Genomic DNA, 57,671 nt, shown 5'->3' with positions numbered 1-57,671 from the left:
ATTTAAGTCAAGCAATGAGACATCTGTCTTGTGCTTGTGGTTTTCCAATGTGTCAATGATATCTGTGGCAACAAGCTTGTTGTCGTGGATACCAATGGCCAAACCGCCTTTACCTTCAAGTAATAAACGTACGGCATAGTCGCCTAACCGGCTTGCCAATACCCGATCCTTAGCTGTTGGCACGCCACCACGTTGGATGTGAGCCAATGTTACAGCCCGGCTATCAAAGTCGCCGTATTGATCTAATTTTTCTTTGAATTCTTGTGCTGACATTACGCCTTCAGCAAGAACGATCAAAGCGTGATCTTTACCGTTTTCACGGTTTTCTTTGATCTTGTTTGCGATTGCTTCAATATCATAATCGCGTTCAGGAATAACGATTGCATCCGCACCTGCAGCAATTCCAGCCCATAATGCGATATCGCCTGCTCCCCGACCCATAACTTCAACAACGAATGTCCGTTGGTGTGAAGTTGCAGTGTCGTTGATCCGGTCAAGGGCTTCGGTTGCAACATTTACTGCAGAGTCAAACCCGATTGTAAAGTCTGTTCCTGGAATATCGTTATCGATCGTTCCTGGAACACCGATTGAATTATAACCGTGCTTTGTAAGTTTTTCAGCACCGTGATATGAACCATCGCCACCGATAACAACTAAAGCATCGATCCCGAACTTCTTAAGTTGTTCGATCCCTTGAAGTTGAACTTCTTCTTGAGCGAATTCTGGGAAACGAGCTGAATAAAGAATTGTGCCGCCACGATTGATAATGCCGTCTAATTCTTTAGAGTTCATCTTAAAGATGTTACCTTCAACTAACCCTTTGAATCCGTAGTTGATTCCATAAGCTTCGAGACCAGCGCTCATTGCAGAACGAGCAATGGCACGAACAGCAGCGTTCATTCCTTGTGAATCGCCACCGCTTGTAAGAATACCAATGCGTTTCACTTGTTTTCACCTCGAGTAATAAATCTAATAATATACATTCTCCGATTACTATCTTATCACTTTTAAATTTAGTTGTCTTTAAATATTTTCAATTATATTTAAGGATTTTCGGAGGATTTAAGGGTTCCTACGCACTTGATGGTTTAGACCAATTTTATCCATTTTTTACTGAAGGACAACGTTATCCTTCCCGAGTAATTGAACCAATTTTGTCCTGGTTTGTGCTGAATCACTTAACCAGTACTGCTGCTCCATTGCAATTTTTCGTTGCCGTTGTTTTTCGTAAACGATCACCGGAACCGAACCGTGATTTTGGCGCATTACTTGCAATAATTGTTGCTGCAAAGGCGCATTCAACTGATCAACGCGCAAATAATAACAGCGATCACTAATTTCAGCCGCCCGTTGAATTGTATTGGCAACCAAATTCAGCTTGCCGTTCCGTTCTTGAACCTTGCCGGTGATCATTAAAACTTCGCCCGAATGCAGCAGCCCGCCAAATTGAGCAAACTGTTGCGGAAAGACCGTCATTTCAATTTCGCCGGTCGGATCACTGACATCGACAAAGGCCATCTGTGTCTGGTTCTTAGTTCGAATCAGCTTAACGTGTTTAACATACAAAATCGTCCGCACAAAATTCGTGACCTGAATTCGGTTGACCGGCACCGTACGGTAAATTTCAATCAGTTTCCGGTATTGATCGATCGGGTGCCCAGATACGTACGTTCCAAGATATTCGGCTTCTTTTTCCAATAACTCGTTGGCAGATAACCCGGCTGTTGGCGCCGTCTTCTTCGGCATTAATTGTTTCAACAAATCAACGTTGCCGCCACTTAACTTGATGCCTTCAAGAATTCCTGGCATTTCCGCAAGCAAATGATTGCGATCGGAATCAAATGAATCGAATGCTCCGGCATAGATCAACGCTTCCAACGTTTCCTGATTCAAAAACTTATTATCAATGCGCCGAATGAAATCAACTAAGCCATGGAAATAACCGTTTGCCTTGCGTTCATTCAAAAGCGCTTGGATAAAGTCGATCCGCAGCTTTCGAATACTCCGGAAACCAAAGTAAATTTCATGATTCTTTAAAATAAAGTAGATTTGACTTTGATTAACGTCTGGTAAATGAACTTGAACCCCGCGTTCGCGCGCTTCCATCACATAGTTTCGTGTCTTTTCAGCCGCACCAACGACGGAATTCAAGACTGCCGCATAAAAGGCCGCCGGATAGTGACATTTAATGTACGCTAACTGAAAGGCTAACTTTGAATATGCCACCGAGTGCGACCGGTTAAAGCCGTAGTTTCCAAACCGTTCAATAAATTCGTAAACTTGAACCGCATCCACCTGAGCGTATCCTTTGCTCATCGCTCCCTGGATAAACTGATCCCGCATCCGGTCAATTACATCCTGCTTCTTCTTACTCATTGCGCGCCGCAGCAAATCCGCTTGGCCAAGCGTGAAGCCGCCCATTTCGGACGCCACCTGCATAACCTGTTCCTGATAAACAATGATTCCATAAGTCAGTTGCAGAATTGGCTTTAACCGCGGATTCGGGTACGTGATCGGCGCCTGGCCGTTTTTCCGCCGAATAAACTCATCAATATTTTGAATTGGACCCGGGCGGAACAGCGCGTTGGTTGAAACAATATCTTCAAACCGTTGCGGCCGCAGCTGTTCCAGAACGTTTCGGATTCCGCTTGATTCAAATTGGAAAATTCCCGCAGTGTCTGCCTTTTGAAAGACCTGCAACGTTTGCGGATCTTCCAGACTGATTTGATGAATGTCAAAATTCCGGTCAAAATCACGTTTAACAAAGTGAATTGCGTTATCCAGAATCGTTAAGTTGCGCAATCCAAGGAAATCGATCTTTAACAAGCCGACTTCTTCAACCTGTTCCTTCGCAAATTGCGTCAAGTAAATTCCTTCACCGCCAATTTGCACCGGAACAAATTCCCGCAAATCATGATCACTCAAAATCACCCCTGCGGCATGGGTACTGTATTGTCGCGGTAATCCTTCAAGGGCCATCGCGGTTTGATAGATTTTTTGGTTTAATTTACTGTCAGCCAGCATATTGCGTAAGGGTTGCGATTGCTGGTACGCATTCTTTAACGTAACATTGTGCAGCCGCGGCATTACCTTTGACCAGTTAGAAACTTCAAATGTGTTCTGGCCCATTACCCGACTGACATCGCGAATTACCTGCCGCGCATTCAGGTGCGCAAACGTAATGATTTGAGCCATATGGGTTTGCCCGTATTTTTGATGAACATAGTCAATGATCTCATCTCGTTTTTGGTCAGGAATATCCAAGTCGATATCCGGCATTTGCGCCCGCTCTTCATTTAAGAACCGTTCAAACAGCAAACCGAATTCAATCGGATCAACGTCGGTGATAAATAAGGTATATGAAACCAACGAACCGGCTGCAGACCCCCGTCCTGGTCCCACTAAAATATCATGCGTATGGGAGAAATTCGTAACGTCCCACACGATCAAAAAGTAATCATCAAACCCCATCCGGTGAATGACTTCCAATTCGTGGTCAAGCCGTTGCTGATATTGTTGCGGATCAGCATTCGGGATTTGAGCTAGCCGTTTCTTCAAGCCTGCCTGGCAAAGCTGCCGTAGATACGTTGCCGAATCAATTCCATCCGGCGTTGCATAATGCGGTAATTGCGTTGGCGGAAATTCAAGGTTGATTTGAATCTGTTCAACCAGGTCACATGCCGTTTGCCAACAGTCTTCAAGGCCCGACTGGGTAAATTCTTGATGCAATTCTTCGCTTGATTTAAGGTAGTCTTCACCCTTAATCGGGGATGCAAGCTGTTCCGGCATCAACTTTGCATTTGTTCCAATCGCATTTAAAACCTGCAGATCAAATGCTTCTTCAGGATGAAGATACTTAACTGGCTCGTTTGCAATCAGCCGAATTCCAAATTGATTCTGTAATTGGCGCAAACCGTAAACTAAGTCATCATCCATTTGCGGATTAACGCTTAAATAAACATCTTCAGATTGCCAAAATTGCAATAACTGCTTTACAAAATCAGCTGCGACTTCAAAACTATGATTGCGGATTCCAGCAAAGACTGGTGATTTCTCAGTAATGATCACCTTTAAATCTTGCGTGAATGCTTGAATTTGATCCAGCGCTAACGGGCCTTCGCCTGCTTCATATCCGTTGACCGTCATCTTGGCCGACGAGATCTTCATTAGATTTTGATAGCCGTTCTTATTTTGCGCTAATAAAATGATTTCTTGGGGATCCGTCCCTTTACTGTTCAATTGCAATGTTAATCCGATCAACGGCTTAATTCCGGCTTTTTGGCACGCATGATAAAAATCAAGCACGCCGTACATTACATTAATATCCGTTAATGCCAATGCCTGATAACCAAGTTCTTTCCCGCGGTTAACATATTCATCGATTTTTAATGTACTCTGCAATAAACTGTAACTGCTGATCACTTGTAATGGACTAAACATCACAATCTCCTTTCTAATCACTGTTATCCTTATTATATCAGATTCGATAAGATTCTCTTAAAGAACGATTTGAAAAATTTATCAAACTATACTAGACTACAAGTAAAGAGGTGTTGTTAACATGTTAAAACAACTTACAATTCTCTTTTGGTGCGCAATTTATGGTGAAGTATTCGGATACATTATTTCCGCTTTGAATGGTGCTCCATTCAACTTTGTAACAAGCGGTTTGATCCCAATGATTGCCGGCTGGATTTTAATCAATTTTGTATCGATGTTTCTTAAAGCACCAAACGCCAAAGAAGAAGATAAAAAGTAAAGGCTGCGATTCACCGCAACCTTTATTTTTATAGAAAAATTTTAATAAATCATTCCAATTTTAGTTTGGCTTTTAATTGATTTTTAAAACTATTCATGTAAAATAAAGTTTGTGCAATCGGTTGCACTAAAAATTCCTCTCTTATAACTTTATTTCACTAAGTATCTCTTCCAGTATTCCATAGATACTTGCTCTTACTCATTAAAAACCCTATATAATGTAAAAGTACATAAGAGAGTTGAGAGAAGTTCGCAATGAACTTCTTTTTATTTTAAATTTAATGTGAAAAATTTGTAATTTAAATAAACATTTTTCTAATATGTGTTGCTTATTTTTTGTAATTGATTTACCATTAAACATGGTTAGAAACTCAACTAACCCTATAAAGATAAATCTTCATTGATACTTTATAGTTTTGCTTAACGTTATGAAAGAAGCTGGACTTAGTTGTCCAGCTTCTTTTTCGTTTAATTTGATTTTTTCGCATCTTCAATAATGCGTTGATTTAACCTCCCGATGCGGTACAGCATCAGCATTAAACTCTTTTCCAATGCTAACACGTCCGGAACCGCAACGTAATGCAACGTTTGATCATCATCTAACGAGCTTAGTTCAATTCTCAAATTTTCATTCGTTGCAACCTGACTAAATCCTTTGATCAACGTTTTCCGGGTCCCGATATAAACAATAAAATACCCATATTCATTTTTGATTCGAACAGAATATAATCCGTCAACCGATCCAAGTTCACTCTTTTTGAGCGCAATTTGAGTCAATAACCCCATTAAATCCTTATTTAATTTCAATTTTCCCGCTCCCTTACCTGTGGTAGGTTCAGTTTACCGGAATTGTTTTGGAATGGAAAGTAGATTGAAAAGGATTAATATATTTTTAAATAATTGACCTTTTAATTGTCGTTAATTGAACGTCCTTCGCTTCTTAGTTTTTCATAATACGTTTGAATTTCACCTGAACCTAAGAATGGACGAATTTCACTAAAGTGTTGATCGATATAATTATGCGCTTGATCTGCCGTATAACCGCATTTTTTAATTAAATATGATGTAACCGTATAGCCGCTATTCCATAACTCATGAATATTATGATAGCCGGCAAAAGTATGATTACTTGCGTTATATAACTCACCGTTTCCTTGGTTATTTGCTACCACTGAAGACCGTAAATTAATATTATTAGTTGACCGACTACTAAACTCAACCTGATTTTGACTTTCTGATGATTCACTTTGCAAACTTTCGCTGTTTAATTTGTTTGAGCTTAAAGACTTGGTTTCAGAACTTTTTTGACTTACCCGAACCGTTTCTTGATTTTCATGATGATGAGTATAAACCGAATAGCCACCTGCTCCAATTACTGAACCGCCAACTAAACATAATAAACCAATTCCGAATTTACCTAATCCCATAGTATCTTCTCCTAACTTCAATTTAACCCTTAAACCTTTCAGCGACCCCAACGTAAAGAGTTAAATTGATAATTAATATTTATAATAAAATTAATTATAAATAGGATTTACTAATATCAAATTCAGAAAGCATTAAAAAAAGGATAAGTTTAGCACTTATCCTCTTTCATTATTCCGCCTGATCATCCTCAGCCTTAAATACCAAATTATCATTTGCACCCAGGCCAATCGTAACGACACTATGCGGCATCACTTTGCCGGCAATAATCTCCTTGGCCAATGGCGTTTCCACGTGAGTCGTAATGAAGCGTTGCAATGGTCGGGCACCGTATGCTGGATTAATAAAACCTTATTATATAAGGAATTATAGCCTCTAGTTTTTTCCTAAGTAAAAAGTTTATCTAGTTTTTTTACTAAAATATCTGTTTGTTCTTGCTTAAATTCTTCAATTAAATAAGAGTAAGTATTAATTGTAGTTGTAGGGTTTGCATGTCCTAACTGCTTAGAAATAGTATAAAAATCAATTCCTAATGAGTATGCTAAGGCTACATAACTATGTCTTACACTATGAAAATGATAATTATTTCTGCTTATTCCCAACCGTTTAAATAATCGTCTCATTGACTTATTAATATTCTGACTTACAGGTACTCTATGAGCTGTATTATTGAAAAATACAAGTTTATCTTTTTTATCTTTCTTCTTATCTTTTAAGATATTTGATAGAATACTTGGAATATCAATAACTCTATTACTAGCTTTTGTTTTAGGTGGTTTAAAGCCAAAATTAATATCGTCCCAACTCTTATTAATTGTTATTTTATTGTTTTCAAAATCTATATCTTCCCAAGTTAAAGCCTGTATTTCTCCTAATCGCATACCAGTAAGAAAACCAGTTAAGATAAAGATATAATTATTAGTAGTTTTAGGACTAGATTTAAGATTTTCAATCAGATAATTAACAGTAGCTTTTATTTCTGATAGATTAAGATAATCAACTTCAATCTTATTATCATCGTTGTATACTAGGGTAATTCCTTTAGTGAAATCTGTATCAATTAAACCATCTAAAATTGCACTTTTAACCATTGATTTAATGGCAAAATCAAACTTAGTAACACTGGTTTTAACATGCGTTTTACCATAATCACTAATGATTAATTGGTAACACTTTCTATTAACCTCGCATAATTTTTTATTATTAAAATACTTTTTAACCTCTCTAATGTAAGTTCTATATCTTCTCTTTGTGTTGTCTGATATAACAGGCTCTTTATATGTTTCGTACCATTCTTTAAAATAACTAGAAAAAGTAATCTTGTCTTTTAAAGGAATGATATTATTTGATAATTTCAGTTTGAAATTGGCTATATAGTCCTCAGCCTCTTCTTTACTTTTAAAACCCGTCTTATGGTGTTGTTTATAGTTACCTTTAATATCCTTATAACTAATTCTAACTTCATAGGAGTTTCCTTTTTTATAGATTGCCATAATAGAAACCTCCTATAAACTTAATTATAACAAAAGAACCCTACCTATATAGATAGAGTTCATAAATCATTAATTGATATTCTTTAATAGTTTAATACTTGGTTTGGATAAATCAAGTTAGCATTATGAATACCATTTTTTGATACTAAGTAAGAAACAGATACACCCAACTTATTAGCAATACCACTTAAAGTATCTCCTGAACGTACAGTATAAGTTTTATTTGTTATACCATTAACCTTTAATACTTGGTTAGGATAAATTGTATAAGGATAACTAATACCATTCAAGTTAGCTAATGCTTGATAAGTAGTACCATATTTAGTAGCAATTCCTGAAAGAGTATCTCCTGATTTAACTACATAAGTTGTAGCACTATTCGAAGTATTATTAGCTACTGTGTTATCTCCTTTAATTTTAATTACTTGGTTAGGGTAGATAACATATGGACTAGCGATATTATTAATGCGTGCTAAGTCTTGGTAAGTTGTATTAAATCTAATAGCAATACCTGAAAGAGTATCTCCACTCTTAACTATATAAGTCTTAGTATTATTAATAACTTTCTTATCTTCTTTAGCTTGTTGAATAACAGGAGTTGTAGTTACAGGTTTATTAGCATTTCCATTCTTATAGCCGTTCTTTGTGATACCTAATAAATCAATATCATAATCTATGGCTACACTGTTAGCTCCTGAACCATGGTCTGAAAATTGCCATATGCACACACCAGTATCACTAGGGAAGTATTCCATAGGAGCAGGATAAATACCATTCCTATAAGGGTAACCTGCTATCCAAAAACTATTAGGATATGTAGCAATAATTCTATTCATATCAAAATGTGCATGAGCGTAACCTTGATAAGAATAAAACACTGGAGTATATCCTGCATTCTTAACTGTTGTCATAGCATCTATAACAGCATTAGTATTACCATTAATATCATTTCCATATCCTGCTTCACAATCTAAAGCAATAATAGAACCTTTAGGAACTGTACTATTAATAGTAGGTAAGAATGTATTAACAGCTTTCTTTGCTAAGTAACTGTTATTCCCTGTTTGTAACCAGATATAAGTATGAGCTCTTTTATTTTGCATTAAAGCACTCTTAACCTGATTAGTATAAGTTGATTGAGTATAAGAAGAACCATCTTCATACATTCCACCTACTTGAGCAATGGTAAACTCATCATCATTCCGTACAAACTGAGCTGTATTACCTTGATACTTAGATAAGTCAGTACCATAACTTCTAACATTGTCAGCACTAGCAACACCAATACTAATAGCAGAAATAAAGGCAATTAGTCCTAATGCTAACCGTTTTAAATTTTCCTTTAGCATAATATGCACCTCCTTTTTCTATAACGGTCAGTAAAAAAGGCAATAAAAAAGAGAGCCTTTATAGCTCTCTCTTTAAATTATTTTTTAGGAATAAAAGTAACTGTTCCATTACCTTCCATAACTCCCAATAGTCCTAAAATGGTTAATACCGTATTAATTGCTCCTACCATATCTCCAATATCCCCTGTAAAATGAATACCGAAAATAGCTAACACTTGTTGAATTAATACTAATAACAAACTGATTAAGCTAGCTATTATCTTTCCATTCAATGTTCCATCTGGATTAAATATGATACTTTTAATCTTTGTCTTCATCATAAATCCCCTCTTTTGTTTCCAAGATGATTAATCGTCTTTCATGTTGGTTTAAGGTAGTGTTATTTCTATTCAAGTCTTCTCTCAAACTTTCTACCGTATTATTTAAAGTAGTTACCGTATCATTTAACTTCTCAAAAGTTTTTTGATTAGCTTCACTTTCTTCTAAATAGGTAGAGTGGAAAGCCCATTTAAAGCCTTTTATTAGAAATGTTAAAACTGTACCACTAATCGTTATAATTGCTACCCAATCTTCTAAAGATAATCCTAAAAACGTCATCTATAACACCTCCTAACTTTCTATAACCTTTACATGTTGTGTAAAGTGAAGATTATATGTTTGATTGTTCCAATTAAGGCTAGTTGTATTGTTTCCCATTGGATTCCAATAAAATAACTTCTTATGACCTTCTTCATTTTCATACTCAAAGGCAAAGTTATTATATGGAATATTTTCATTAGTCAAAGTAAAATTATTAGAAGGAGTTACCATTCCGTTTAAGTGATAACCTTTCATTGATTGAAAGAAGTTGAGTTCAACAGCACCTAATTTACTTAAAGTAATAGTATCAGTATCTTTATGATACTGATAAGCTCCCCAACAATCATCTATATCTGCGTCTGAGGGGTCAGGGTTTGTGTTAGCAGAATAAATAATTATAGGGTCAACACCTAGATAATCTTGGATAATAATTTGCCTTATCATAACATCTCTTGAATACTGAAAAGCCCAACTACCACTGAATGGGTGTCCCCAATCTTCACTAGGAAAACCAAACTCTGATACAGCTAATGGAATTTGATTAATATTATTCCAATTACTTCTATCAAAGGTTAAGAGATATAATTCAGGTATATAGTTATCGTTGTATCGTTCACAATATGGGTGGAAACAAACTCTTTCAGGAAGTGAAGAATAAGAATTAAGTTTAGTGTTATAGCAATCCATAACATGCTTTAAGTTAGGGGCTTGAGGGTATTGAATTGAACACAAATCCATAAATTCAACATTTCTTTTTTTGCATTCTTCAAACAATTTCATGTTAAATGTAAGGTATCTATCAATAATAGTATCGTTCGTTTCAGCTTCAGTTTGATTATCGACTGCAAACTTTCCGTCTGCTTCATTCCATGCGTCTACGATAAATGAAGTGATACCATTATCTAAAAATCTATCCATAATATGAGCATAAGCATTAACAGCTTGGTCTACTAATTTATCTGCGTTTGAGTCTAATAAATGATTTTTAATTTGTTGCGGATAAGCTCCAATAACCCCTACCATTCCTAAATCTTGAATTTTATGATAAGTTGCTAATCTCCACGGATTATCAGTACCATTAAATTCATCAGTTTGCAGATTAAATGCAGGTCTAATGTATTTTATCCCTGCCATTTGTGCAAAGTTCAAAGCTCTATCTACTTGTCCAATATTCCATTTTCTAGAACCGGAATAATCATCATGAAAGACATTAACACCCATTTTATCTAATAATTTTTTAGTCATATAAAAACCTCCTAGAGAATAAACCAACCTTCCATATTAACGGTACATGTTCCACTTGGAGCTGGAATTACTTGGTCTCCATTATGGTTATAGTGTAATTGCACTGTCCCTAAAGTCTGTACATAACGTTTTCCGGGGTCTCCTATTATTTGATACATACATGGAGTACCAGAACATTCATATAAAGTGTTGTATTGACTCATTTCCATATTTCCGTATTGTTTTTGAACATCAGACGGAATATCAAATAGTTTAGTACCCCAAGTGTTAGCAATACTTGCGTCTCTAAATCTTGAGTGTATTCTAAACCAAAAAATATTCTGACCGTTAATACTTGTTACAGCGTATTTATTCCAACCAATATCTCCAGTAGTGTTATTGTTATCCCATCCACACCAAACACCACTATCTCCTGCATTCATGTAAGGAGTTAAATCTAACCAACCTGTACCTGTTACATAGTCTCCTACTGTACCTTCTGGACCTTGTTCCCCTTGTTGTCCTGCTACACCTTGTAAACCTTGCATACCCATAGCTCCAGTAGCAAGATTAAAGTTAAGAGTTGCACTATTTTCATTACCTGAATTAGATATACCAACAGGTCCATTATCAGAAACATAAATTGGTGTATTAGTTCCATTAGTAGTAGCATTACTTCCCACTGAGCAACATACTCTAGCATAACTAGCATTATCTGGAGCTGTTTTAGTCATTACAAAAGGAAAACTAATATTCTTTTCTTCATCATAGGTTAATGCTGTTTTGTTGGTATCATACCAAACAATTCTAAGCGCTTGATTACCTGATAAACTAGGAATATTAGCAGGCATTGACACACTATAATTATCGTGAGCATTTACGCTAAAATAATCAGTATAAATATCTGTACTATTAGCATGTTCTCCATCTGGTAAGATATAACCTTTGCTAAAAGTCTTTCCGATTGAAGAATAAGCTAACCATGGATTATAGCTAGTAACATTACCAACATTAACAGTAGCAGAGTTACCTGTATCTCCTTTGTCTCCCTTTGGTCCTTGGATACCTTGAGGAATTGCAAAATCAAGAACAGCATCTACATCATTGCCTGAGTTAGTTACCTTAGCTTGTTCTCCTGCGTCTAATGTTGTTGTAGTACCAACTGTGATTGAACTAGCTCCTCCTGCTGGTCCTCTTTCCCCTTGTGGTCCTTGTTCCCCTGTGTCTCCTTTTGGTCCTTGTGGTCCTTGTGGTCCAACTTCTCCTTGAGGACCTTGTTTAACCGTTGCAACATAAGTATCAAAGTTATCTTTTAATGCTTGAGATTGTTGTTGCATGTATTGATTAGCCTGTTCCTTAAAATCGTCTAAGCTAATCAGATTAAGTTGTTGTCCTGTGATACTCAAAGCATTAGCGGAAATCGTAAAGCTCACAAAACCATCATCAGGGAAAATTAAAGTATTATCTTTATCTACATTAACAGCTAATTCTACTTGATATGTTCCTTGTACTAAGCCTTTTAAATCTGCTGTATCAAATTGGAAAATTAAACCATTGTAAGTTGTTGTAGCATTAATAGTTTTAACTAAACCAAAATCATTTTTTATTCTAAATTGTGCTGTTTGGTTTTCATCTAATTGTACTGGGGCTTGATTATTAGTTGCGGTAAATTGAACCATTGTCCCAGTATCACCTAATTTAATTGTTGTATCATCATTTAATAGAGATAAACTTTTCATGTTGAGTTCCTCCTTGTTTGTTAATCTGTTTTTATAACGATTAATAAAAAAGACTAGGTACATTACCTAGCCTTAATTAAGTTATTTATTTTGCATGATTTCTTGTTTTTGTTCAGCTGTTATCCAACCGATACTTTCAAACAAATCTAAATTTTCTTCATTATACAAACCCATATCATAATACTTCTTTACAATATCAAACATTTTCTTTATCCCCCTTATCTGATGTTAAACTCTTAACTTGTTCAGTCAGGGTATCAACTTTAGTAGATAATGCTTTAACTTGAACATTGCTTTGAGCTAATTGAAGTGTAAGGTTGCTGATAACTGTATCATTTTCATTAGGTTTAACTGTAACAGTATTAGCTTCTTTCAGTTCTTTATCAGTCATACTATCGACCCATTTAGTACCATCAAATTTTGCTTTGTTAAAGTGTCCTTTAGGAGCTTGGGTCGTATACTTAGCCCCATTAATCTTTACTGTATCGATATGGTCGATATAACCATCGTTTGTTAAATAGTAATACATTGTCATTCTAAGCCCCTCCTATTGTTGATTTAATGGCAAAGCCCAATTCAAGCGAGCACCACCATTATTAGCAGCACCATTAATTGTAATCAGTCCAGTATTAGGAACTAAACAGAATTCTGTTGGTTGTGTTGTAGATGTATCTGTGTACCAGTCATAATCATTTACACCAACATAATAACTAGAATTCCCACCAACAACTCTACTTGTAATACTTGTTGGTAAGTATGCTTTAAACGTCTTAAATACAGTCTTAGGGTTACCAATCCAACCAGTGATATAAAGGAAATTATTATTTACATAGTAGTTAATGAATGTTCCTTCATCATTGCTCGAAAGTCCTTCAAGAGTAGCTTGTCCTTTTAATTGGAAAGCTACTGATTGACCACCAATCGTTGTATTATCTGGTAAATCTGCTTGACCTTTAACATGTAAATCCTGTTCAACTGTTAAATCTTCTTTAGCGTCAACCCAACCATTTACTGTTAAGTTATGGAGGTCTGAACTTCCACTAAAGGTATTATTACCAGTCCAAGTATTGTTACCATTTAATTTATCTTGCCATGCTGCGTCTACTCGGTCATTAGCTGTTTGTACATAGCTATTCATTAAACCTTTAATTTGATTAGCACTATCAGCAATATTATTTAATTCAGTCATGTTTTGGTTGATTTGTGCTTCGACTTGGTTCTTCCATGCTTGATATTCACTATCAAAAGGTTCAATACCTTTATTAATATCAATCGCTAAGTTAGTTGCAGATTCCGTAACATTAAAGAATTGATATGGAGATTTTAAAGTTTCTCCTGTACTTGAGTTAGTAATCGTAAATTGGAAACGATATGGACCAACTGCTTGGAACATTCCCAATGGTAAAGCAAAGTTCACAAAAGCAGGACTAGAAGTATTAAGTTTACCTGCAACATGAAAACCTGTTGTCATGTCCGGATATTTACCGTCCATAGAAATCGTGAAGCCATTTAATTGGAGTGGTTGTCCTCCTCTTACGAATTGCAAAGGAATAATCTTATTACTTTCATCTACTGTTGCATTAAAAGCGTCAGTTAAATCAAAAAAGTATTTACCAGGTTGGTCAATGTCGATTTTGAAATATTGTAATTTTCCGTTCTTATATACTGCATTACCTGATTGAACAGCGTTCACTTCTTGATAATCAGCACCAAGAACATTGTTAAGTAAATCATCAGCCATTATTTTAGCCTCCTTATAATTTAATCTGTCTTTATAACGCAATTAAAAAAAGACTAGGTACATTACCTAGCCTTAATAGTTATCCTACTTGGTCTACTTGACCTTTAATCCAACTAAAATTATCCCTAACCCACTTCCAAAAGTTATTTACTTCTACTTGGTTAAAGTCAATTCCTGTTGGTAGTGTTGGTGGGATACAAGTATAGTCATAGTCAGTAACTCGATAATCTTCAACCATCTTTGGTATTTGTTCAATTAATATCTTTGCATTACTAATAAATTGTCTGTATGCTAACCTATTAACTTCACTGTAATTAGTAGCGTCTAATTTAAAGTTTAATGGTTCTAAAAAGCTGTTATCTGAATTATTCCATTCGGTAATGAAGTTGTTCACTACTACATAGTTGTTTCTATTTGTAGGATAAAAGCTATTAATGTCCCCGTCCCAAAGATTAATGATTGATAAATCAGTTGTTGGTTTATCAGGTTTATTAGGTGTAGTAGGTTTATTATCACTTGGAGGAGTTACTGGAGTATTAGGTGTACTTGGTGTACTATCTTCTAATTTTAAATCTCCTATATATAATGGTGTGTAGTGTCTCATCGTAACATCAGCATTACATCTTTCCATATTCGTCCATGTAACTAAATCATCACTTTCTGCCCTATATACATCTCTATCACTTTCTGATTGTCCTTTATTCCACGGGTCAGAGTACAAATAATACTTACCATTTACAACAAGCATTTCAGGAGCTTCATTCCACGTAAACCCTGTACTATTAGTTAAACTCATGATATTAGTTTCAACTTCATCATAAGGACCAAGTACATTACTTGATTTGAACAAATGTAATTCCTGAGTTGGTGTACTTGTTTTTGAACACCATAAGTAATAATAACCGTTGATATAGTTAATATTAGGGTCGATATAACCTCCATTAGCATTAAGAGTAATATCATGTCTTACAGCGTCTATCTGGTATCTTTCAGGGTAGAATCTTGAAGCATATAATTTAAACTCTGAATAATCTACATCAGTTTCACTACCACAATAAATGAACCACCAATTACCACTATTATCCTGATAGAACTCACTAGCCCAAAGGTTTTTAAGTCCCATATTAGGACAATTAACTTGAGTAAATGTTTCAAAATCTTTTGTATGATTAACATAAGTACCTGTACAAGTCCAAAACTCTCCATTAATGTATGCAATATCAGTATCTCTCCAACCAAAGTTATATGCTTTTAAATCAGTCCAATTTACACCGTCATTACTTGCTACTAAATGACTGTATACAGGTTGAGGAAAGCCTACTGCATGGAATGGCATTCCTACATACTTATAATTTTTAATATCTGTAATTAAACTCATTTCTCATACCTCCTTTAAATTAAGTAACTAAAGTTCCCAGTTGCTTGATTGTTTAATTCTGTTACTGATTCATTTTGTAGGCTGTAAATACTCTTAATATCGAATGTACTAGAGATTGTGTAATTAATAATGTAGTTAGTTCCACTCTCATTAATCACTAGCGAACCATTAATCGTATTATTAGGAACAAAGCCATTAGGAACATTAAATGAAGTTTTATTAGCTACTATATCAGTAAAGTTACAGTAAACATATACAACCCCTGTATTTAATGTATAGGTAATTGTTCCATTATCAGTAGTTACTGCTTGCGATTGTTGCTTTAAGGCACTGTTAATTTTATTGATTTCATCTTGGTTACTTGCGATTGCTGAACTAATAGTCGTATTGATATTAGTAGTTGTATCTACATGACCTGATAAAGCATTTTGTAAGCTGTTATTGTAGTTAAGAATAGTCTTTGCTGTATTATCTAATTGAGCTTGCGATTGTTGAGTATCAGATAAAGGATATAAAGTAACCTGAGTAACTGTAACTTTAGTTGTTAAGTTTAGTTCAGGAATGATTAAGGTTCTAATTTCTCCTGTATCAATATCTTCATTATTAGCATTAAACTGCACTTGAATAGATAAACTTGGTTCAGGTTGTAATTGAGATAAAGCATATTGTCTCATAGCGTCCGCATTATTAAACCTATTGTCTGATACTGGGTTACCTTCATATAATCCATACTTCTTAATACTCTCGTCATCTTGAACATAGAAAGGATTAAAAGCAGGTTTACTATTTTCATCTCCACTATTATCAGAAATACAGTACAGTTTATTTACCAAGTTTGTACTATCGTAAGTAAGCTGTACTTGGTTTGTATTACCTAGATAAGTAATAACCTTACCTTTATCTTGGTAATAATCATCAGAACTATATACAATTATCTTTTTATTATCAAAGGTAATAATTGCATTACTCCAAGTGCTAGTTATTTTAGATAGCATGTCTTGACCGTTTGCATTCCCTAAATTCTCTATTTGTTGATTATCAAAACTTCCCCTAACTTCCCAAGTATAATCAAAGCTATTTCCATTCAAATAAAAACTAAGAACATCATTAACAGAATAGGTCTTAGTTCCTGTATTAACATTGTGCTGAAATACTCTTTGAACTTCATAGCCAATATGAGTAGCTGTAACTTGAGTTGTATTTAAAGAATTAGCATAAGTTGGTTGAATTTGTTTTATAATGAACTCTTGCCCTCTCCAAAGAATACTGTTTTGAGCTTGAAGTAAACTAAAGGCTACTGATTTATCATCATATGCGTTAAATTGTATCTGCCATGATTGATTAACTGTTTTAGTTACTTGAAAGCTATCAATTAATACACTATTTAAAGGTTCAGCATAATCTTTATTTTTAACAATAATTTTATCTTTCATACTGATACCTCCCTAAGCGATATATACAAATGGAAAGCTAAATACAATATCACTGGTATTAGCTCCTGTTATTTCAAAGTTGTTATCGCCTTTATCTAATTGAATATGTCCAAAATTAGTATCTTTGGAGCATGGAGTACCATTAAGAGAACTTGTAACTCCATTAATCAATAAAGTATCTGAACCATTACCTGATTTGTTATAACTCCAAGTAGAACCATTAGTAGTATTTTTAATGGTAATGTTATCCCCTGTGAACTTAACAGAGATTGAAAGTTTATCATTCTGTAAATAAGGGTTAATATCAATATCACTTGGATTGTATACCGTAAACTTATTAGAATTAGTAAAATGATACTTTAACTGCTTATCGCTAGGGATATTCATACCATAAGACCAGTTATCATTTTCATTAACGTTTACTATTTCATCACTTGGAGCGATTGAATAAGCTAGTCCACTTGGATTATCTAAAGGAACAGTAAATACTGCCCCTGCACTACCTACCTTACTTGGAGCAATACTAAATGGCAAAGCACGGCAATAATAGACCCTGTTGGGGGATGTATTACATCTTATTCTAATAACTTCCTTTGTCATAAAAAATCTATATATGTCATGCTTTGCTAAGTCTAAATCTTTCCAATCTTTAAAACGTACTAAAAACTTTAGATTAATTGTAGTTTTATCAAATTGTCCTGTTGTATAAATACTCCCATTAACTCCTGCCATGTTTTGATATGTATTACTAAAAGCAGGTGTTGTATCTAATTCAACAAAATGTAAGTCTGGAGTAATTGTATTAATATCAATTTCATCTTGGTTTCCTATCTTTACTTTTAACCAATAATCATTAAGCATATTTGAAACCTCCTTATTAATTTTCTAAACTTATAACGGAATAAAAAAAGAGAGTAGAATGTTTCTACTCTCCTATAACATTTAGATTGATTGATAGTTATTAATGGTTTGGTCTCGATACATTTGTTGATATAAACCATTTGTATTAATACCATTACTTGACTTAGCAAAACCATTACTGTTAGTAGTGATTAATTGACTAAGTAAACCAATCATCGTATCTAATTTCTGTTCAAGACTACCATTATTTGTATTAATAGTCGTGTTAATTCCGGCTTGTCTGTTAAGTTTATTTACTGTTTGTGTAAGTAAACTTAATGCTCTACCTTGTTTTTCAGATGATAAAGGGATAACAACTTCAGGCTTGTTATGTTCGGCAATTTGTCCAAAGCTCCACTTATCGACAAATCCACCGTTTTCCCAACCATGTCCATTACCTATGTTACCCCAACCACCTTCTCCACCGTGGTCTAAACAGTAGATAGCAGCCATTAACTGGTCTAAACCTGAATAGATATTATTGTGTCCAGGTCTACTCCATGCTGCGAATGTAGAAGGTACAAATTGAAGAAGTCCTTGAGCAGGTGTCCCTCTAAGGTTATTTATATCTCCAATATTTCCTTGATGAGCATTAGGATTTCCTCCTGATTCAGTAGCAATTTGTCTAAGTAACTTTTGAATCTTCCAGTCAGGTGGGTTGTCTTGTCCTAAGTTCTTAAAGGCTTCAATGATTACTGGTCTCCAACGTGCTACACCTGCGCCTCCAGGGTTATTAGCTGAACCATAACTAACTCCATTACCGCCTGTACTTTCCATTGATTTCTTGAAGTCCTCTGCCATTTTCTTTAACCATTTTTCGGCTTGCTTAGCAAAGAAAGTAGGAGCATGAGTAACTAAGGTACTTGCAAACTTAATAGCTGTATTAACATGGAGATATTTCTTTAATACTTTTTCCATGAACTTAATCGGGTGTGCAATAATATCTCCTATATCTTCCATAATATCTTTACCTTTATCAAAGATTTTTTCAAAGATATTTTTATCCTTTGTTCCGTCTTTGAAGTGAGGAATATTCATCATATTAGCAAGGGCTTTACTGTTTTCCCCATCTAAGATTTGTGTTCCCTCTGGTAAGTAGGTAATGAGGTCTCTTTGCTTAGGAAATGCTCCAACACGTCCATCAGGAGTAGCAAACATTTCACGATAGTTAGAAGTTCCACTATCATTAACCATTGCCATTGTGCCACCAACAGTACCACCTTTTGCAAAGTGTACTAATGGAATCTTAAAGCCTTTCCACTTTGAAGCACCAAACTTATCAAGTACCCAGTTTACACCATCTTTTACTCCATCAAGCATTGAGTTAATTGGTTTAATAACATTGTTTACCATATCTGAAACATTGCTACCAACACTCTTTACAGCTGACTTTATACCATTAATAATGTTGCTCCAAAGTTTATCCCAAGCATTTTTAATTTTATCTAATGCTCCACCTGTCATATTGTTAAGGTTGTTGTACATATCAGAGAACATTGACTTAGCATTTGATACAAGGTCTGAAATCCTTGATTTAACATTATCCTTCATAGAGTTAAAGCGGTCAGTAACTCTATCTCTTAATGAACTAGCTTTATCTGTAAGAGAGCCTTTCATATCCTCAAACTTAGATTTACAGCTTTCTTTCATATCTTCAAACTTGGATTTAGCTTGGTTTTTAAGTTCATTGAATTTAGATACAACTTTACTCTTTAAATCAGAGGCTTTAGATTTGATTGAAGATACCATATCACCAAACTTATCTCCTAAGTGTGAGCAAGCGTCTTTAAAGTCATTAAACTTAGATTTAACATTACTTACCATATCTTTAACAGCTTTAACAACTGTTCTAAGTACATCACATAGCTTATTGAACTTCTTACATATATCTACAACTAAATCAACAATAAATCTAATGGCTACTCCAAGTACACTACCCAAAACATTAGAAATAACCTTTACAATAGGAGCTAAGTTATCTAAAGTCTTTTTGAATGTACCTGTATTCTTAGATAATTTATCAAAGCTATCCTTGACTGCATTAATAATAGGTTTTAATCCCGATAAAGCAGACTCTCCTACCTTTTTCATTGAATTAAACAAAGGAGTTAATTTTTTAATTGTTGGTGCTAAACCTGCAATGGCTTTTCCTGCTGTATCTCCAAAACTCTTAAAGTGAGAAGATAGCTTGTTAATATTCCCACCAATGCTATTACCTGTTAAGTTCTTTGATAATTGGTCGAAACCTCCAATAACAGAGGTAAGGGCTGCAACACTTCTATTTTTAAGGTTTGCCATTGCTGTACCAATTCCATCGGTAGCTTGCTTTGCTTGTTCATGGAAACCATTAGCCCCTTTATCCAATTCTTGGAATTTTTGGTTAAGCTGGTCCATTGTAATTTCACCTGATTGTAACTTTTTGTACAATTCTTGAGTTGAACCTGAGGCAATACCAAAGCTCTTAGCTACCTTTTGGAGTGAGGCGGGCATAGTTTCCTGTAATGTTTTCCAACTTTGCAAGTCTACCTTACCCGAACTCAACATCTGTGTGTATTGTTGTAATCCACGGCTTGCATCTTCTGAACTAGCATGACTAGCAAGGAAAGCATCATTTAATGCTAAGGCACTCTTAGCAGCGTCATTAGCGTTCTTACTCATAGGTAATAGCTTTTCACTTGCTTGTGCTACATCTTGTAATGAAGTAGGTAATCCATCTACACCCTGTTTCAAGGTTGCCATTGCTTTCTTACTATCGTCTGCACTAGCTCCCATTGACTGTAATACCTTAGGGAAATTATTTAATGTATCGTAACGTTCAAAACTAGCATTAAGATTATCCCCTACTGCATTTAGTCCTGCCATTGCAATATTAGCTATTCCTGCTCCAATAGCACTACCCTTAATAGCACTGGTAAAGGTCTTAATTCCAGAAGTAGCTTTTTCCGTTTTAGCTTTGATTTCAGTTGTTACAGATTTAGGTATTTTATGGTAACTTTCGCTAAGTTCACTTGTTTTAGTCTTAGCTTTAGCCATACTTGTAGCTGTTTGATTCAATCTGGTTTCTTGTTTAGTTAAATCTGAATTAACGCTACTAATAGCCAATTTAAGGTTATTCATCTTTTGCTTTTGTTCCGAATAAGCATCACTAGCTTTCCCTGAACTTTGAGCAATACTATTTAATTCTGTTTGAGCCTTTTTATATGAAGAATTAAGGTCATTTAACTTTGTTTTTAATTGACCTAATTCATTCTCTTGTATTTCATATTGTTGTTTGAGGTTTGAATAAGCGTTTTTAGATTGCTTAATTTCCTCTTGGTTAGCTTGCCATTCTTTACCTTCTGCTCTAAGGCGTTCTACAAGGCTTTGAGATAATCTTTGTTGTTCAGAATAAGATTGTCTTAATTTAGCTAAACCTGAATCATAATACTGTAATGATTTTTGAGCTTTATTAATCTGGTCGTCATAACGTCCAATAGTTGTAATTGTTTTATTGATTTGAGTTTGGTATTTTTGGTATTCAGTTGAGCTTTCGCCTAACCTATCTTTTACATCATTTTGTGCTTGCTTTAAAAGTTTTAATTTTTCATAATATCCATTTTGAGTTTCTGTAAGTCTTGAGATTTTTGTCTGTAAAGCATTAACATTATCTCCAGTTGACTTAAACTCTTGTTCTTGTTGTTTAAGTATAGATACGGTACTGTTAATATCATTATTTAACTGACGCATACTCTTACTTGCCTCAGTCGTATCTAACTTAATCTTAGTGCTAAGTACACCAGCAACTTTTTCGCTTGCCATACTCTTGACCTCCTTTAATTGTTTCTGTATCTATAACGATTTGAAAAAAGGAGGATAAAAAAAGAGAACCTATATAGGCTCTCTTTGATTTACATTAAATCTAATAATTTTCTAGGGTCGTCAATTACTTCATCATTAGCAACTTGTTCATCGTCCATTCCTAGAATTTCCATTAACAAATAATAATCTTGATTTTCTACTTGGTCTAAAGTCCAATTAAGATTAGTTATTGCTTGCTTTTCAAATATCAGAAAATCCTCATAAGTCTTTTTCATCTTCATATGCAACATATGAGGACTTGTATTATTTTCTACTTTTTTTTATTATCTTCTTTAATATCTTCTTCCTTGATACCCATTAAACTCATTGCGATTTTGTTGGCTGTATCAAGAAGTTCATCTTGAGATAAATCTTCTAATTCATCTGTTTGTTTATCATTTAACTTGAGTAATGAAGAAACATAATTAATTGCTTCATCAAATGTATCTAACATTGATTCTACTAGTTCTTCATCAGTCTTATTTTCCATGTCTCCATTTTGAGAAAATACTAATTGTAATTTATACGTCTTTCTCATGTTCTTTACTGATTGTTTAATGTCATAAGTTTTCTTTTTAAATGGTAATTTGTTTAAAGTAATCTTCATAATTCGTACCTCCAATTTTTAATTCACTTTTATAACGCAAAGGTAAAAATTTTAGAGTATAAAAAAAGAGAACCAATTAAGGTTCTCTTATAATATGAAGATTACTTATTTAATTACTTGCCTGTTGAACTAGAGCCTGTTGAAGCAGGAACACTAGCCTTAACTGAATCAGTAATTAACGTTTGACCTGGACAAAGTTGGTCAAACAATGCTTTTTGAGAAAAGCCTGAATCTTCATCGCAAGCCACGATATAAGGCATGTCATTTGTACGTTCGCAAGCTAAGCCCTCGAATGATAATTCATCATTTACTCGGTTTGTTTTCTTTGAGGTATTAGTTTGCATATTAGCACCTTTTGAAGTTGCAACTGCCTTACCCATACATGTATAAGCATAATGTTTCATATCAGGCAACGGACTACGGGTGATAATTATACAGTATTGGTTAGTCATTGAATCTACATAACCTACTCCAGATTTTTCACGTCCTAATACTTTATTCTTTACATCGAATGGTAAATTATTAAATGAAACGTCCATTGAGGCTGTTGGCATAGCCTTAATGAAACTTAATTGTTTGTTATTTCCATCAAGTTCTTCACCATTTTTTGAAGTTTGGAAATTTACACTTGAAGTACCAAGCATTTCATCAGTAACTTCAATCATACCAGTCGTAAAACCAGTATTTTCATCAGTTAAAATATTTCCGTTTTCATCTTGAACACCAAGATATACTCTATCAATACCAACTACTGACATTGTACATTCCTCCTATTAATCTGCGTATTTTAATTTTTCTACATAAATTGAATTAAATAATTGACCTGTATCAGGGTCAGAAACAAATCCACCGAATGTATAACATTCATATTGATTGTTTTCAAACAACCTAAATAGGTCTATCTGAAATTGTTCAGTATCAAAATCAATATCCTTCTTTAAAAAGATTTGAAGTTGTAACTGAGTATTTATAGCGTTAAATCTATTGTTTCCCTCTTCATCTGTTTGTACTTGTACTTCCCTAAGTAATGCAATGGTTTTATCAGTTGTTTTAACTGCACTGTCAGGAATCTGGTAAGTATAAACCTTATCAATATGAGGGAATCCTTGTAATAGTTTCTTAGTATCTAAAATTGTACTCATTCATTTCCTCCCCCTTGCTTTCGGTTTATTATCTCTTTTAGCTTTTCTGCATTAGCATTTAAAACTTTATTTTGTACGCTATTATTAGCAAACAGTTTTGAGTAAAAGTTTAAATGATTATTACCAAACTTCTTACCTTTTTTTCTAGGGTAATACTTTGTACCATCGTTCATAAAACGCATGATATAGGCTTTCTCACTATCATAACCTACTACTGAACTACCATTCTTATTACCGTCAATATCGGTATTTTGCATTACAACATGATTTTTTGCATGGTCTGAATTATGGTCTGAAACAGGAGTTACTTTCTTTAGTTCAGATTTAAAAACTTCTGCACCTGCTTTAGTAACTTCTGCTTGTTCGTCAACACTTAACTCAGTAGCCTCTTGCACTTGGTTAATCCAATTCTTTAATTGATTGCTTAAATCTTCATCAGCCATTACCATTACCCTCTTTCTTTGTAAGGGTTAAAAGGTCATAACTGTTATAAGTTTCATTATCAAAACTAATATCAATAATGCGATAATCTACACCATTGATAGTAGCTATAAGATAATCAAACTGTTCAAGGCGTTTATCATGTCTGATAGCAATATTAAAAGAATTTTCATATTGAGTACCTAAGACTGAATACTTTTGATTAAGTGTTTGCTTGACCTTAGCAAAATGTTTCTTAAACTCTTCATGCTTTACAGGTTCTTCAATTCCTGTATAAGGGTTCTCTTGAGTTGTAAGAGTTGAAAAGGTAACAATATCTTTAAATTGATAAGGTTGGAAACGATTTTTAGCTATTTGTTTCATCATTTCCCACCTCGCTATATTTAGCCTGTAAAGGAGCAATGTATGAAAGGAAACCGAATGAATATCCATTAGCTAACTCTCTATCATAATATGTTTGAGTAACTAGAGTTCTTAAAGCCATGATAAATTGATTATCTGCCTTTAGGTCGTCATAAGTTAAACTCTGATTAATACCATTAATGATTGTTGCAATACTACCATCAACAATAGCTGTTAATTCTTGTAGTGTTTCAGGGTCATCATCTAAGTGTAAGTAAGTTAGCATTGAATTAATAAACTCATCTTTTTCCATTTATTGCACCTCCTCTATTAACCGCCCCTATATAATAGGTACTGTTATCTTTCGTTAGGCGATATTGTTTTAAAACTTATAAGGTTAAATGTTGAACTTAACCTTAGAATGCGTTTCTCAGCACTAATTATTTACCTGTACTAGATACTGCTTTAGCTTGTGAGTAAGTTACAAAGTAACCTGCCTTGTCATCAGCCTTTTCTACGTCCATTCGTACGTATACACCTAATACATTTTCAAAGAATTGATTTTCAGTCCAATTTACCGATACATCATCTTTGTATGCTTCTAATACAAAGCCTTTAAGTGAACCTACAAACATCTTTGTGTCGCCTTCTGAACCAAGAATCGTATCAGGAACAACAATCAATTCATGACCGAATAATGTTTTACCTGTTGCTGTTGTAATATCATCGTGTAATAAGTAACGTCCTTCTGCGTCCTTCATCGTGTCAATAACGTTGAACATTGAAGCTGTAACAACAAACTTAACATCTTCACCATAAGGAATTAAATCATTTGATAAAGCCTTAATATCATCTAATGAAGTTGCTGACTTAGCTGTTGCTGTTTGCAATACAGCACCGATAGCCTTTTGAGCTGTTTGCTTGCGAACTTCTTGAACATAGTCAGATAAAACAGCTGTAATATCTGGGTAGTCAGAAATCATTTCCTTTGAAATTGGTAATGAGCCACGATATGTAGCCAAATCATAAGTTACTTTGTTAATTGTTGCATTAGCAATTTCTGGGTTTTCAGCTAATTCTGCTGCTGTTGCCAATACTGCTGTTGCCTTTTGCAAAATAGGCAATTTACCAGCTGGAGCTGTTACTTGAACCTTGTTTACATAACCTTCCAATTGTGAAGGGTCATTAGGTTGCTTTTGCATTGATAATACTTCTGACGGGATAACTGCTTGACCATCTGGAGTTTCCTTGAATCCGTCTGTTAATGCACGTGTTTCACCCTTCAAAAATGCTTCAAAGTTGCGAACTTCTTCTGACTTCTTGTTTTCGTCTTTTTCTTTAAGAATTTGAGTCATATCTTTCTTACCTCCAATTTTTTCTGAACCTTTTTCATCTTTTTTAGGTTCTTTAATTTTTTCATTTTCTATAACGTCTTTACCTAAATTTTCTTTTTCAGGAACTTCTTCCTTTTCCTTAGCTTTCTTTTCTCGCTTTTCTTCTTTAGGCTTTTCATCTTCTTTAGGTTCTTCTACCTTTTCTTCTTTTGGTTTATCTGAACCTTTTACTTCTTTAGCTTGTTCAATCAATTCTTTAACTGATTGAATAGCTTTCATTAAATCATCTGTATTAACATTAATCTTAGCCTTTACTTCTTTTTCAGCTTTAGGTTCGTCTTTCTTTTCAGCCTTTGGTTCTTCAACAGGCTTTTCTTCCTTTTTGATTTCTTTTTCTTTATCAGCCATTTTTCGTACCTCCTTAACGTTTTCTAAATGCCTCACAACAGAGGCAGAAGTTTGAGTATATGCAGGAACAGGTGTTAATGATAATTCTGGGATATTTTCAATTTTGGTAACGATATGTAATGGTGTTCCATCATCAGTAAAATCCCAATCATCTCCACCTTTCGCAATATTAAATCCGAATGAGCAACCCTTAACATTACCTGATTTAATGTCATTGTAAACATCATTAGCAAGGGTTGAATCGTTTAAAGTTGCTTGGAAATATACTCCATCTTCTTTAACGTTAATTGTTAAATTCTTTGCGTCTACTCTTGCTAGAATGTTTGGAAATTCATGGTCATATAAAAGTAAGGTCTTACTCCAGTCAATACCCTCAACCGCTTCTGGTTTTATAATTTCATAGAATCCCATGTATTCTGATTGTTGATTAAATACAATCGCTTTACCTTCAATCACATGTTCATTATCATTGTTCTTTGTTGCTCTGATATGATTATCAATCGTACGAATGTCAGCTTTTTCTTTTACTTCTGGCAATATTTCTCACCTCCATTTAATTAATCGTATCTATAACGCAATACAAAAAATTTTAGGATAAAAAAAGAGCTACCATTTTTGGTAACTCTTATTAATTACTGTTCTACTACTTTTTCTGTTGTATCTGTGTTTTGTAGTCCAGTATCAGCAACTACCTTATCCATTCCTAAAGCCTTATAGTTAGCTAAAATTGTTTGAGCTTGTTCTGGACTAATAGCTTTTGCATTTGATAAATCTACAACATTCTTAATAAGGGCTTGGTTATCTGTATCTATTGCATCTAGGATATTAACCTTAACATCAAGAATATTGTTATAAGATAATTTCTTACTTAGTTCTTGTTCAATAGGTTTAATGTAAGTATTTAAGCAAGAAATGTATTGAGAACGTATCATATCAATACTTGACTGTTCATCTGCATTTAATCCAACATATGAAGCAGGAATACCAAAAGCTACTGCAACTTGATTTGAAGTATAAGTATTATTCTTTAAGAAGTTAGCAACGTCTGAATTAATTTGAACTGTCTTTAAATCAGCGCTTTGGTCTAATACAACAGTTGAACCCGTACGCATACTATTTTCAAATGCTTGTTTTAAGTTCTTCTTATGTTCGCTATCTAAAATACCTTTTTCAACCTTTAATATGTTTGTAGGACTAATAGCATTCTGTAAGGTATTCAATGTTAATCTATTTGAGTTATCTTGAATAGCTACCTCATTAACAAGGCTTTCTAATGGAGAACGTCCTGTATAAAGGCTATCTTCATATCCTGTACTCATTAATTTAAAATGCAAAACATCTTTACTTTCTAAGGTCTTGTTTGGTCGTCCATCTGAATAACTAAAGGTATATACAATATCTAAGTCATCAGTTAATAACATTTGTACATTAGCACTAGGTACTAATTCTAATTCATCTGGTACTAATGAGCCATCTCTGTGAATAGTAACAAAAGCATTTCCTGTAAGTAGCATGCTTGCTAATACTGATTGAAAGAAACCGAACTTGGTTTGTCGCTTGTTTGGATTTTCAATTACTTTGTGGAATGGCTTTTGAATATCTATACTTGCTGAGGCTATATCTGAACTAATTCTATTAACCACTCCATAAATGTCTGAGTGTTTAAGTGCTTCTTCTGCTGATACGGTCAGATTATTAGAAATAATCTTCCCTCCAGTTACGATAAACGGGGCTGTATTATTTAATTGTAATGAGCGTTTGTCTTTTTGGTTAAATTGAAATGGGTTGTACATTAGTTACCATCTCCTTCTACTTTAATTGGAATAATCATTAAACCAATAACAATAAGAGCAACACCTAAAATAAATGTCCCTAATATTGGATTAATTAAATATGAGCCAACGATGAATGAAATAAGCCCTAATGCAATTAATGTAAATGGTAAAAAGTTAATAAATAATAGTAAGGCTTTATTTTTGATTTTAAAATTCATGCTGTTTCCCTCCTTATTAAATTTCAGTTCTATAACGCATAAATTAGAATGTATAATCTTCTCCAAAAATGTCATTTATTTGTTTATTCGTCATACTTTCAAATGGGTGTGATTTTTGCTTTTCTACTTCTTCTATGTTGTCAAAGTGTAATCTTGCACGATAATAAGCATCAATAATAGCATCGGCACAATCAATTTTTCTTGTTGCTCTGTTCTTATCTATCTTTACAAGTCCCTCTTTTTGATACAGGATTGCATTACTTAAAGCCGTTTTAATAATTCCATCGTCAAGGAATGTTATTTTTCCTTCTGTAATGTCTCTTTGGAAATCTTTGGTAGTGTCATTAAGGTAAGTTACTGTTTGCTTTAGTGGTATTAACCTATAAGGCGTATTACTCTCAATTAATTTGATTAACTTATCACTTCTCCAGTTATCGTAACAAATAGATTGAACGTCTAACTCATTTTCATCTATATAGTTAAGTAACCATTCAAATACTTCATCATAATTGATATAGCCGAACCTATTTTGAGCAATATCACAAAAACCCTCTTGTTCTAATGTCCTATAAGGGATATTATCTTGTTTTTCCTTTAGGTCTATTCTTCCTTGACTTCTTGCTGTTGGAATCCATGAATGCTGTTCTATATAGAATTTATTTTGTCCTCTATCTTGATAAGGATAAATAAAGGCTATACTTGTATCATCACTAAAGTTACTCAAGTCCATTCCGATATATACCTGTTTACCCTTAATATCTATTGGCTTTGTATCTACAACACTATTTTCAATATCTTTGAGTTCAAGGTAGTTGTCTACATGATGATTAAGCCAACAATTAAGGTTCTTGTTTTGGAACTCAAATAGTTTTCCTTCTGCCTCTTTGGTATCTCTCTCTTTTTGAAGATTATCAAAGAGCTTTTCTCCTACCTTAGGTAAAGTTAATAATGGGTTACTTTTATACCAAGTATTAGGTTCAAATGTTTCCTTTTCAAGGTTATCTTGAGTGTAATTAACCATTAAAATATTATCTAATTTTCTTTCGTTATCCTTATTCAATGTATCTCTCATCATGTTTTCTTGCTTATGGTAGAAAGAATTTGGGTCAGGATAACTTGTAGAAATTAAGACCATTTGAGCATCTGTTTGTCCTTGCCCTGAACTTAATTTACCAATACCCTCATCAATTAATGCACTTCGGGTATCATCAGCCACCTCATCAGCGATAACTAAACTAGGGTGTAAACTATCAAATCTCTTACTTTCAAAGCTCATTTTTAATACTTTATTTTGTGATAGTTTACTTATAATCTGGTCTGCCTGTACTTCAATTTGATTATCTTTAAAAATATCATCAAAGGCTTCATACTCTCTAAGTCTATTGGCTTGTAATTGTAAGTATGAATAACCTTTAGTCGCTTGAGTATTGTTAGGAGCAACTAATACTATTTCTTGACCTGTTTTATCAATACTATTAACTAGATATTCAAAAAGAATTAAAATAGCACATAAAGCTGTTTTCCCATTGGTTCTAGCAACACTAAAAATAACCTTGTTGAAACGCTTAGAATCATCTTTTTTATTTTTCCAAGCTGTAATCATACACATTAGGCTCTTTTGCCAATCCATTAATTTAAGTGGGTTACCTGTACTAATATCAATTAATAAACCGCTAAACTTAACAATCGCTTTAGCCATTCTTAAATCATAATAATAAGGGAAGTTTTCTGGTTCTTCTTCAACTCGTCTTAAATCCTGTAAATGTCTAAAAGCCATTAGTTTAATGTCATTACATGTAATAATTTGATTTTCTAATACTTGAACACAATAGTTTAACGCTGGGTCATTTTTATATTTATCAAAAATATCATTATAACAACCATTTTTCTTTTCAATTTGATATTCCTTTAATACATCTGATTTGTTTAAATTAATTGCTCTCATTCTTCATCATCTCCAAAGAGTAAATCTTTTACTGATTGCTTTTTGGTTGGTTCTTCTGATTTAACCTTTTCAAGTATGCTTGCTCTTGCTACTGGAGATAAACCTAACTTATTAGATAAACTTTCAATTTTAGTTGTTGCATTGGTTAGGGTCTGTACTGCTGTATTTTGCTTAAACCCTTGAAAATCCTTGCTCAACACTTCTCCAGTAGTAGGACTTACAACTGTTTTAAATATCTTTGTTTGTATTCCATTTTCCTTAATGCTTTCAAAAGCCTCTCGATATAATTGAATGTTCATGCAAAGTAAAACTAAAATATCTTTATCTGGAGCTTTAACAAACTTCATTTTTTCAAGTTCAGGCATTAATCTGCTCCAAGCATAACCTGCTATTGTTCCTCTAAGTTCTTTAGGTGGTGTTTTGGTAATATCTGATAGTTCCTTACTATTTTCAATTAAATTTTCTGTTCGTTCCCTTTGTTCTTTTCTATCCTTGCTATTTGTTGTTAATTTTGGTGGTCGTGCCATTGTCCTACACCCTTTCTTTTTAAAAATATTGATTTAATAACGTTTATAATCTGTCTAAGTTGCACACCTTTATAACTATTTATCCTTAATTTTGAGCAAAATAAAAAAGCCTCAAAAGCTCTGAATGGCTTTATATAGGCTTTTATATAAGAAAGGAGTGATTTATTATGGTTTTTGTGAGCCCCTTAACACTTTTAAACGGTTTTTACTATATAAAACGTAAGCGAGTTCCCGTTTAGGCGTGCTTTTACCCTAACACTATATGGGGCGGGGCATTTTTTAATAGACACTATATATAGTGTGTATTAAACTTTTTTCTTTTTCTATTTTTATAACGTAATCGAAAAAATGTTTTTTTATCTTTTCACAATGTTATAACGTAATTATTAAAAAAGACATGAAACTTAATTCATGTCTTTGGTGGTATGAAACGTTTAATAAAATTAATTAAAGCTATAAATAAATAAATCATATTATAATAAATAATGTTACGCATTTATAATTAAACCTAATGAAAGTTATCTAGACTTCAAGTCTAGGTGTGCTAGTATCATTATCTTATATCTTATTCTTTTATTTGTTCGTGCGTGCTTGCTATCGCTCGCACTTACTCTAGTTATTACTCTTGTTATGTTCTTTAATCTTATCTTTTATTTATTGGTTAGTGTTCCTTGTTTATAATACATTGTATATAGCTTATTATCTATCTTTACTTGTATTAGTGTTGTTGTTATCTTATCTAATAATACTTTACATTGATACATATTAATCTCTCCACTCATATACTTCCTTATCATTACTGTATATAACTACTCTTATATCCTTATCATTGGTATCTATATCTTTATCATTGAGTAAGTATTGATTGTACTTTATATCATTATCAATTCTTATTAACTTATTCTCTATCCTATTTAATCTATGGTTGATATGATTAGTAACTATACTGATTAAGATTAATATGGTTATTAGTATTCCTATTAATGCTATTGTTATACTCATTACTTCTTTATCCTTTCTTTAATGTATTTAATCCAATTCTCTTTACTTATATGTTTTATTTTGTTTATGCCATTAGGACTATTGATTATCTGTTCTTCAATATCAGTCTTTACTTTATGACACCTATAACATAGAGTCCATAAGTTATTCTCATCAAGTTCCTTACTCTTATCAATACGTCTTGGTACAATATGGTCTATTATCTTCCTGTTATTGATTGGTTCTCCACATACTGAACAAGTATAGTTATCTCTGTTGATTATGTAATTCCTTGTTTGTTTCCATTGCTTGGATTGATAAAAGGTATTAGCCTCTTTGTTCCTATTATGTTGGTTATATAGTTTCATTTTCTTATAGCTTTTTTCTTTTCTTTCTTGTTCTTTCTTTTGTTCTTGTTCTAACTTGTGTTTCGGACAATATCTTTCTGGAAATTGAACTAACTCATTGCATGTTGGATTTTTACATTCTCTATACTTAGCCATTGTTATTACCTCCTATATACAATTAAAAGCCCTAACTTAGTAGGACTAATAATCTTTGTTATTTCAATTTGTTTTCAAGTTCTTCTTTTTTCATTCTCAAATATTCAATCATATAACCTTTTTCTTCTTGATATTCAATCTGTTCCCAATGATTTAATAATGCTACTTGATGAGTTATATAATGGCTCTTTCCTTCACCACATGTTCCAATTAAATCTTCAAATAGCTTTTTATGCTTATCAATAAGTTCAGCTTGTTTTCCTTGAATTTCAAATAAGGTTTTTCCATTATCTTCTACACTAAGAAAAGTATTGATGAAACTAAGTAACTTCTTATCTTTATTACTTAACTCACGATTTAATACTTTATCGAAATCTTTTCTGTGCTTATTACTATAATCACTGATTTGTTTTAACATAATACTTTCATTTACAGTTTTCGCAAATTTGAAATCTTTACCATTTAATATGGCTTCTATGTATGCTTTTTGAGTTTTAGCTCTTGGAAATAATAACCATAGATTAGCTAATACTAAGTCTTTTTGTCGTTCTAAGGGACTTTTTTCTTCTTTTTTTGGTTCTTCTACATTTTCATTTACGGTATATGTAGGAACATAGTTGAATTTAAGACTTTCAATCGTTTCATGCTTTTGGTCTTTTTCTTTCTGGTGGTTACGCAAAATATCTTGGCGACTGTATGTCAATTTATAGAGTAGATATTTACGGTTCTTAACACCATTTTTAGGGTCATATTCTGCTGTATTATTCCATATCTTTTTGAACTGATTTAAGGTCATCTTCTTTAACTTGTCATTACAGAAATAATGTAACAGATCTTGTTCAGCGTCTTTAAGGGAACTATAATTTAGTTCGTTGTATAATCTATGGCTTTGAGTTTTGAAATTTCGTTCATTTTTTACTGCCATTAACATTTCCATATCAAGCATTACCATTAATCATCACTTCCTTTCTTTTCTTTAACCTTTTGAATAATGTAGCTAACTATCGAAACAACTAGAGCAACCCCAAAAGGAGCTATTGCAACTCCTACTGTTGTTTTGATAATTCCTAATAACATTCCTGAAATTGTGAATACTGAACAACCTACTAACACGCCAATTGATTGATTTATTAATTTATCCATATCTAATCACTCCTATTAATTTTTATAAGTTTTCAATTTCTTTTTTAAGTCTGTTTATTTGCCTTTCACAGCCCTTTTTTAATCGTTCATAAATGGCTTTTTCTTCTTCTAAACGCTGTTTCTTTGGCTTTTTCTTCTCTTCTTCATCAAGTTCCCTAAAAATTTCTTCTTCATCAAACATATTGAACACTCCTATCATTTATAATTTAAGATTTCTTTTTATTTTCTATTGATTTGTTACTTTTAAAAGTCTATAATGTTATCTGTTAGATATTAACCATTTTTGTTCCTTTTTCAAAAAAATTAAAAGAAGTTGCTTTTTCTTGTTCTTCATCAGTCAAAAAGCGGAACTTATATCCCTTATAATGTTTCCATGTACCTTCAATTACTTTGTTGCATGCTGAAATAAGTAAGTTTAGGTCTTTCGCTAAGGTTGTTTTGTTTTTATACAAAGTATTGTTGCTTTCGCAATAAATGTAATTACTATTCTTATTGCTGAACATCTGCTTGCCTAAAGAAGGGTTATTAATAAATCTTTCCCTTAAATTGTCTGCTCTGCTGATACATGCTAAATTAGATAACCTGTTATCTTCCTTATTATGGTTAATATGGTGAATAACAAAATCCTCAGGAATACTTCCAACAAATAAACGATACAATAAATTATTAATCGTTGTAGTTGTTCCTTGATAATTGATTGTCATGTAGCCCCAAGCATTCATATGTCCTTTAGTTGTTTTTCCTGTCGTAAGGTTATATGTATATCCTTTGGAGCTTAACAATGTATATTTTCCGATTTGTTTAAAGTATTCTTGGTGGCTCTTTGCCTCTTCTTGAGTTAAGTATTGGTTATCTTTTAGAACGGTAAATAAGTTTCCTTGTTTATCCTTTACTATTTTGTTTCTATCCCAAAAGTTCATTATCATAACATATAAGTCTGTTGCATTTGCTTTCTTTAATTCTTTTACATTTTCCATAATTATCACTCCTATTATAATTTAAGATTGTTTTTTGCCTTACATTAATAGTATAGAATTTCTTTTTACTATTTTTATTTTCTAATTATCTTATAATAATTGAATTATTTAACTCTTCTCTATTAGTATAATATTTTTTATTTGAACAACCCAATAGTGCAATAACTTTTAACCTTTCCATTATTGGATAACCTAATATCGAATAACAGCTTATCTTTAATTGACCTCAGTACCTTTTCAATCGTTTCAATATTTGTATTAAAGTCTTTTGCTATTTTCTCAACTGTTGTTGAATACCAAAGACCACTCTTTTTATGTTTACTCTTCAAGTAAGCTATTATTGCTTTTTCCTGTTTGTTAGGCTTTGCATTAAAATCAAACATATCCATTACCTCCCTGAGTATTTAAGCTAAAAAAATAGCCCTAAAATATTGAACTCAATCAATATTTGAGGCTTTTTTACTATTTAAAATGGAATGTCGTCCATATCAATATCATTAGTTTCTGGTTCATCATCATTAGGAACATACGTATTAATTTTTTTCTTGCTGTCATCCAATAATTTAGTTATTTCAGGGAATTGGCACTTTGTCAAATCATCAAAATAGCGCCTAAATTCCTTCTTTGCATTGTAGAATAACTCATCTTGATTATCAACTTTATTATTTTTCAATTCTTCATTTTCATTTTTTAATTTTTGATTTTCAGCGTGTAATTCATTTATTTTATTAGCCATTTCTTTTACTTGTTTTTCCAAGTCAGAAACCTTTTGTTTATCAGTCTTATTTAGCGAACGCTTTAGGGTTTGCGTGTCAGCGTATATATCAGTTGTCTTATTCGTTGCTACAACGTTATTTAATATCATTGAACCTTTAAAAGAAATCGTAAATGTTCCAATCTTATTAGATTTACTTGAACTTATAGAAACTGAATTAATAATTGTTTCATATTTAGCTTTAAAAATGCTATCAATTTTTTCGATTGCTTCAACAATCTTCCTTTTAGCCTCACTTCTGTTTGATTTGATTGTTGAAGCTAATCCTAAGACTTCTGCTAAGTTATCTAAGTTATAATTAATCAATCCCAATCCTGACTGTCTGCACATTAGAAGATATAATATCTTTTCTACTTTAGTTGTTAATGCAACCAACGTATTTAGGTTAACAGTGGTAAATTCTCCATTTTCAAAGAACTTTCCAATTTCTTTTTCCTTAACATTTTCCAAACGATAATTTAATTGAATTTCAGTTTTTTTCAAATCTGGGTCAAGATAATAAGTATAGATATCAAATGGTAACTCTATTTCACTTTGTAAGTTAGCTAAATTATCAATTAAATTAATACGTCCCTTATAATTAATGTCTTTTTTTAGCTGAGCTTGCTTAAGAATTGCTTTTGCATTAATATTATCTTTTTTTGAGATTAATTGAACTTTTGCAATCTCAGAATTGAGTTCCCCATTGAGTGCTACTAGCATGTTGATTTGGAATGGCTTTAAATCCTTTGCTAAATCAATAATATTGTTATGTACTTTTACTTTTGTTAAATCTTTAATCATAATAATCAACCCTTTCTTTTTTTCTTACATTATTAAATATAGAATTTCTTTTTTCACTCACATTATTATTATAGAATTTCTATCTCATCATCATATTTTTATTATACAATACTATTAAACGAATGTCAAACTTTTACTTTCAGTTAATAAATGAATGTAATTATTTTACTTTCAGTTAATAAAATTAAGGGTTACTTTCGTTTAGCTAAAATATTACTTTCAGTTAGTTAAATTCTTACTTCCAGTTATTTTTTTATTACTTTCGTTTATAAAAATTCTTACTTTTTACAAAAAAACCATGTATATTTTATTATACTAAAATTAACTCTGTCCTTTGTATATCAAGCGTTTCATCAATCATGTAACATATTAACAGTTATTAACAGTATTTAACAATTATTAACAGTTTTTAACTAATGGGGATAAGAATAAATATTTTTATTGGAAGAATAGATTAAATAAAAAAAGAGTATACGGCTTTTTGGAAAGCCTAGCAAAACACTACCTTAGCAGGTAGCGAGCAACTAATGTACTTCGCTACGCTTGTACAATTAGTTTAATAAATTCTCTGAATATTTTGGTAGTTGTACAAAGTAGAGTAAGGATAAAGATAAGGATGAAGGTAGTTCTTCAATTAAAGAAAGAGGTAATAATAGTATGGTGTATCAACTAAGGATAAAGATAGATATTCTATTGTAGGTGTTTCAAAAAAATAAAGAGTAAAGATAAAGTATGGAGATTCAAAAATAATAAAGAATAAGGATTTGTACAAAGATAGAGAAAGGATAAAGATAGGTGTTTCAATTAGAGTAAGGATAATAATAGTATGGTGTGTCAAAAATATATAGATAGAAAGTTGCTATCTAGCAAGTACAATTATTCAGATAGAAATAAAAAGAGTGTGCCGCCTCACTTGCCCCTGTCGCTTTGTCTTTTAATTTCCTATGCACTTTAAACTAATCTAGGTATAATTACCCTAAAACAATAAAAAACGTTTAAAATAGCTTATATGAGCTTTTAAAAGTATATACTAATTTGTTTACTTACTAGGACACTCTAATAATAAGCTCTAAAATCGTTTTAAATACGTCTAAGATAGTTTCCTATGCGTTTTAAACTAATCTAGGTATAAATACCTTAGAATTATAAAAAACGCTTAAAATAGCTTATATAGTGTTTTAAAAATATATGCTCTTTAATTTACCATAAAGGATAAGATAATAATGAGTCCTATAATACCCTTATAAGGCTGTATAATCGTTTCCTATTAGTTTTAGCAATAATTACATATAAATACCTTAAAGAAGATAAAAAGCTATTAAAAACTAAAACATAAAAATAATGTATAACATGTTAGGAATTATATGTATTACATGTATTACTTCTATGTATTACATGTTAGGTATAATAAAAAGTAACTTTTATAAATATGTAATACATGTTAGGTATAGTAAAAAGTAAGAATATTACTTTTAATTAGGGTAATTCTTGTACGCTTTAGGTAATTTTTGTTACACATTATTGCCTATTCTTGTTACACATTATGTAATACATGTATTACTTTCATGTATTACTTGTTAGGGATTCTATGTATTACATGTAATACATTCTATGGTTATTTACCTGTACATTTACTCTTTATTACCTATTCCTGTACACTTTCTTTACCATTCATATACATTTTATTCTTTTCCATATTTGTAAATCCTTTCCTCTTGTTCAAATTGCTTAGCATGTTCTCTTTCAGCTTGTCTTAATTTCTCTTGGTAACCTTCAAGAGCATTAAATGGCATAAAGATAGATGCTCTCTCACTCATTGGCATTGATTTATGTTTTCCTTTAATTTTAAAAAAGTCCATTTTAGCTAATTTATTATAATCATAATCAATCATATTAATTCCTCTTTCTAGAACATGTGTTCGATATAATTATAACAAAAAAGAACAACCTGAGAGAAAGAGAAAAAAAGATTAGTTGTTCTTTTAAATTTTTTATATAAGAGAGAAATAAGAAACAAATTTTCTTACTAGCATAAGTATACCTAAAATTAGATAAAAAATATATAGCTGAAATAAATTTAATAACTTTTTATATCAAATAAAAAAGACCCTAGCAACATGCTAAGGTCTTAGTAAACCATTAAAATTTATCATGGTTAATAATACTAATGGATAAATTCAAAAATAATTATAACAATTAATAAAATAATTCCCAAAATTGTATGATGAATTAATAACCATACTAACAACCATATTAAAGCTCCACCTAGTCCAACTAAGATAACTAATGGAGCAGCGCATACAATAAAGAGAATCAGCATAAATACCAATACTAATAATGCTGTTATTAAACAACCAAGCATTTTATCAACTCCTTATTAATGTATTTCTGGAGTTATAACGCTTGAAAATTAATTTTGAGTAAAAAAAAAAACAACCTTTCTTGGAACAAACAAGAAAGGAGGTATTAAATATGCAAATTTGTAGGTAATCAGCCTACTAATTTGTAAGTAATCAGCTTACAATTTAAATGATTGTCAATGTACCACCTATTGACAACTACTATTAAACAACACACTAATAGCATTGTCAAATATTATTACGAATCTTCTTACAAATATTATTACAAAGTTTCTTACGAATCTTCTTACTCAAATAGATATACAAGATATAGGGTTACACAAATATATAATATCTAGACATTGTATTATTATTTCAGCTTGCTATAATAGTAATTGTCCCTTAATCAAGGACAATTTAAACGATTGGAGATGATTAGATTGCTTCATCATCAGTCTAATCAAGTACCACCTATTAGCACAATTTTTGAGTAGCCCTGAGGAGTAACCCTTTGTAGAAGCTCTTCGGGGCTATCCTTTTACACCTTTATTATAACGATAATATTAAAAAAAAGCACCTACCAATTACTGATAAGTGCTTTGATTATTTATTATTCTGATTCTTATTATCTTGTTCTTTATCTTCACCTAATTTTCTTAATTTTGTACTTATACCACTAAATGCAATTGGAATAATTACCATAAAAATACTTAGATAGTCCTTATTAGTCAATTGTGAACCATTTCCATTAGGTAATAAATTATCAATATCAATGATGGATTTAATATTATAATGACAAAAGCCTATATAGCTTAATGAAATTACAAAATAATCAATAAGTAAACTTAAAACGCAATTTAGAACTAATTTAAATACTTCTGTTATTTTATTTTTAAAGAAAAATTCACAAAAATTAACATAAAGAAGAGCTAAAAAGGTTTCAATAATCAGTACAATTAATCTAAAAATTGCATTACCAGAAATACTTGTTAAAAGTATCGTATATGTTATGAATAGTTCAGCCCAAATAAAAGTTGACCCCCAAAAGTTATTTTTCATCCAATCCCTGTAATTTAATTTGGTCCAAAAGAAAGGACGAAAAATGCGATAAACAATAAAGCTAATTACCCAAAGTACAAGGGTTAATAACAAAATTTTAATAGTAACATTCCCCAAGCCTTATACCTCGCTTAGTATTTAATTATTTTTGATATAAGAATTGTATCACTTTTATAAAAAATAATGTTTTTTAAAATAAATAAAAAGACTAGATAAATTAATACCTAGCCTTAATTACTTATTTTACGATACTTCCTAATAATGAACTCATTTTGTTGTACATGTTGATTTGTTTTTGAGCTTTTCGTACGTCTGTTGGTTTATCAATTAATTTAATTACTTCAGTTGTTCCATCTTTCATGGTTATATAGATTGCAAGGTGTCCTAACATTTGTTTCTTACGCTTTAACAAAGCCCAAAGTAAAATAAAGAACCCAATACCGACAAAACATAAAGCAATAATAACTAACCAACCTAAGCAACCAATACCCTTAATTCCATCATAATCTTTTGTACAAGAGTAACTTTGAATATCATCATAACTGTACTCTCTTTGTTTGTACCATTTGTTAATAATTAATTTTTGAGAGCTACTATCAAACATATAACCCTTATAATACGTTGAATTATTATGCTTACCTTTGTTGTAATCCTTAATAACCTTATTTCTATTTTCTACATATTCATTTAAACTTAACATTTTCAAACACTCCTTAATATCTTAATTTCAGCTATATAACGTTAATTCATTAATTTATTAAATAATTTATGAAACAAACTTTTACTGAAGATTATATGTACCATAACTAACCCTAATAATACCCAAGTTAAGGTACATGCTATTGTACTATTGACTAAGCTAAACATTAATATCCCTACAATAAGGAGTATTTCAACGTCACTACATTTAATCATCTCTGATTACCTCATTTCTATTTAATGTATGTCAACAACATTATTATAGCATATAGATTACTAGTAATCTAGTATATTTATAAAATAAATTAATAAAAAAGAGCTACAAACTGTAACTCTAAATACTATTAATTAACTTGTATCTTTAGTAGCGTTAGCTTTTTTTAGTCTTTTCCCCTAGAAAAAGAGAAAAAAAGAAAAAAAGAATTATGCTTCTTTGTTTGTCTCTGATTACATTTATTCAAATTACAGAATAATCTCAATAAGTGCAACCAGCACTATATTTACAGCTCGCAACCATCCCTAGAGCAACCAGTAACTAGAGTTATTTTTAATGTCCCAACTCATGTAATGGACTAATAGTTACATTGGTAATAGTGATTCCTATTAATTTAATAATATGGTCGTCCACCCAAGTTTTTATAGTAAGTCTCATCTAAAGGTATTTAAACCCTGTTTACTACATCGCCTTTTCTGTTAGGCTACACGTGCTATTTTAATGACAAATTGAGAGGTAGCAACCCTTATAGTGAGTATTAAGCCTTGTCAAAACACTAAAAAAGCCTTATAATACTAATGTTTCTATATGTATGTCAACTTTAGAAACTGTCTCATGTACTGCAATACATGGGGCTTTTTTATTACTCTTTTTGTATTAACTTTTAACAATTCAGATTATAAATTACTAGATACCTAGTTGTCAATAGCAAAATGAATATTTTTTATAATCGTTCTTTTAACAATTCTGCCCCTGTTTTATCACCATAGGTATCTTTATAACCGAGTCTTACTAACTTATCTACTAAATCAACAACAGTCATTTTTTCAGCCATTGCAACTAATTTCAGATTTTCATATAAGGCTTTATCAATTTTTACTTGAGTGCGTGGTGGTTTCTTTTCAGTCATCTAGTATCATTCCTTTCTTTATACCTAGTAATCAAGTTTATTATACCAAAAAAAGATAGACTATTGTAGCCTATCTTTATTGGTTTTTCCTATGAAGTTAGTTAATGGATTATTATTTTTAAAAGTAAGAAAAAGTAAGAATAATGGTAAAAATTAGTAAGAAAATCTATTAAAAATTCTTACTTTTATTCCGCCTGATCATCCTCAGCCTTAAATACCAAATTATCATTTGCACCCAGGCCAATCGTAACGACACTATGCGGCATCACTTTGCCGGCAATAATCTCCTTGGCCAATGGCGTTTCCACGTGAGTCGTAATGAAGCGTTGCAATGGCCGGGCACCGTATGCTGGATCGTACCCTTCCTTGGCGATCCACTTCCGCGCATCATCGTTGATCTTCAATTCGATTTCTTGGGAGCTTAAGCGTGCTGACAACTGACCAATAAACTTATCGACGATCTTCTCAATAGCGTCAAAGGTCAATGGACTGAACGTAATAATATCATCGATTCGGTTCAAAAATTCAGGCTTAAAGTGAGCTTGAGCCAGTTTCATGACTTGTTCCTTGGTTTCCGGTGAAATGACGCCATCTTCCTTGACATTATCCAATAAAATTTCAGATCCGATGTTCGACGTCATGATCAAAATTGTATTCTTAAAGTCAACCGTCCGGCCTTGACCATCCGTTAACCGCCCGTCATCTAAGACTTGAAGCAAAATGTTGAAAACGTCTGGATGTGCCTTTTCAATTTCATCAAACAAAACGATCGTGTACGGGTTGCGCCGAACCGCTTCGGTCAACTGACCGCCTTCTTCATAGCCGACATAGCCGGGAGCGGCCCCAACAAGCCGTGATACGGATGCTTTTTCCATGTATTCACTCATGTCGATCCGCACCATGTGCTTTTCAGAATCAAATAGATTCTCTGCAAGCGCCTTGGCAAGTTCGGTCTTCCCAACCCCGGTTGGCCCAAGGAACATAAACGATCCTAATGGTTTTGATGGATCCTGCAAGCCGGCCCGCGAACGCAAAACAGCATTGGCAACGGCATCCACGGCTTCATCTTGCCCAATGACCCGTTTGTGTAAACTATCAGCTAAGTGAAGCAATTTTTCCCGTTCGCCTTGAACTAATTTAGCAACCGGAATGCCCGTTTCCCGGCTGACAACTGCTGCGATTTCATTTTCGGTAACAGATTCTTCAACTAGCCATTCATCCGGCCGGTCTGACTTTTCAAGGTCTTGTAATTCCTTTTCCAACGTTGGAATCGTTCCGTGTTGCAGCTTTGCAGCCTTTTCTAAATCATAACTGCTTTCCGCATTTTCTAATTCATGCTTAGCCTTATCCAATTCGGCCTTTTTGTCACTGACCTTTTGAATATCCGCCTTTTCATTTTCCCACTTCAATTTCAGCTGGTTGACCTTTTCGCGCGTGTCAGCCAATTCTTTTTGAAGTTCTGCCAAGCGTTTCTTCGAAGCACTATCAGTTTCCTTCTTCAAAGCAGCTTCTTCAACTTCTTGCCGCATTAATTGGCGAGTAGCCTGATCAAGTTCATTCGGCATTGAATTCATTTCGACTTGAATTTCGGCACAGGCCTCGTCAACTAAATCGATGGCTTTATCCGGAAGGTAACGATCTGTAATGTACCGGTTCGATAACGTTGCAGCTGCGACCAGCGCATTATCATGGATCCGCACCCCGTGGTGAATTTCATACCGTTCCTTCAAGCCCCGCAAAATCGAAATTGTGTCTTCAACAGACGGTTCCTTAACAAGTACTTTTTGGAACCGCCGTTCAAGCGCTTTGTCCTTTTCAACGTATTCGCGGTATTCATCTAACGTCGTTGCCCCGATCAAGTGCAGTTCACCCCGCGCAAGCATTGGTTTCAGTAAGTTGCCGGCATCCATGCTGCCTTCAGTTTTCCCGGCACCGACAATGTTATGGATTTCGTCAATAAAGAGAATAATTTGCCCTTCGCTCTTTTGAACTTCCTTTAACACCGCCTTTAACCGTTCTTCAAATTCACCGCGGTACTTTGCCCCCGCAATCAGTGATCCCATATCGAGCGAGAAAATCGTCTTATTTTTCAAGTTTTCCGGCACGTCGTTTTTCGCAATTCGCTGGGCTAATCCTTCAACAATCGCCGTTTTCCCGACACCGGGTTCTCCGATCAAGACCGGATTGTTTTTACTTTTCCGTGAAAGGATCCGGATCACATCGCGAATTTCATCATCACGCCCGATAATTGGATCTTGTTTGCCGCTGCGGGCTTGCTTTACTAAATCAACCCCGTATTTTTCAAGGGCTTTATACTGTTCTTCCTGATTTTTACTTGTCACGTGCTCACCGCCTCGTAAATCATCAATAATTTGTTTTAATTTTTCTTTCGTAACACCATGATTTTCAAGAAAAAGTTTAAATGGATTATATTGCAGATCCATTAATGCCAAGATCAATGTGTCAACAGCAACAAATTCGTCGCCAAGCTGCTTTTTCAATTCGTCTGCTTTCTGCATTAATTGGAAAAGGTTTTGGCTTAAAGTTTGACCGTATTGAACATTGCCCTCAATTGAAGAAATCTGATCAATTTCATGGTCAAGTTCGTCATTAACTTCCTTTAAATTCAACCCCGCCTTTTGGTAAATATCTTCGCCTAAGTTTCCCGGTTGAACCAGATACTTAAACAAATGCGGAATGTCGATTTCCTGTTGGTGACGGGTAATCGCAATTTGTTGAGCTTCCGCGATCGCATCTTGAACCGCCTGGGTAATACTGTCATTATTCATTTGATTCACTCCAATCGTTAATGTAGTTAAAATAACTTCTTATGCTAAATTTTGCGAATTTCAATTTCTATGCTATAATCTTACAATTAGTAAGTGATAGGTGGTAATTTTATGATTTTGAGTTATTTAATGCTTGCAATCATTGTTTTTATTGCTGCCCTTGTTCAAAGTACCAGCGGATTCGGCTTTGGAATCATCTTCATGGCCATCATGCCGCTGATTTTGCCTTACAAGGAATGCAACGTTTTAACCTTAGCAACCGTCCTTTGCTTACAAGTTTATACCGTCATTAAGTTTCGCCGGCACATCAACTACCGGATGGTAATCGTTCCGGCAATTGCCGCTTTGATTTTCGGAAGTATCGGCGTGCACTTAATGATCAGTATGAGCGGAACCGCAATGAACTTTGTTTTAGGAATTTTCCTTTGGGTGCTTGCATTTTACTTAATTTTTCTTGCAAGCCGGGTTCATCTTAAGAAAAATCCGATTACCGGATTCTTCGCCGGTTCCTTTGGCGGCTTTATGGATGGCATGTTTGCCATCGGTGGTCCGCCAATGGTTGCCTACTTCGATTCGGTCATGAATGACCCGATGGAATACCAAGCAACCTTGCAACTTTACTTTATGATCACGACCGTGAATGTCCTGTTTAATAACATTATTTGCGGAAACTTCACTGCCAAGTTAGTTGCACCCCTTTCAATTTCAATCGTTTGCTGCTTAGTCGGCACAACGTTAGGGATGCACTTTACGCAGAAAATTTCAATGAAGCTTGTACGCAAATTAGCATACACCGTAATGTTGCTTGCAGGTGCATATCACATTATCAAAGGATTTATCGGTTAAAAACAATGATTACAAAATGAGGCTGAGACATATGTCCCAGCCTCATTTTTTCATCACTTTTTAGAATTTATCTTTTAACTTGTCAAAGAACCCTTCATTGACCTTTTCATTTGATGCTTTTGCATACAACTTCAAGGCTTCGCGTTGGCCCTTGTTCAACTTCTTTGGAATTTGAACGTGAACGGTAACTTTTTCATCGCCGTTGCCTGAACCCCGCAATTTCGGTGCTCCTTTGCCTTTCAACCGGAAAGTTGTTCCCGATTGTGTTCCGGCTGGGATGTTCAATTTCACATCGCCGTGAACGGTCTTGACTTGAATTTCTGAACCAAGCGTTGCCTGAACAAAGCTGATCGGTTGATCAAGGTAAATCTCAGCGCCGTCACGCTTAAACGTCTTGCTTGGAGCAACACTGAAGATGATAAACAGATCACCATAAGGACCACCGTTATATCCCGCTTCACCTTGGCCTTGCAAGCGCATTTGGTTACCATCTTCCACTCCGGCAGGAACGGTTACTTCAACCGCATGCTTTTCGCTTACCCGACCAGTTCCGTGACATGTTGGGCATTTTTCCTTGATTTCTTTTCCGGTTCCGTGACATACATCACATTCTTGTTGGGTCATCATGCGGCCAAGCGGCGTTTGCCGTTCAACTTGAATAACTCCCCGCCCGTGACATTTTGAACATGTGACCGGTGATGTTCCGGGTTTAGCCCCAGAACCATTACAGTTCTTGCAGACGGCTTCCCGGTTGTATTCAATTTCGGTCTTCTTCCCGAAGATTCCTTCTTCAAAGGTCAAATGCATTTCATATTGCAAATCCCGACCTTGCCGCGGAGCATTCTGATTCCGGGCGCTACCGCCGCCAAAGAATGAACCAAAAATGTCTTCAAAGCCGCCAGCGCCACCGAAGTTACTGAAACCGCCAAAGTCGCCGTAACCACCGGCACCGCCGCCACCAAATCCTTGGTCGCCAGTTGTTCCGAATTGGTCGTATTGAGCTTTCTTTTGCGGATCACTCAAAATTTCGTAAGCTTCATTGACTTCTTTGAATTTTTCTTCAGCCCCTGGTTCATGGTTCAAATCAGGGTGGTATTTCTTTGAAAGTTTTCGATAAGCCTTTTTGATTTCAGCATCAGACGCATCCTTGCTGACACCTAAAACCTCATATGGGTCTTTTTGAGCCATTGTTTTCCTCCAACTTTTTCTTAATCTCTGTTTTAGCCTACCATTTGTTAAAATAAAAAGTCAAAGACCAAAGCGGACTTTGACTTTTTATCCGATTAAATGACAATTAGTTCTTGTCATCTGGGTCTACTTCTTTAAAGTCCCCATCAACTGTGTTGTCATCATTGTTATCGTTTGATGATGATGCATTGCCGGCATTAGCTGCACCGTCAGCGGCACCGCCTTGAGCTTGTTGTGCTTGTTGAGCTTGTTGGTATAACTTAACTGACATATCTTGGATAAGTTTTGTTAAATCATCCTTCTTAGCCTTCATATCATCAATGTTGTTTGCTTCTTGTGCCTTCTTCAAAGCATCGCGAGCATCTTCGATCTTCTTAACTTCATCTTCACCGACTTTGCCTTTGATTTCTTCAAGGGTCTTGTCTGTTTGGAATAATAATTGATCGACTTCGTTCTTAAGATCAACTTCTTCTTTCCGCTTCTTGTCGGCAGCTTCGTTTTCCTTAGCTTCCTTAACCATGCGGTCGATTTCTTCATCTGATAAGCCTGAAGAACTCTTGATAGTGATCTTTTGTTCCTTGTTTGTTCCTAAGTCCTTAGCTGAAACATTTACGATTCCGTTCTTATCGATATCGAATTTAACTTCGATTTGAGGAACACCACGAGGAGCAGCTGGGATGTCTGTTAATTGGAAACGACCTAATGTCTTGTTGTCAGCAGCCATTGGCCGTTCACCTTGTAATACGTGAATATCAACGGCTGGTTGGTTATCTGCAGCAGTTGAGAACACTTGTGATTTTGATGTTGGAATTGTTGTGTTCCGGTCGATCAACTTCGTGAACACACCACCCATTGTTTCAATTCCGAGTGACAATGGTGTAACATCAAGCAAAACAACGTCCTTAACGTCACCAGTAATAACCCCACCTTGAATTGCAGCCCCTAAAGCAACGGCTTCATCAGGGTTAACTGATTCGTTTGGTGTGTGACCAGTTTCGTTCTTAACAAGTTCCTTAACGGCTGGGATCCGCGTTGAACCACCGACTAAGATAACTTCGTCAATGTCAGCGTTTGTTAAGCCGGCATCCTTCAAAGCGTTTTGAACTGGGATCCGGGTCTTTTCAACTAAGTCATGTGTTAATTCGTTAAATTTAGCACGCGTCAAAGTTGTTTCCAAGTGTAATGGGCCGCTTTCGCCAGCAGCGATAAATGGTAATGAAATTTGAGCTGATGTAACGCCTGATAAGTCTTTCTTAGCTTTTTCAGCTGCGTCTTTCAACCGTTGCATTGCCATCTTGTCTTGTGAAAGGTCAATGCCGTTATCCTTCTTGAAGTTTTCGATCAACCAGTTCATGATGGCGTTATCGAAGTCATCTCCACCAAGATGGGTATCACCATTTGTTGAGAGAACTTGGAATACCCCGTCACCTAATTCAAGGATCGAAACATCAAACGTTCCCCCACCAAGGTCGTAAACTAAGATTTTTTCATCTTTGTCAGTCTTGTCCAAACCATAAGCTAAAGCAGCAGCTGTTGGTTCGTTGACGATCCGTTCAACTTTCAAACCAGCGATCTTACCGGCATCCTTTGTTGCTTGCCGTTGAGCATCGTTAAAGTATGCAGGAACAGTAATAACAGCTTGAGTTACCTTTTCACCAAGGTATGATTCAGCATAATCCTTGATGTATTGAAGAATCATTGCTGAAATTTCTTGTGGGGTGTAATCCTTGCCATCAACAGTTACCTTGTAACCTTCTTCACCCATGTGACGCTTGATTGATGAAATTGTATTCGGGTTTGTGATTGCTTGCCGTTTTGCAACTTCACCGACTTGAGTTTCGCCATCTTTAAATGATACAACTGAAGGAGTTGTCCGGTTTCCTTCAGGGTTTGTAATAATCTTTGCTTCTTTACCTTCAAGAACAGCAACTGCAGAGTTTGTTGTCCCTAAGTCAATCCCAATAATCTTTGACATTCTGATTAAACCTCTTTCTATTTATTATTGTGCAACAACGACCATTGCTGGACGTAAAACACGATCTTTGAGCATGTAACCGTCTTGATAAACTTCAACGACGGTCTCAGCTTTTTGACCCTTTTCAACGGGAACACTCTTAACTGCTTGGTGTTTCGTTGGATCAAATGGCTGATTCAATGCTTCGATTTTTGTAATTTCGTTATCTTTTAAGGCCTTTTCCATATCCTTGGCAACCATTTCAATTCCGTGCTTCAATTGAGATGAGGCTTCATCTTCAACTTCAATTTGCAATGCCCGGTTAAGGTTATCCATCACTGGCAAAATCTCGGTTGCAAGTTTCTGACCTTCATATTTCAATAATTGAGCTTGTTCATTTTTGAACCGCTTTGTCATATTTTGCATTTCAGCTTCAGCACGAAGATATTTATCTTCCATTTCATCGTACTTCGCTTGCAGATCAGCAATTTGCTGTTCCAAATCTGATTGGTTATCAGTTTGTTCATTTGACTCGGCGTTCAAATCTTCGGCCGCCTTCTTTGAAACGTGCTTTTGTTCTTTTTCATCAACGTTTAAGTCTTCTGCAGACTTCTTATTCGTCCGCTTTTCTTCTTCCTTAGCCAAATCAACACCCCTTTTCCTATTCGTTAAAATTTCGGTAGTAATTGATTAACCGCTTTGATAATTCATCCCGGAACGTATCCAACATTCCGATCACCTGCGAATAATGCATATTCGTTGGTCCAAGAATTGCAATTAACCCATGTCCATGATTACCATCATCGTAAGTTGCTGATACTAAACTGTAATTCAATGCTGAATCATGATCATCATTGATCTTCACAGCAACATCTTCGCCATTGCTCTTCACGAGTTTCCGTAAATCAGTTGGCCGGTCGATCAGAGAATACAACGATTTGACCTTTTCAAGATCATCATCCTGAACAAAGTCCAAAACATTATGTTTGCCGCTGACATACATGTGCTCACGCACTGCCTTGTCAAGAATATCGCCAAACGTTTCGATAAAGTCATTCGAATTCCGCAAATAACTTGAAACTTGCGGAATGGCTTTGATCAAATGCTCTGAAACTTCACTCAACGGTAATCCGACAACTTCTTCGTTGATCAACCGGATCACCGCTTCAAGCTGATCGCCATGAATATTTTCAGGAATGCTGAAAATCTGATTTTCAACGGATCCATCGCTGGTAACCAGCAAGACCATGACCTGCTGGTTACCGAGCGGAACCAACCGGAACCCTTCGACCACGACATCGTTTGAACCAGGTTTTAATGAAATCGCAACGTAATTCGTCATCTGAGATAACAACTGAGCGGATAAAGCAACGATGTCATCGACCTTCGCAAATTCATTATTCAATGATTTTCGAATCCGGCTGACAACGTTGCGATCAAGTTTATCCGGTTCAAGCAAGTTATCAACATAGTAACGATATCCTTCAAGCGACGGAATTCTTCCGGAACTTGAATGCTGCTTCATAATAAACCCTTGACGTTCAAGTGCGGCCATCTCATTCCGAATGGTGGCTGAACTTACGTGAATTGGCAATTGTTCTTGCAACTTTTTAGACCCAATCGGCTGCCCGACATCCGTGTAATTCTGAATAATGGCTTTCAGAATTGACAATTGTCTATCTGTTAACATTTACAATCACCTCTTTAGCACTTAACACCCTCAAGTGCTAAGTCAATTATATATTACATAATATCTGTACCTGCGTCAAGGGTTTTACGCATTTTTTTAGCAGATTAATTAATCGAGTGCTAATTATTTAAAATCTTTTGCGAAATACTCCTGAGTATCGGTCTGATCCTGCTTCAACTGCGCAATCAACTGGTCAACCGATTCAAATTTAACCGGTACGCGCAGATATTGATCCCACTCAACTTCAACTTCTTGGCCATAAATCATTTGGCTAAAATCAAAAAGGTTGATCTCGATCGTTAATGGATTATTGCCAAACGTTTCATTATGGCTGACCGAGCACATTCCTTGATACCACTGATCATCAACTTTGACCCGCACGGCATACACGCCGATTCCCGGAATCCATTGATCCTTTGCAGGCTGAATATTCAATGTTGGGAATCCCAGTTTACGTCCGCGGGCTTCACCGTGAACGACTTTTCCAGGAAAACTGAACCGGTAGCCTAACAGCTGGTTGACCTTTTCGATTTTACCCTGATCGAGGGCCGTCTTAATCTGCGTTGTCCCGATTTTTTCAGCATTCAATACTTGGCGATCAACCGTCACAACATCAAACCGCCCCTGCGCAAACTGTGGCAGAGTTGCCATGTTTGCCACGTTCGGTTTCCCATACGTGTAATCAAATCCGGCAACGACGACCTTCGCATGCAGATCGACCATAAAATGATCAACAAAATACTGCGGCGCCAACTTGGCCATCGCTTCATCAAAACGGGCAACGTATGCAATCTCGATGCCTTGCTGTTCAAACCGTTTTAAACGTTGCTTTAAGGGCGTGACATATTTAACTGCCTGCGGATCAATGTTGCGAAAATAAATTTTCGGAAAACGGTCAAACGTCATGATTGCAAGTTTTAAATGGCGTTGCGCTGCAATCTGCTTGGCACGTTGAATAACCGCCTGATGACCGCGATGAACCCCATCAAAAAAGCCCATTGCAAGCACGACATCCTCATTGGGAATCTTTTGCAAATCAAGCGGTTCAGAAATTTCAATCACTTGCATATCTTTATCCTTCCTCAGTTAAATCAATCATCTGTTCTGGCCGGTATGCCTTTTTCGCCGCATCGTACTTGTATAATGCGCGCGTCTTTCCGTCAAAATTCAGGACCAGTAACGGAGTATCCGTGTGCATATGTTTTGCTTGAAGAAAACCGCCGTTTTTAACGATCTTCCATTGAAAGGCCGTTAACTCAGCTTGCGGATATTTCCGGAAAGCATAGCCGACCGGGAAAAGGACCTTTTGCAAATCCTCCCCGTTGTCCTTCAATTTTTGCAACTCTGCCAATGAGATCGTCTGGTCAAGCGTGAAACCACCGCTTTGAAGCCGGGTCAAGTCGGACATCACTGCAGCCACGCCAAGTTTCTTGCCCAAATCAACGGCCAGCGTCCGGACATAGGTTCCCTTTGAACATTCCACTTCAAACTTCGCTTTCTGCAATCCCGTGGCTTCATCAAATTCGCTTGGATCTGTCAGCTTAAACGATTTGATCGTCACTTTGCGTTGCGGCCGTTCAACTTCTTCGCCAGCGCGCGCATATTCATATAGCCGTTTGCCGTGAACCTTAACGGCCGAATACATCGGCGGGATTTGAATGATCTCACCCGTCATCGAATCCATCATTTGCTGAATCTGATCATCAGTAAATGGTTGCTTTAACGGCGTTTCTTCAACTTTTTCGCCATCAAGATCTTCGGTAGTCGTGGCAAACCCCAACGTGACTTCGCCGCGATATTTCTTTCCGGACTGCATTAAATAGTTAACAGTTTTCGTGCCCTTGCCAATACAAATCGGTAAAACACCGTCAACATTCGGATCAAGCGTGCCGCTATGCCCGACCTTCCGCGTTTGAAATATTCCACGACACTTCATTACGGCATCGTTACTGGTCATTCCACGATCCTTGTAAAGTGGTAAAATTCCGTCCATTTGTTCACTCCCTCTTTCCATATCAAAAAAGGTGCGACCAAACCACCGTTCATTCCATGGTTTCGTCACACCTTCTTACTTAAAACTTATCTTGTTGGTGAAGCTTGTTCAACAATTCATCAATGTGGTCACCATACCGCACTGATTCGTCCTGTTCAAATTTAATTTCAGGAGTGACATAGATACTTAAGCGATGGCCTAATTCGCGCCGAATCAAGCCCGTTGCCTTATCTAAGCCCCGTTGTGTTTTTTCTGCATCTGAAGCTAAATCTGAAAGAATACTGTAATAAATCGTTGCATGTTGCAAATCACCAGTTACTTCGACGCCAGTAATTGTAACCCCTTGAACTCGTGGGTCACGTACACGTTTTTGCAAAATATCATTGACTTCGCGCTGAATTTCTTGAGCGAGTCGGCCAACTCGCACTTGTTGTGCCATTTTACCAGCCTCCCTTAATCTTATTCAACTGGAACTTCTTCCATTACGTATGCTTCAAGTTGATCGCCAACTTTAATGTCGTTATACTTTTCGATCATTAAACCACATTCGTAGCCGGCCTTAACTTGTTTAACGTCATCCTTGAACCGTTTCAAACTTGCAAGTTTACCATCATAGATAACCACACCGTTCCGGATGACCCGTACGCCGCTATCGCGTTGGATATAACCATCGATGACGTAAGCCCCACCGATCGTTCCCAACTTCGATACCTTGTAAGTTTCACGGATTTCAACTTGACCAGTAACCTTTTCTTGATATTCTGGTTCAAGCATCCCTTTCATCGCCGTTTCAACTTCATCGATTGCCTTGTAAATAACGTTGTGCAACCGGATGTCAACGCCATCAGCATCGGCTTGTTGCTTAGCAAGCGGTGTTGGCCGCACGTTGAACCCAATAATGATCGCATTTGAAGCTTCGGCTAAGGTAATATCACTTTCGTTGATTGCCCCAACGGCTTGGTGAATGATATTGACCCGAACACCTTCAACGTCAATCTTTTGGAAACTTTGAGCAAGGGCTTCAACGGAACCTTGAACATCGGCCTTGATGATCAAGTCAACTTCCTTCATTTCGCCTTCCTTGATCGTATCGAACAAGTTATCCAATGTAACGTGTGTTGTCTTGCTCCGTTCCTTGATCAATGCTTGTTCAGCCCGTTTTTCACCGGCTGCCCGTGCAGTCTTTTCATCGTTGAACGTTACGAACCGATCCCCTGAATCCGGAACATCGTTTAACCCGGTAATTTCAACTGGGGTTCCTGGTTTAGCCTTGTGAACGGCTTTTCCGCGATCGTTGGTCATTGTCCGAACCCGGCCAAAGGTATTGCCGACAACAATTGGGTCACCGACGTGCAATGTACCTTGTTGAACTAACAATGAAGCAACGGAACCCTTACCCTTATCAAGGCGGGCTTCAATTACGGAGCCGGCACCATGTTGTTTCGGGTTAGCCTTCAATTCCATCATTTCAGCTTGAAGCAAAATCATGTCAAGCAATTCATCGATGTTTTGCCCTAACTTAGCTGAAATTTCAACGAAGATCGTGTCACCGCCCCAGTCTTCAGGAATCAAGCCATATTCGGTCAATTGTTCCATAACGTGGTTTGGATTTGCACCCGGCTTATCGATCTTGTTGACCGCAACAATGATTGGAACGCCAGCTGCTTGAGAGTGGTGGATGGCTTCAATTGTTTGCGGCATTACCCCGTCGTCAGCTGCAACGACTAAGACGGTAATATCGGTAATATCAGCCCCACGCGCCCGCATGTTCGTGAAGGCAGCGTGTCCTGGAGTATCCAAGAAGGTAATTGTCTTCCCGTCGTGTTTGATTTGGTAAGCCCCGATATGCTGTGTAATCCCCCCGGCTTCACCGGCAGTAATGTGGGAGTGCCGCAAGTGGTCAAGCAACGTTGTCTTCCCGTGGTCAACGTGCCCCATGATCGTAACAACTGGTGGCCGTGCTTCAAGGTGTTTGTGGTTCTTTTCTTCGTCTTCAAAGAACTTATCGATATCTGAAACATCGACTTCGACCTTTTCTTCAGCCTTGATGCCATAATCATCCGCTAAGATTTCAATCGTGTCCTTATCAAGGGATTGGTTTTGGTTGACCATGACCCCCATCATAAAGAGCTTCTTGATGATTTCAGCTGGTTCACGGTGGATCTTCTTCGCAATATCAGCAACACTCATACCGACCGTATAAACAAGGGTTTCTGGTAACGGCTTGTTCTTGCGTTGCGGAACTGGATTCTTCTTTTGGTTCCGCCGATCTTGACGGCGTTCCTTCTTGCTCTTCTTTTTGTTCTTCTTATTGAACTTGTTGCGTTGGAAATCATTGCTGTTATTGAAACCGCCATTGCGCTTGTTCTTCTTGTTAAACTTCTTGTTGTTGCTGAAGTGATTTCCGTTCTCACCATTATCATGTGATTGAGCCTTCACATGGTTATTATTTTGGTTTGAATGATTATTGGCTGGACGTTGATTCTTGAAGTTCTTGTTCTTCTGATCATTGTATCCGTGATTTTGATTTGCGTGATTTTGTTTCATTTTATTATTGTTGTTGTGAGAATCTTTAGCTTGAACCGGCTTTGAAGCTGCCTTTGGTGCAGCCTTCTTAGCTGGGGCTGGTTGGGCTTGGGCCTTTTGCGGCTTTGCACCCTTGCCTAAGCTCTTCTTAACCGTTTGTTCTTCATTTTCATCAAGCATTGACATGTGATTGCCAACCTTGATGCCGTTCTTCTTCGCAGCAGCAATGACTTCCTTGCTGCTGACATCTAATTCATGTGCGATTTGATATATTCTCTTTTTACTCATATGCAAATCCCTCCATTTCGCGTATTTCAAATCATTATGTTTTCACGCGAAATGGGATTCGCATTATTCAGAAAACAATAATGATTTTAACTTCTTTCCAAAACCGGAATCTGTAACTGCAATGATCGAACGCACCTGTCCAATCGCAACGCTTAGCTCTGCGCGCGTAAAGTTCGTTGCCAATGGAACTTGGTAGCTCTGACACTTATCAGAGAACTTCTTTTGCGTTGTTTGTCCGCAATCCGCAGCTAAAAAGACGATCTGCGCTTGATGCTTTTGAATCTTCTTCAAAACTAAATCTTCGCCAGTCGTGATTTTGCGTGCCCGTTGCGCTAACCCAAGCAGATTTAAAACTTGCTTTTTATTCATGACCAAACAACTTAATCCGTGCGACCTTGTGATCAACGTAGGCAATCAATTCATCGTAAAAATCATCGCTGATCTTAATTCCGAATGCCTTATCAAATGTCTTTTCTTCCTTGGCTTGCTTTGCAACATCAACATCGAGGTGGATGTATGCGCCACGGCCGTTTTGCTTACCTGTCGGGTCGATTGCAACTTCGTTTTCCTTATTCTTCACAACCCGAACAAGTTCCTTTTTAGGAAGCATTTCGCCAGTTACAATATCTTTTCTCATCGGAATTTTCCGTTGACGTTGTGCCATTTTTTAAACCTCTTATTCTTCTGAACCTTCATCAGTTGCTTCGGTTTCAACTGAAACTTCTTCAACTGGTTCCTCTTCAACAGCTGGTTCAACTGGTTCTGCAACCGTCTTATCTTCTAAGTTTTCTTCTGCAGCATCGGTTTCTGACTTAATGTCGATCTTATAGCCAGTCAACCGGGCAGCTAAGCGAACGTTTTGCCCGCGTTTCCCGATTGCAAGTGAAAGTTGATCGTCAGGAACAACAACGGTGCAGTCATGTTCATTTTCAGGATCGAACCGAACTGCCAATACGTCAGCAGGATTCAATGCGTTGGCAATAAAGGTTGCCGGATCTTCATCCCACTTAACGATATCCATGTTTTCGCCTTTTAATTCGTTAACGATCTTTTGAACCCGTTCACCCCGTGGTCCAACACAGGTCCCAACCGGATCCAAGTTGTCGATCGTTGCCCGCACAGCAACCTTTGCGCGATCGCCAGCTTCCCGGGCAATTGAAACAATTTCAACTTCGCCGTTATAAATTTCAGGAACTTCTTGTTCGAATAACCGTCTTAACAAATCAGGGTGTGACCGGCTAACAAAGACTTGCGGGCCCTTTGAGCTGTTTTCAACTTTATAAATGTAAACCTTGATCTTGTCGTGGGACTTGTATTCTTCACCTTGAATTTGATCCTTGTGTGACAAAACGGCTTCAACTTTACCTAAGTTAACGTAGATAAAGTGGTTATCACGCCGTTCAACTTCACCCGTCACGATTTCATTTTCATACTTAATGTATTCGTTGTAGATGACGTTGTGTTCTTCTTCACGCACGCGTTGCATGATGACTTGCTTGGCAGTTTGAGCGGCGATCCGACCAAAGTCTTTTGGCGTAACTTCAAACCGAATTTGGTCGCCGATTTCATAGGCCTTGTTTAATTGCAATGCATCATCTAAGCTAACTTCCAACCGGGAGTCAAAGACTTCATTAACAACATCCTTAACTGCATATACGTGAATGTCGCCCTTCTTTTCATCAAACTCAACTTCAACGTTTTGAGCTTGGCCGTAATTCCGCTTGTATGCAGAAACCAATGCATTTTCCAATGCTTCAATAACAACTTCACGTTTAACGCCTTTTTCCTTTTCAAGAACGTCTAACGCAGTTAGTAATTCCTTACTCATGAAAATTTCTCCTTAGTATATTTGATTAAAACTTAATTGCTAAACGAGCTTTCGCAATTTTATTCCGAGGAATCGTAATTGTTTTGGTCCGTGCTTTATCTTGATATTCGATCGTTAATTCATCAGCTGACAGATCCGTCATCGTTCCTTCATATATTTTACTGCCTTCAAGCGGTTGATACAAAGAAACGTGGATGTATTTGCCAAGCGCCCGTTGATAATCCTTTTCCTTTTTCAAAGGACGTTCGGCACCCGGTGATGAAACTTCAAGATAGTATGCTTGCGGAATTGGGTCCGGATCGCAATTATCAAGCTTTTCGCTTAATTGATCACTGACCATTGCACATTCATCAATCGTGATTCCTTCCGGCTTATCAATGAACACGCGCAAGTACCAACTTTTACCTTCTTTTACAAATTCAACGTCCACCAATTCAAAGTGATGGTCGTCTAAAATCGGTGTAACTAAATCAGTTACAGTTTCTACTACACTGCTCACTCAATATCCTCCTCGTTTTGCTAAATAACTCCATCCATCAAAAAGAGTGAGCATCGCTGCTCACTCTTACCGAGTTATTAGAATACAATAGCTAATATAACAGATAAAGTTGGATTTTTCAAATTATTCTGTCATTAAACCTAATTTTTTAAAGACATCATCCAATTCAGCATGAATCTTCTCAGAATCAGTAATGAACTCCGCTTTTCGCTTTAACTTGATATCAACTCGTTGTGAATTTTCTAATGCATCGACTAATGATTTTACTTCTTCAGCATTTAAAATAAATTTCCACTGAAAAATATTAGTTGTCATATAGTTTCTCCTCTTTAATTATTAAAGCTTCAACAGCGTTATTTTATCATGGAAATATGCTAATTATGCAAAAAATAAAGATGTACCCGAAGATACATCTTTATTAACAATTAATCTTGTTTCTTATATTTTTTATACAACATATTCCCGTTAAAAATTAAGAATGTAATCAATGATATTGTCCAAGCAATCCGTGCAAGGATACTATATCTGTAGCTTATTTCAAATTTATTTTTTCCATCAACAAGATTTACTTGTGTTGCCCCATCGGCTTGTGCAGCTTGTGGAGACTGTGAAATTCCATTCTGAACCAATTTCTCACCTGGAAACGCATAAACTGGAAGAATAGCTGTAGTTTCTTCATCTGAGTTAAACTCAAATGACATCGTATTTGAACTAATCTTATGCTTAACTGGGATCCATTGTTGATCTACACAAATCTTCTGCGCTGAAATACAACCATCATCATTACTTGCAGATGTAGGATTATAATCCCCGTATCCGTTAAAGGAAACATTTTTAGTTATTCCTTTAACATAAACTGCATTGTCATTTCCGTTATTGTTTCCATTCCACTTGTATACATCATTCATAACTCCCCAATGAGAAATTACAATCATTAGAACTAAAAAGAATAATGCAATTTTTGACTGTTTTTTAGAATGACTTAACTCGTAATCTCTCATTAATTCACTTGCAGTAACACATAATAACAATGTTGCTACAGTAATGAATCTCCAAGGAAACTGAAGCATTCCAAATTGCTTTTGGAAAATT

The 57,671-nt window shown here is 35.2% G+C and carries 56 protein-coding genes and 2 pseudogenes (2 of these 58 only partly in view); 2 read left to right on the top strand and 56 right to left on the bottom strand.

Features of this window, described 5'->3' with window-relative positions:
• Together pfkA and dnaE are read right to left on the bottom strand one after the other, a co-directional pair.
• Positions 1-945, bottom strand: partial view of a 6-phosphofructokinase gene (pfkA, locus tag FC33_RS07700; protein ID WP_057828013.1) — the 5' portion only. 18 nt of this gene lie to the left of the window's left edge; only the first 945 of its 963 coding nucleotides appear in the window; the start codon lies at positions 943-945; the stop codon falls past the left edge of the window.
• Positions 946-1,110: 165 nt separating this feature from the next.
• Positions 1,111-4,440 (bottom strand): DNA polymerase III subunit alpha, encoded by a 3,330-nt coding sequence (dnaE, locus tag FC33_RS07695; protein ID WP_057828012.1) that lies wholly within the window; start codon positions 4,438-4,440, stop codon positions 1,111-1,113.
• A 121-nt stretch (positions 4,441-4,561) separates the two neighbouring features.
• Here dnaE and FC33_RS07690 point away from each other — a divergent pair, with 121 nt between their 5' ends.
• Positions 4,562-4,759: a YjzD family protein gene (locus tag FC33_RS07690; RefSeq protein WP_057828011.1), complete on the top strand. Its 198-nt coding sequence runs from the start codon at positions 4,562-4,564 to the stop codon at positions 4,757-4,759.
• A 467-nt stretch (positions 4,760-5,226) separates the two neighbouring features.
• Here FC33_RS07690 and FC33_RS07685 read toward each other — a convergent pair whose 3' ends face one another.
• The 40 genes and pseudogenes from FC33_RS07685 to clpB all read right to left on the bottom strand — a co-directional run bounded on the left by FC33_RS07685 (position 5,227) and on the right by clpB (position 43,767).
• Entirely contained in the window at positions 5,227-5,565 is a 339-nt protein-coding gene (locus FC33_RS07685) for a hypothetical protein (protein WP_057828010.1), read from the bottom strand.
• Positions 5,566-5,666: 101 nt separating this feature from the next.
• Entirely contained in the window at positions 5,667-6,185 is a 519-nt protein-coding gene (locus tag FC33_RS07680; protein WP_057828009.1) for a protein-tyrosine phosphatase family protein, read from the bottom strand.
• A gap of 169 nt (positions 6,186-6,354) precedes the next feature.
• A pseudogene (locus FC33_RS08240) lies at positions 6,355-6,525 on the bottom strand (hypothetical protein); the annotation flags it as partial.
• Between the two features lie 44 nt (positions 6,526-6,569).
• On the bottom strand, positions 6,570-7,676 hold the full coding sequence (locus FC33_RS07675; RefSeq protein ID WP_057828008.1) for a site-specific integrase: 1,107 nt from the start codon (positions 7,674-7,676) through the stop codon (positions 6,570-6,572).
• An 83-nt stretch (positions 7,677-7,759) separates the two neighbouring features.
• A complete protein-coding gene (locus FC33_RS07670; RefSeq protein WP_057828007.1) occupies positions 7,760-9,025 on the bottom strand; it encodes a LysM peptidoglycan-binding domain-containing protein in 1,266 nt (421 codons plus the stop codon).
• A gap of 95 nt (positions 9,026-9,120) precedes the next feature.
• Positions 9,121-9,330: pseudogene (locus tag FC33_RS07665) on the bottom strand (phage holin); the annotation flags it as partial.
• Positions 9,326-9,622 carry a hypothetical protein gene (locus FC33_RS07660; protein ID WP_057828005.1) on the bottom strand — a complete coding sequence of 99 codons (297 nt, stop codon included), beginning with the start codon at positions 9,620-9,622 and terminating at the stop codon, positions 9,326-9,328. The pseudogene FC33_RS07665 and the gene FC33_RS07660, both read right to left, overlap by 5 nt.
• Before the next feature lie 12 nt (positions 9,623-9,634).
• Entirely contained in the window at positions 9,635-10,849 is a 1,215-nt protein-coding gene (locus tag FC33_RS07655) for a hypothetical protein (RefSeq protein WP_057828004.1), read from the bottom strand.
• An 11-nt stretch (positions 10,850-10,860) separates the two neighbouring features.
• Positions 10,861-12,567 carry a collagen-like protein gene (locus FC33_RS07650; RefSeq protein WP_057828003.1) on the bottom strand — a complete coding sequence of 569 codons (1,707 nt, stop codon included), beginning with the start codon at positions 12,565-12,567 and terminating at the stop codon, positions 10,861-10,863.
• Between the two features lie 81 nt (positions 12,568-12,648).
• Positions 12,649-12,771, bottom strand: a complete 123-nt coding sequence (locus FC33_RS08235; protein ID WP_081037085.1) for an XkdX family protein — start codon at positions 12,769-12,771, stop codon at positions 12,649-12,651.
• Entirely contained in the window at positions 12,764-13,102 is a 339-nt protein-coding gene (locus FC33_RS07645; RefSeq protein WP_057828002.1) for a hypothetical protein, read from the bottom strand. The genes FC33_RS08235 and FC33_RS07645 overlap by 8 nt, the downstream gene beginning before the upstream one ends.
• A gap of 12 nt (positions 13,103-13,114) precedes the next feature.
• Entirely contained in the window at positions 13,115-14,308 is a 1,194-nt protein-coding gene (locus FC33_RS07640; protein WP_057828001.1) for a hypothetical protein, read from the bottom strand.
• 79 nt (positions 14,309-14,387) lie between these two features.
• Positions 14,388-15,686 (bottom strand): glycoside hydrolase family protein, encoded by a 1,299-nt coding sequence (locus FC33_RS07635; protein ID WP_057828000.1) that lies wholly within the window; start codon positions 15,684-15,686, stop codon positions 14,388-14,390.
• Positions 15,687-15,700: 14 nt separating this feature from the next.
• Positions 15,701-17,119, bottom strand: coding sequence for a prophage endopeptidase tail family protein (locus tag FC33_RS07630; protein ID WP_057827999.1), 1,419 nt, complete (start codon positions 17,117-17,119; stop codon positions 15,701-15,703).
• Positions 17,120-17,131: 12 nt separating this feature from the next.
• A complete protein-coding gene (locus FC33_RS07625) occupies positions 17,132-17,980 on the bottom strand; it encodes a phage tail domain-containing protein (RefSeq protein WP_057827998.1) in 849 nt (282 codons plus the stop codon).
• 81 nt (positions 17,981-18,061) lie between these two features.
• Positions 18,062-21,817 carry a tape measure protein gene (locus FC33_RS07620; RefSeq protein ID WP_057827997.1) on the bottom strand — a complete coding sequence of 1,252 codons (3,756 nt, stop codon included), beginning with the start codon at positions 21,815-21,817 and terminating at the stop codon, positions 18,062-18,064.
• Positions 21,818-21,906: 89 nt separating this feature from the next.
• Complete coding sequence (locus FC33_RS07615) at positions 21,907-22,098, bottom strand: hypothetical protein (RefSeq protein WP_162257626.1); 192 nt, start codon at positions 22,096-22,098, stop codon at positions 21,907-21,909.
• A gap of 29 nt (positions 22,099-22,127) precedes the next feature.
• The gene (locus FC33_RS07610; RefSeq protein WP_057827995.1) at positions 22,128-22,463 is read right to left on the bottom strand and encodes a phage tail tube assembly chaperone; all 336 of its coding nucleotides are present in this window, start codon (positions 22,461-22,463) and stop codon (positions 22,128-22,130) included.
• A gap of 113 nt (positions 22,464-22,576) precedes the next feature.
• On the bottom strand, positions 22,577-23,221 hold the full coding sequence (locus FC33_RS07605) for a phage tail protein (RefSeq protein WP_057827994.1): 645 nt from the start codon (positions 23,219-23,221) through the stop codon (positions 22,577-22,579).
• 15 nt (positions 23,222-23,236) lie between these two features.
• Positions 23,237-23,605, bottom strand: coding sequence for a DUF806 family protein (locus FC33_RS07600; RefSeq protein WP_057827993.1), 369 nt, complete (start codon positions 23,603-23,605; stop codon positions 23,237-23,239).
• Positions 23,602-24,048, bottom strand: a complete 447-nt coding sequence (locus FC33_RS07595; RefSeq protein WP_057827992.1) for an HK97 gp10 family phage protein — start codon at positions 24,046-24,048, stop codon at positions 23,602-23,604. Before FC33_RS07595 ends, FC33_RS07600 begins: the two co-directional genes overlap by 4 nt.
• Positions 24,041-24,409 (bottom strand): phage head closure protein, encoded by a 369-nt coding sequence (locus tag FC33_RS07590; protein ID WP_057827991.1) that lies wholly within the window; start codon positions 24,407-24,409, stop codon positions 24,041-24,043. The genes FC33_RS07595 and FC33_RS07590 overlap by 8 nt, the downstream gene beginning before the upstream one ends.
• The gene (locus FC33_RS08345) at positions 24,393-24,701 is read right to left on the bottom strand and encodes a hypothetical protein (RefSeq protein WP_057827990.1); all 309 of its coding nucleotides are present in this window, start codon (positions 24,699-24,701) and stop codon (positions 24,393-24,395) included. Before FC33_RS08345 ends, FC33_RS07590 begins: the two co-directional genes overlap by 17 nt.
• Positions 24,702-24,828: 127 nt before the next feature.
• Positions 24,829-26,667 carry a phage major capsid protein gene (locus tag FC33_RS07580; RefSeq protein ID WP_057827989.1) on the bottom strand — a complete coding sequence of 613 codons (1,839 nt, stop codon included), beginning with the start codon at positions 26,665-26,667 and terminating at the stop codon, positions 24,829-24,831.
• Between the two features lie 95 nt (positions 26,668-26,762).
• Positions 26,763-27,923: a phage portal protein gene (locus tag FC33_RS07575; protein ID WP_057827988.1), complete on the bottom strand. Its 1,161-nt coding sequence runs from the start codon at positions 27,921-27,923 to the stop codon at positions 26,763-26,765.
• Positions 27,923-28,123 carry a hypothetical protein gene (locus tag FC33_RS07570; RefSeq protein WP_057827987.1) on the bottom strand — a complete coding sequence of 67 codons (201 nt, stop codon included), beginning with the start codon at positions 28,121-28,123 and terminating at the stop codon, positions 27,923-27,925. Before FC33_RS07570 ends, FC33_RS07575 begins: the two co-directional genes overlap by 1 nt.
• A 43-nt stretch (positions 28,124-28,166) precedes the next feature.
• Positions 28,167-30,068, bottom strand: coding sequence for a terminase TerL endonuclease subunit (locus FC33_RS07565; RefSeq protein ID WP_057827986.1), 1,902 nt, complete (start codon positions 30,066-30,068; stop codon positions 28,167-28,169).
• Positions 30,065-30,595: a phage terminase small subunit P27 family gene (locus FC33_RS07560; protein ID WP_057827985.1), complete on the bottom strand. Its 531-nt coding sequence runs from the start codon at positions 30,593-30,595 to the stop codon at positions 30,065-30,067. Before FC33_RS07560 ends, FC33_RS07565 begins: the two co-directional genes overlap by 4 nt.
• 1,001 nt (positions 30,596-31,596) lie before the next feature.
• Entirely contained in the window at positions 31,597-32,079 is a 483-nt protein-coding gene (locus tag FC33_RS07550) for an HNH endonuclease (RefSeq protein ID WP_057827983.1), read from the bottom strand.
• Positions 32,080-32,137: 58 nt separating this feature from the next.
• On the bottom strand, positions 32,138-33,031 hold the full coding sequence (locus tag FC33_RS07545; protein ID WP_057827982.1) for a hypothetical protein: 894 nt from the start codon (positions 33,029-33,031) through the stop codon (positions 32,138-32,140).
• Positions 33,031-33,222, bottom strand: coding sequence for a hypothetical protein (locus FC33_RS07540; protein ID WP_057827981.1), 192 nt, complete (start codon positions 33,220-33,222; stop codon positions 33,031-33,033). The genes FC33_RS07545 and FC33_RS07540 overlap by 1 nt, the downstream gene beginning before the upstream one ends.
• A 22-nt stretch (positions 33,223-33,244) precedes the next feature.
• Positions 33,245-33,403, bottom strand: coding sequence for a hypothetical protein (locus tag FC33_RS08340; RefSeq protein WP_155519401.1), 159 nt, complete (start codon positions 33,401-33,403; stop codon positions 33,245-33,247).
• A gap of 85 nt (positions 33,404-33,488) precedes the next feature.
• Positions 33,489-34,199 carry an HNH endonuclease signature motif containing protein gene (locus FC33_RS07535; protein WP_057827980.1) on the bottom strand — a complete coding sequence of 237 codons (711 nt, stop codon included), beginning with the start codon at positions 34,197-34,199 and terminating at the stop codon, positions 33,489-33,491.
• A gap of 137 nt (positions 34,200-34,336) precedes the next feature.
• A complete protein-coding gene (locus tag FC33_RS07530; protein WP_057827979.1) occupies positions 34,337-34,582 on the bottom strand; it encodes a hypothetical protein in 246 nt (81 codons plus the stop codon).
• 83 nt (positions 34,583-34,665) lie between these two features.
• Complete coding sequence (locus tag FC33_RS07525) at positions 34,666-35,757, bottom strand: hypothetical protein (RefSeq protein WP_057827978.1); 1,092 nt, start codon at positions 35,755-35,757, stop codon at positions 34,666-34,668.
• A gap of 1,682 nt (positions 35,758-37,439) precedes the next feature.
• Positions 37,440-37,649, bottom strand: a complete 210-nt coding sequence (locus FC33_RS07520) for a hypothetical protein (RefSeq protein ID WP_057827977.1) — start codon at positions 37,647-37,649, stop codon at positions 37,440-37,442.
• 1,050 nt (positions 37,650-38,699) lie between these two features.
• Complete coding sequence (locus FC33_RS07510) at positions 38,700-39,272, bottom strand: hypothetical protein (RefSeq protein WP_057827975.1); 573 nt, start codon at positions 39,270-39,272, stop codon at positions 38,700-38,702.
• A gap of 121 nt (positions 39,273-39,393) precedes the next feature.
• Positions 39,394-39,855 (bottom strand): hypothetical protein, encoded by a 462-nt coding sequence (locus tag FC33_RS07505; protein ID WP_057827974.1) that lies wholly within the window; start codon positions 39,853-39,855, stop codon positions 39,394-39,396.
• 937 nt (positions 39,856-40,792) lie between these two features.
• Entirely contained in the window at positions 40,793-40,978 is a 186-nt protein-coding gene (locus FC33_RS07500; protein WP_057827973.1) for a hypothetical protein, read from the bottom strand.
• A gap of 185 nt (positions 40,979-41,163) precedes the next feature.
• Positions 41,164-43,767, bottom strand: coding sequence for an ATP-dependent chaperone ClpB (clpB, locus tag FC33_RS07495; RefSeq protein WP_057827972.1), 2,604 nt, complete (start codon positions 43,765-43,767; stop codon positions 41,164-41,166).
• 111 nt (positions 43,768-43,878) lie between these two features.
• Here clpB and FC33_RS07490 point away from each other — a divergent pair, with 111 nt between their 5' ends.
• Positions 43,879-44,613 (top strand): sulfite exporter TauE/SafE family protein, encoded by a 735-nt coding sequence (locus FC33_RS07490; RefSeq protein WP_057827971.1) that lies wholly within the window; start codon positions 43,879-43,881, stop codon positions 44,611-44,613.
• A 60-nt stretch (positions 44,614-44,673) separates the two neighbouring features.
• On the opposite strand, the gene dnaJ is transcribed toward FC33_RS07490, so the two are convergent.
• The 14 genes from dnaJ to FC33_RS07420 form a co-directional block, all read right to left on the bottom strand.
• On the bottom strand, positions 44,674-45,801 hold the full coding sequence (dnaJ, locus tag FC33_RS07485) for a molecular chaperone DnaJ (RefSeq protein WP_057827970.1): 1,128 nt from the start codon (positions 45,799-45,801) through the stop codon (positions 44,674-44,676).
• A gap of 106 nt (positions 45,802-45,907) precedes the next feature.
• On the bottom strand, positions 45,908-47,776 hold the full coding sequence (dnaK, locus tag FC33_RS07480; RefSeq protein ID WP_057827969.1) for a molecular chaperone DnaK: 1,869 nt from the start codon (positions 47,774-47,776) through the stop codon (positions 45,908-45,910).
• Positions 47,777-47,800: 24 nt separating this feature from the next.
• Positions 47,801-48,400, bottom strand: coding sequence for a nucleotide exchange factor GrpE (grpE, locus tag FC33_RS07475; RefSeq protein ID WP_057827968.1), 600 nt, complete (start codon positions 48,398-48,400; stop codon positions 47,801-47,803).
• Between the two features lie 16 nt (positions 48,401-48,416).
• Positions 48,417-49,445, bottom strand: a complete 1,029-nt coding sequence (gene hrcA / locus FC33_RS07470; protein ID WP_057827967.1) for a heat-inducible transcriptional repressor HrcA — start codon at positions 49,443-49,445, stop codon at positions 48,417-48,419.
• A gap of 123 nt (positions 49,446-49,568) precedes the next feature.
• Positions 49,569-50,513 (bottom strand): riboflavin biosynthesis protein RibF, encoded by a 945-nt coding sequence (gene ribF / locus FC33_RS07465; RefSeq protein WP_057827966.1) that lies wholly within the window; start codon positions 50,511-50,513, stop codon positions 49,569-49,571.
• A gap of 4 nt (positions 50,514-50,517) precedes the next feature.
• Entirely contained in the window at positions 50,518-51,438 is a 921-nt protein-coding gene (truB, locus tag FC33_RS07460; RefSeq protein ID WP_057827965.1) for a tRNA pseudouridine(55) synthase TruB, read from the bottom strand.
• 79 nt (positions 51,439-51,517) lie between these two features.
• On the bottom strand, positions 51,518-51,877 hold the full coding sequence (gene rbfA, locus FC33_RS07455) for a 30S ribosome-binding factor RbfA (protein WP_057827964.1): 360 nt from the start codon (positions 51,875-51,877) through the stop codon (positions 51,518-51,520).
• Between the two features lie 20 nt (positions 51,878-51,897).
• Positions 51,898-54,252, bottom strand: coding sequence for a translation initiation factor IF-2 (gene infB, locus FC33_RS07450; protein ID WP_057827963.1), 2,355 nt, complete (start codon positions 54,250-54,252; stop codon positions 51,898-51,900).
• A gap of 63 nt (positions 54,253-54,315) precedes the next feature.
• Positions 54,316-54,621 (bottom strand): YlxQ-related RNA-binding protein, encoded by a 306-nt coding sequence (locus FC33_RS07445; RefSeq protein ID WP_057827962.1) that lies wholly within the window; start codon positions 54,619-54,621, stop codon positions 54,316-54,318.
• Positions 54,614-54,916 (bottom strand): RNase P modulator RnpM, encoded by a 303-nt coding sequence (gene rnpM, locus FC33_RS07440; RefSeq protein ID WP_057827961.1) that lies wholly within the window; start codon positions 54,914-54,916, stop codon positions 54,614-54,616. The genes FC33_RS07445 and rnpM overlap by 8 nt, the downstream gene beginning before the upstream one ends.
• A 12-nt stretch (positions 54,917-54,928) precedes the next feature.
• On the bottom strand, positions 54,929-56,080 hold the full coding sequence (gene nusA / locus FC33_RS07435) for a transcription termination factor NusA (RefSeq protein WP_057827960.1): 1,152 nt from the start codon (positions 56,078-56,080) through the stop codon (positions 54,929-54,931).
• A gap of 25 nt (positions 56,081-56,105) precedes the next feature.
• A complete protein-coding gene (rimP, locus tag FC33_RS07430; protein ID WP_057827959.1) occupies positions 56,106-56,579 on the bottom strand; it encodes a ribosome maturation factor RimP in 474 nt (157 codons plus the stop codon).
• Between the two features lie 123 nt (positions 56,580-56,702).
• The gene (locus FC33_RS07425) at positions 56,703-56,894 is read right to left on the bottom strand and encodes a hypothetical protein (RefSeq protein WP_057827958.1); all 192 of its coding nucleotides are present in this window, start codon (positions 56,892-56,894) and stop codon (positions 56,703-56,705) included.
• Positions 56,895-57,004: 110 nt separating this feature from the next.
• On the bottom strand, positions 57,005-57,671 hold the 3' portion of the coding sequence (locus FC33_RS07420) for a hypothetical protein (protein ID WP_057827957.1). It continues 995 nt past the right edge of the window; only the last 667 of its 1,662 coding nucleotides appear in the window; its start codon lies off the right edge, out of view; it ends in the stop codon at positions 57,005-57,007.

Origin of the sequence: Ligilactobacillus aviarius subsp. aviarius DSM 20655, assembly GCF_001436315.1 — a bacterium.
Taxonomy (GTDB): domain Bacteria; phylum Bacillota; class Bacilli; order Lactobacillales; family Lactobacillaceae; genus Ligilactobacillus; species Ligilactobacillus aviarius.
This window is presented reverse-complemented; position numbering and strand designations above follow the sequence as displayed.

Coding starts and splice junctions, on each gene's coding strand:
- dnaE (WP_057828012.1), bottom strand. CDS start 4,440: ATGTTTAGTCCATTACAAGTGATCAGCAGTTACAGTTTATTGCAGAGT.
- FC33_RS07690 (WP_057828011.1), top strand. CDS start 4,562: ATGTTAAAACAACTTACAATTCTCTTTTGGTGCGCAATTTATGGTGAA.
- FC33_RS07680 (WP_057828009.1), bottom strand. CDS start 6,185: ATGGGATTAGGTAAATTCGGAATTGGTTTATTATGTTTAGTTGGCGGT.
- FC33_RS07675 (WP_057828008.1), bottom strand. CDS start 7,676: ATGGCAATCTATAAAAAAGGAAACTCCTATGAAGTTAGAATTAGTTAT.
- FC33_RS07670 (WP_057828007.1), bottom strand. CDS start 9,025: ATGCTAAAGGAAAATTTAAAACGGTTAGCATTAGGACTAATTGCCTTT.
- FC33_RS07660 (WP_057828005.1), bottom strand. CDS start 9,622: ATGACGTTTTTAGGATTATCTTTAGAAGATTGGGTAGCAATTATAACG.
- FC33_RS07655 (WP_057828004.1), bottom strand. CDS start 10,849: ATGACTAAAAAATTATTAGATAAAATGGGTGTTAATGTCTTTCATGAT.
- FC33_RS07650 (WP_057828003.1), bottom strand. CDS start 12,567: ATGAAAAGTTTATCTCTATTAAATGATGATACAACAATTAAATTAGGT.
- FC33_RS08235 (WP_081037085.1), bottom strand. CDS start 12,771: ATGTTTGATATTGTAAAGAAGTATTATGATATGGGTTTGTATAATGAA.
- FC33_RS07645 (WP_057828002.1), bottom strand. CDS start 13,102: ATGACAATGTATTACTATTTAACAAACGATGGTTATATCGACCATATC.
- FC33_RS07640 (WP_057828001.1), bottom strand. CDS start 14,308: ATGGCTGATGATTTACTTAACAATGTTCTTGGTGCTGATTATCAAGAA.
- FC33_RS07635 (WP_057828000.1), bottom strand. CDS start 15,686: ATGAGTTTAATTACAGATATTAAAAATTATAAGTATGTAGGAATGCCA.
- FC33_RS07630 (WP_057827999.1), bottom strand. CDS start 17,119: ATGAAAGATAAAATTATTGTTAAAAATAAAGATTATGCTGAACCTTTA.
- FC33_RS07625 (WP_057827998.1), bottom strand. CDS start 17,980: ATGCTTAATGATTATTGGTTAAAAGTAAAGATAGGAAACCAAGATGAA.
- FC33_RS07620 (WP_057827997.1), bottom strand. CDS start 21,817: ATGGCAAGCGAAAAAGTTGCTGGTGTACTTAGCACTAAGATTAAGTTA.
- FC33_RS07615 (WP_162257626.1), bottom strand. CDS start 22,098: ATGAAGATGAAAAAGACTTATGAGGATTTTCTGATATTTGAAAAGCAA.
- FC33_RS07610 (WP_057827995.1), bottom strand. CDS start 22,463: ATGAAGATTACTTTAAACAAATTACCATTTAAAAAGAAAACTTATGAC.
- FC33_RS07605 (WP_057827994.1), bottom strand. CDS start 23,221: ATGTCAGTAGTTGGTATTGATAGAGTATATCTTGGTGTTCAAGATGAA.
- FC33_RS07600 (WP_057827993.1), bottom strand. CDS start 23,605: ATGAGTACAATTTTAGATACTAAGAAACTATTACAAGGATTCCCTCAT.
- FC33_RS07595 (WP_057827992.1), bottom strand. CDS start 24,048: ATGGCTGATGAAGATTTAAGCAATCAATTAAAGAATTGGATTAACCAA.
- FC33_RS07590 (WP_057827991.1), bottom strand. CDS start 24,409: ATGAAACAAATAGCTAAAAATCGTTTCCAACCTTATCAATTTAAAGAT.
- FC33_RS08345 (WP_057827990.1), bottom strand. CDS start 24,701: ATGGAAAAAGATGAGTTTATTAATTCAATGCTAACTTACTTACACTTA.
- FC33_RS07575 (WP_057827988.1), bottom strand. CDS start 27,923: ATGTACAACCCATTTCAATTTAACCAAAAAGACAAACGCTCATTACAA.
- FC33_RS07570 (WP_057827987.1), bottom strand. CDS start 28,123: ATGAATTTTAAAATCAAAAATAAAGCCTTACTATTATTTATTAACTTT.
- FC33_RS07565 (WP_057827986.1), bottom strand. CDS start 30,068: ATGAGAGCAATTAATTTAAACAAATCAGATGTATTAAAGGAATATCAA.
- FC33_RS07560 (WP_057827985.1), bottom strand. CDS start 30,595: ATGGCACGACCACCAAAATTAACAACAAATAGCAAGGATAGAAAAGAA.
- FC33_RS07550 (WP_057827983.1), bottom strand. CDS start 32,079: ATGGCTAAGTATAGAGAATGTAAAAATCCAACATGCAATGAGTTAGTT.
- FC33_RS07545 (WP_057827982.1), bottom strand. CDS start 33,031: ATGGTAATGCTTGATATGGAAATGTTAATGGCAGTAAAAAATGAACGA.
- FC33_RS07540 (WP_057827981.1), bottom strand. CDS start 33,222: ATGGATAAATTAATAAATCAATCAATTGGCGTGTTAGTAGGTTGTTCA.
- FC33_RS08340 (WP_155519401.1), bottom strand. CDS start 33,403: ATGTTTGATGAAGAAGAAATTTTTAGGGAACTTGATGAAGAAGAGAAG.
- FC33_RS07535 (WP_057827980.1), bottom strand. CDS start 34,199: ATGGAAAATGTAAAAGAATTAAAGAAAGCAAATGCAACAGACTTATAT.
- FC33_RS07530 (WP_057827979.1), bottom strand. CDS start 34,582: ATGTTTGATTTTAATGCAAAGCCTAACAAACAGGAAAAAGCAATAATA.
- FC33_RS07525 (WP_057827978.1), bottom strand. CDS start 35,757: ATGATTAAAGATTTAACAAAAGTAAAAGTACATAACAATATTATTGAT.
- FC33_RS07520 (WP_057827977.1), bottom strand. CDS start 37,649: ATGATTGATTATGATTATAATAAATTAGCTAAAATGGACTTTTTTAAA.
- FC33_RS07505 (WP_057827974.1), bottom strand. CDS start 39,855: ATGTTAAGTTTAAATGAATATGTAGAAAATAGAAATAAGGTTATTAAG.
- FC33_RS07500 (WP_057827973.1), bottom strand. CDS start 40,978: ATGACTGAAAAGAAACCACCACGCACTCAAGTAAAAATTGATAAAGCC.
- clpB (WP_057827972.1), bottom strand. CDS start 43,767: ATGAATAATGACAGTATTACCCAGGCGGTTCAAGATGCGATCGCGGAA.
- FC33_RS07490 (WP_057827971.1), top strand. CDS start 43,879: ATGATTTTGAGTTATTTAATGCTTGCAATCATTGTTTTTATTGCTGCC.
- dnaJ (WP_057827970.1), bottom strand. CDS start 45,801: ATGGCTCAAAAAGACCCATATGAGGTTTTAGGTGTCAGCAAGGATGCG.
- dnaK (WP_057827969.1), bottom strand. CDS start 47,776: ATGTCAAAGATTATTGGGATTGACTTAGGGACAACAAACTCTGCAGTT.
- hrcA (WP_057827967.1), bottom strand. CDS start 49,445: ATGTTAACAGATAGACAATTGTCAATTCTGAAAGCCATTATTCAGAAT.
- ribF (WP_057827966.1), bottom strand. CDS start 50,513: ATGCAAGTGATTGAAATTTCTGAACCGCTTGATTTGCAAAAGATTCCC.
- truB (WP_057827965.1), bottom strand. CDS start 51,438: ATGGACGGAATTTTACCACTTTACAAGGATCGTGGAATGACCAGTAAC.
- rbfA (WP_057827964.1), bottom strand. CDS start 51,877: ATGGCACAACAAGTGCGAGTTGGCCGACTCGCTCAAGAAATTCAGCGC.
- infB (WP_057827963.1), bottom strand. CDS start 54,252: ATGAGTAAAAAGAGAATATATCAAATCGCACATGAATTAGATGTCAGC.
- FC33_RS07445 (WP_057827962.1), bottom strand. CDS start 54,621: ATGAATAAAAAGCAAGTTTTAAATCTGCTTGGGTTAGCGCAACGGGCA.
- rnpM (WP_057827961.1), bottom strand. CDS start 54,916: ATGGCACAACGTCAACGGAAAATTCCGATGAGAAAAGATATTGTAACT.
- nusA (WP_057827960.1), bottom strand. CDS start 56,080: ATGAGTAAGGAATTACTAACTGCGTTAGACGTTCTTGAAAAGGAAAAA.
- FC33_RS07425 (WP_057827958.1), bottom strand. CDS start 56,894: ATGACAACTAATATTTTTCAGTGGAAATTTATTTTAAATGCTGAAGAA.